Raw genomic sequence first — 57,671 nt, forward strand, 5'->3', positions numbered from 1 at the left:
ACTTACCAACCGAGACATCTAAAAAATTTCAAAACCCCGGAGTCTTACCACCTCCGGGGTTTTACTATATTTAGCATATAGCATTTGATTTATGAGCGGGCAATATACTTCACTAAAGTGAGATCGGTCAGCGTCATACTCTCAATCACTTCCGACTCTTCCTCTCCAGTACGCACAAAACCACACTTCTTGTAAAAGTTAAGCCCCTGTTGATTAGTATCCAGTGCTTTCAAACTGATCTGCATAACTGACGTAGAGAGCAAACGTGTCTCTAACTCATCTAACAGTGCACTTCCTGCTCCTTGCCCATAATGTAGCGGCGTAACGTAGCAACATGTCACTAATGCCGTTTTATCTTCGCTGGTGTGGTTAGGTAACTCGTAACTTAAAAAGCCAACAATTTCTCCTTGCCTCTCAACTACGATCAATTGGGCCAGTTGCTCCGTCATCACTCGTGCCCACATCCTTTCTCGACGCTCAATCGTAAACTGCTCTATGTAGCTCTTTGGCATTAATCCTTTATACGTCACCTGCCAAGAATCAACGTGTATCTTGGCGATTTGGGCTGCTTCCTTTTTGAGTGCGTCCCTTACTGTGTATCTCATAAGCATCCTTTATTAGCGTTCACCACTTACAAATTCTTTTAACCCTACCCTTTAAACCAAAGCTCAAAGATAACAGCTACAGTCGCAACGCTTTACATTAATCCATTTCATTTTCATTAATTAAATGATAGTTCACATCATAATATTCGAAGAAGAACGATCCATTATTTACTTTTCATTTTGACTCATTAGGTTGAATCTATTTGTTTAAACACTCGAGTGTCAAATGCGGAATAAGCACGATAAGGTATCGGATGAGGATAAATAAACGATGCCTAAAGCATAAGGTTTCTAAACGATCGCAATTATAGTAAAGAGATAAATACAATTTTTGATAGAGTTAGGCAGAATAAAGCCATAATCAAATGAGTTTCAATTCTGTGCTGTTCATTATGCATACAAACCGAGCCCCTCATCATTAGAGCGAAAATTTATAACGATTTGTGTCATACCTATTAGGGAAAACATAAACTTGGCAAAATTATCACCAAAATCAGCGTAATACTTCGCAAAAATGCGCATTGATTCACACAAACAACACACATTCAATTAACTACCTCACAAAAAATAGAGCTAGCTATATAAAATAAATACTAAATACCAATTCTGTTTATTTATAGACGTAGTTTGCAGGCTTATTAATTCATTTCTCCGATAGAAGTATAAATAAGAGATAGATCACTAAAGTTTCACATTAATTCCGTATATTTCACGCCGTAACAATAACAAAATCACAAAGAAAGGATCCCTTATGAAGTTTTCCAAATCTCTTTTGGTAGTGGCAGTGGGCGCTGCGCTAGCAGGATGCGGCTCAGACAGCGACAATTCTCCAGTAACCTGCGAGACTGCAGATTCTTGTACTAAGTTCACCGTTCTCCACACTAACGATAACCATGGTCGCTTTTGGCATAACAGCGACGGCGAATACGGCATGGCTGCGCGTCACACTTTAATCGAATCTATCCGCGCAGAAGTCGAAGCAAAAGGCGGTGAAACCATTCTGCTATCTGGCGGTGATATTAATACCGGTGTACCAGAATCAGACATGCAAGATGCGGTTCCAGACTTCGTAGGGATGAACCTACTTGGTTACGATGCAATGGCTGTCGGTAACCACGAATTTGATAACTCACTAGATATTCTCGATATGCAAGCCGAGCTAGCTGACTTCCCTATGCTGGCTGCGAATATCTATAAAAAAGATACAAACGAGCGTTACTTCGCCCCTTACAAAGTATTTACTATCAACGGCCTTAAGATCGCTGTTATTGGTCTAACAACGCAAGACACTGCGAAGCTAGTCAATCCAGACAACGTATCAAACATCCACTTCGAAGACCCTCAAGTAGAAATCAAAAAGGTACTGAAGGAAATCGAAGAGAACGAAAAGGTAGACCTAGTATTTGCAACGACGCACATGGGTCACTACGAAGATGGTAAAAACGGTAGTGAAGCACCAGGTGACGTGAAACTCGCTCGCTCTCTTGAAGAAGGACAGCTAAACGCTATCATCGGTGGTCACTCGCAAAACCCTGTATGTATGGAACCAGGTACCAATGAGTATGCTGATTTCAAACCTGGGGATGATTGTGCCCCAGACCAACAAAAAGGCACTTGGATTATGCAAGCGCATGAGTGGGGTAAATATGTGGGTCGTGCAGACTTCGAATACTACGACGGCAAGCTTCACTTAGCGAATTACGCACTGATTCCTGTAAACCTTCTAGACGAAAACGATGAAGTTATCGGTGAACGAATTCAACAAGATGCAACGGTAAAAGCGTTACTACTGCCATACCAACAACAAGGTCAAGAGTTATTAGATGAGAAGATTTCTAATACGACGGGTAAGTTAGAAGGTGATCGTAACGTAGTTCGCTCTCAACAAACTAACCTAGGTCACCTACTCGGCGAGGCATACCGTACTTACAAAACGGTAAATGCTGACTTTGGTGTGATGAACTCTGGCGGCGTGCGTGATTCAATCCAAGATGGTGATATCACTTACCGTGACGTACTAACGGTTCAGCCATTTGGTAACTTCGTGACTAAAGCAACTATGACAGGTAAAGAAGTTAAAGAATACCTAGACGTGGTTGCGACGAAATCTGCAGGGTCTGGTGCTTACGCTCAACTAGATAACATCACTTTAGATGTAAATTGTGATGCTGGCTCAGTAACCATTACCGATATTAACAATAAAGGCTTCGATCTAAACGAAACGTACACATTCTCTGTAATCAGCTTCAGTGCTGCTGGTGGCGATAACTATCCAATCATCGATGTTCAATCTACACAGCTAACTGATGCATACGTTTTGCGCGAGTTCTTCGTAAACAACCCACAAATCTCTGCGGATAACTACAACAAGAACTTAGAGAACATCAAATACTTCAGTAATGGCCAACCAGTAAAAGGCTGTCCTGCATCTGGTAGCTAATACTAAACACCTTCCCCCTGGCACTAAGAGCTTTTACAAGCAATTTCGTCAGGGCTTTCCTCAAAACCGAAGCTTTGTGCTTCGGTTTTTTATTTTCGATAAATTACTGAAAACTCTCCACCTTCACAATATGTTCAAAAATTGTTCATTTGTGTTATTGACGCCCCTGTGTTGGGCTTCTATGTTTGATAAGGTCTTTTAAATATGCAGGTTCATCGGCTAAATTTCGCGAAACATTTTTAATAGCATAGTCAATGATTCTGAGAAAGATGTGAATGGCGTTACAAACACTGCTCTCAAACAATTTGTCTTTGGACTTCAAACGATGGTGATGTGCCTCCACGCGCACACTAATGAGCAGCGATCTGGACGTCAATGTGTTCAAACTGCTGCCATCGAGTTCTGGAGGTCAAAAATGAAACGAGCCAGCAATAGCTACAGACTCCAAATGATCAAAGAAGTAGTTACCCGTAGAGAGCGTGAAGCTTGTACGGATCCTATGGCGAGATATATTCATCAACTGATGGATGAACGCCCAACAAGTAAATTAGATGTTGAATTCAATCATCGATTTTCAGGAAATCACTTCGACGAACAAGCGGGAGGCTGGGTTAGCGACCGTTGGTCGATGAAATAACGCCAATTACCGCTCTATAGGGAAAATGGATAGGAGATTCCCGGTTCTTAAAGGACACCTTGCCGGACCGGGAATATGTAAAAGCCTAATCAGAACCGAAAGCGAAGGCGTAACCCCACAGACTGAACAAGAATTCTAGAATAAGTCTTGTTGAGGCGATGACTCATCTTGAAGCTGTTCTGGCTTCGTCTTCCCGGCCAACATCTTTCTTCTGTACCTTTGACGACACAACTTAATAACGTGCAACTGCTGAGCGGGGGTTAAGTTAAGCCAATTAAACCTTTCCTCTCTCTTTCTCATACACCCCTTGCAATACCCTTTTTCATCGGAGGTACATACTCCAACACAAGGGCTTGGGACAGTAAAAAACTCCAGTTGCTCCATACTAAAACCGCTCTTTCCATATTAGGGCGTATTGGCCTAGTTTAAATAATGAGAAGATTAGTCAGCAACAAAACTTGCTATATACTTCGTTATGTCAAAAACATACGAAACCATAACCTTATGCTGACAAAAACAGTGTTTTATTACTTATACTTACCGCGTTTATAAAAACGGAGTCTATAAAATGAAGCTTAGCCTAAAAACGTTAGTTACAGCAATCTCTCTCCCTGTTCTTATGACTGCTTGTGCTAGCAACGGTGATGATGTGAAAGAAATAACGGCTCAAGATTTGCAGCACCACAACTGGGAACTTGTTCAAGTTGATGGCAAAAATATCGTTCTAGACGAACACCAAAAAGCGGCTCGCCTAGAAATCGGTGAAAATCTAACCGCAAACGGCAACGCAGGTTGTAACAACTTCTTCGGTCAAGCCGAGTTGAAAAACAACCAACTACGCATCGAAAAAATGGGCATGACCATGAAGATGTGTATGGAAGATCAAATGAAGATCGAAAACGCAATGACACAAACACTATCTAACTGGAGCGATATCACGCTAACTAAAGATGGTCTTGTTCTGAAAAGTGCCGATCACGAATTGACGTTTACACTACGTGACTGGGTAAACTAATCCCAACTAAGTAAACCAGATAGTATCTTAAAGCAGCCAAACGGCTGCTTTTTTTATATCGATGAATCGTTAGTCATGCATGCCAAAGTCATTTAAATGGCCAACTTTCTTTCTCTTTTCGCCCTCAATTCCATGCTTTAAACATCAATTTTGCTCTGTAAAACAACCTATTCATATCTCTGGGGACAATAATTTTCAATTACTTGAAAGAATATCCTCAAACAAACGGTCCGCTCCTAAAATGACACCAAATTTGTCCTTTCTTCGTTTTGCTTCACATTGAGAGTAATTCTTTGAATCAATGAGTGATTCCGTTTGGGATTGGCATTGATAATAGAGAGAGATGAATTACTATCCTTGTAACAGAGCGGAACGACTTGCGAAAACGTCAATAGAAACGAAAGCAAGCACCAAAAGACATAACACGGAATAGATATGAAAAAGCTACTCAGCAGCATTGGCATTTTAGCCACGACTTTTGCGACACCTTCTTTTGCCGATTCATCAGTGAATAGCGAATGGCAAAAAATCGAACAACAAGCCGACGGGCAATCCGTCTACTTTCATGCTTGGGGCGGAAGCCAAGAAATTAATCGCTACATACAGTGGGCGAGTAGAGAGCTAAAATCACGTTATAACGTGACGCTAAACCACGTTAAAGTAACTGATATTTCTGAGACCACTACTCGACTTATCGCAGAAAAAGCGGCAGGCAAAAACAGCGGTGGCAGTGTTGATATGGTTTGGATCAATGGCGAAAACTTCAAATCAATGAAGGATAACCAATTGCTATTTGGTCCTTTTGTCGAAGGTTTGCCAAGCTGGCAATATGTGGATAAATCTCTACCAATTTATGTGGACTTCTCCGAGCCAACAGAAGGTCTAGAAGCACCTTGGGGAGTAGGACAATTAGTGTTTATCCATGACGAGCAAACCCTCCATAACCCTCCAAAATCATTCGCAGAAATGCTGAGCTATGCAAAAGCGTTCCCGAATCGCCTGACTTACCCTCGACCACCAGAGTTTCATGGCACAAGCTTTATCAAAGCATTACTCATTGAACTGTCTAACAACACCCCTGAGCTGCAACAACCAGTTACCGATGACACGTTTGAGCAAGTCACTCAACCGCTGTGGTCTTATCTAGATGAGTTCCATAAAGTCGCTTGGCGCGGTGGTAAGCAGTTTCCAGGCGGTACAGCAGAAACCCTTCAGCTACTAGATGATGGTCAGACTGACCTGGCGATTACCTTTAACCCGAACGCGGTTTTCTCTGCGCAGTCGAGCGGTAATCTTGCAGAGAGCACCAAAGCGTACGCAATGGACGCAGGAGCACTCTCAAATATCCACTTTTTAGCGATTCCTTGGAACGCAAATGCCAGTGCTGGTGCACAAGTTGCGATAAACTTTTTATTGAGCCCTGAAGCACAGTCTCGCAAAGGTAACCTAAACATCTGGGGCGACCCTTCGGTACTAAGCAACCAATACCTAACTGGTTCGGCCAAAAACACTCAACAATTCAAATCTATCGCTGAGCCACATCCAAGTTGGCAAGCGGCGTTAGAAAAAGAATGGTTGAAACGCTACGGGAATTAGTAAGAATCCATGTTAAGAGCGCTGTATTTAGTCATTATCGCAGTTTGTATTTTGCCTACCATTCCGGGACTACTTGGAGTGGTGGTCTCTGCGCTCGGTTATGTACCTCCTATCGGTCTACACCACTTTTCTTTTGATGGCTTCAATGCCGTCTTTGATTGGGAAGGTGTTTGGACATCCATCGGGCTTACTTTCTACTCCGCCATTTTCAGTAGCTACTTGGCTTGCTTCATCACGTTTGCCATTCTACAGGCGTCTTGGGGCAGCAAGTTTTGGCGAAAAATTGAAGTTAGCCTTTCCCCACTTCTCGCTATGCCGCACGTCGCGTTTGCAATTGGCTTTGCGTTCTTGTTTGCCCCAACTGGTATGGGCGTTCGTGTTCTCAACCAACTGTTTGGTTACGACCAGAATGCACAAACGGTGAATGACTTAGCATTGCTGATTAAAGACCCACATGCACTCGGTTTGGTCATCATGCTTGCGATTAAAGAAGTGCCGTTTTTATTGTTGATGAGTATTCCGATCCTTCAGCAATTGAAAGTCGATAAGGTTGAAAAAGTCAGTCACTCGATGGGCTACAGTTCCGCGCAAACGTGGTGGAAATGCGTATTTCCGCAATGGTTAGCAAAACTTCGTTTCCCAATGCTGGCGGTATTGGCTTACAGTTTGTCCGTTGTCGATGTCGCCCTGATTATTGGCCCTACCAACCCACCGACGTTCGCGGTTTTGGTATGGCAATGGTTTAACGATCCAGATTTATCGCTCCTACCAAGAGCTGCCGCTGGCGCAGTAATACTGTTTGCGATCGCTAGCGTTTTGATTGGATTTGCACGCTTAATGGAATGGTGTATTACCAAAGGCTTCAAACGCTGGCAGTACTCTGGTCGAAACGGGTTTCGTTTACCCGGTAAAACCCTATTTTCACTGATTGCTCTACTTGCACTTCTAATGATTCCACTCATGGTGCTGTGGAGCTTTGCCCAACGTTGGCGCTTTCCAGATTTGCTCCCAAGCCGTTACAGCCTGCGTTTTTGGGAATACGAATGGCACAGTATTCTAGGGACTCTAGAACAAAGTATGTCAATCGCCCTGATCAGCGCGACTGTCGCGCTAGTTCTTGCTTTAATAGCACATGAGTATCGTCTCCATTATCGCTGGCAGGTGCCCGGTTACATCATCGCCATCCCGATGCTGATTCCTCAGCTATCCGTGCTATTCGGTATGCAAGTGGTAACACTGTACTTAAACAGTAACGCGTATTTCTTTTGGGTATGCTGGGCGCATGTATTCTTTGCGTTCCCATTTATTTACCTCTCGCTAGACGGTCCGTGGCGCAGCTTCGATAACAGCTTAACTCGCGTCGCACTCAGCTTGGGTAAAACACCGATGCAAGCTTGGTTAAAAGTGAAACTACCAATCCTCCTGCCTGCGATTGCATTCGCATGGGCTATCGGTATTAGCGTAAGTCTGGCGCAATACCTACCGACATTGGTGCTAGGGGCTGGGCGCATTAGCACCATCACAACCGAAGCCGTTGCACTATCCAGTGGTTTTGACCGACGTGTCACCGCTATTTACGCTATTTGGCAAGCTCTGCTGCCATTCTTGTTCTTCTCTTTTGCGATACTGCTTAGCCACTTGCACAGGAAGTATCGCCGCTTGTCTATAAAAGGTTTACTACTGAATGAGTCTTTGTCTCGAAAACCTCGCCATCCGTAAAACCAATGGTGACGCGCTTTTTTCAGCGTTCAACATGACCGTAGAGAAAGGTGAAATTGTTACTCTGATGGGACCAAGTGGTTGTGGTAAATCCACTTTGTTGGATGCCATTGCCGGGCACCTATCCGCCGAGTTCAACTACTCTGGATCCATTACGCTTGATAACGAAAAGTTGGATGCCCTCCCTGCCCATAAGCGTCAGGTCGGTATTCTATTCCAAGAAGATTTGCTCTTCCCTCATTTAACGGTGTGGGAGAACCTTGCCTTCGCGCTACCAAACTCAATCAAAGGTGAAGAGCGTAAAGCTCACGCTATGCAAGCGCTGAAGAACATTTCATTGACCAAACTAGCAGAGTCCTTTCCTGACCAAATTTCGGGAGGGCAACGCGCCCGTATTTCATTGACTCGTATGCTGCTAGCAAAGCCGAAAGTTGCGCTACTTGATGAGCCCTATAGCAAGTTGGATAAAGACCTGCGTGTACAATTTCGCAATTGGGTGGTCGAACAATTGCAGCAAGCGAACATTCCTACTTTGATGGTAACGCACGATGAAGATGATATCCCTGATGGCAGCCGCTGCCTAAACTGGCCGTGGGAGACAAGTCATGCTTGATAGCCTGAGTATAAAGCTCATCCGCAAACCGCTGGCACTCAGTGCGACATATATCGATAAATGTGGCATCACCGCAAATCAGACGACAGTATTTGGTTTTGTGCTTGGCTGTTTTGCCCTGCCTGCTTTGATCGCCGAACAGTACTTGTTGGCGTTGCTGTTTATTTTGCTGAATAGAATCTGTGATGGGTTAGACGGTGCACTGGCAAGGATTCAAGGCATTACCGATGCGGGTGGCTTTCTTGATATCAGCTTAGATTTTTTGTTCTATTCGTTGATTCCTTTTGGCTTTGTGCTTGCCAACCCAGAACACAATGCCGTTGCAGGCGCATTTTTGATTTTTTCCTTCATCGGCACTGGTAGTAGCTTTTTGGCTTTTGCCATCATGGCAGGAAAACAAGGCATCGATAATCCGGTATATAAAAACAAATCGCTTTACTACATGAGCGGCTTAACCGAAGGTACAGAAACCATTGGCTGCTTGGTTTTATTTTGTTTGCTACCGCAACACTTTGCCGTCATCGCGTATATCTTTGGCGCGGCATGCTGGTTTACTACTTTTACACGTATTTATTCAGGGTTTCATACGCTTAACGATCATTAATACTGCTTAGACAATCGCGTTTCCTTAAGGGACAGGCCGCTAAGCCACTGTTTTATAAAGCATCAAAACGCAGGTTAAATTGGGGTATATACTCTTTGAATGAAGAAACCATTCGGAGGCTATATGAAAAAACAGATCAATTTAGGCATGTTGCTCACCATTACTTGTGCGCTCGTGCTTGGCGGCTGTAGCTCACCTAACCCGTACGGAGATGCATACGGCTCATCCGACACTCGCAAAGTTCAGCAGGTTTACTACGGCACAGTAGAAAAAGTAGAACCCGTAACCATTGATGCCTCTACCCAATCCAATGCCATTGGCACCATCGCTGGTGCTGCCGTGGGGGGGGATCTTAGGCTCAAAAGTTGGGGGCGGTTCTGGCTCGGATATCGCTGCCATTGGTGGTGGTCTATTGGGTGGCTATGCAGGCAGCAAAGCGGCTGAAGCAACCGCGAAACGAAATGGCGTGAATCTGACCATTCGTTTAGAGGACGGAAAGATTATCTCTATTGTTCAAGAAGCAAATCCAAACATGATTTTCCAACCAGGCCAAGCGGTCCAAATCAATGTTTCTGGTAATGACGCTAGAGTCGTTCCTCGTTAATTCGGACGAACCAAACCTTTGGCCTGCTTTAATTCAAACACCTAACCCGCGCAAGCTTACATCACTGGCTTGTTAACTTGCGCGTTTCTTTTCGTATCAAACTTGATCGTCGTCAATGGAACATCAATCTCCCACACCTTTCGATGTTCAAATGACATCAAGTTGCTAGCATGAGCCCATTCCAGATAACTTTGGGCTTGTTATGACTCCGACTGTTGACCACGTACTCCTTAATATCGCGCTAAACCTCAGCTCAAATCGCTCTCACGAGCAGCAATATCAAAATCTTATTGATGGGGTCGCGCAAGTATTCCCATGTGATGCGAGCTGCCTGTTTATCTTCGATGAGGATGGGTTTCTAACTCCTGTCGCGGTAAAAGGCTTATCCAGCTCGGTCTTAGGTCGTCGCTATTTCCCCAAGGCGCACCCTCGCTTAGATGCCATTATTCATAGCCGTGAACCGGTGCGTTTCGATGCCGATTGTTCACTGCCGGATCCTTTCGACGGCACACTATTAACTGAAGACCAATGCATTGATGTTCACGATTGCATGGGCTTTAGCTTGTATGTCGAAGGCCAACTTGTTGGCGCACTAACGATGGATGCACTAACGGTGGGCGCGTTTGATGACATTGACCCTGTCGCTATCGAAACCTTTGCGGCTTTGACCGCTGCGACATTGCGTAACATTGCTCAGTTAAAAGCGCTCAAAGCGCAAAACCAGAAGCAAAAAAGCGTCACTCAAACCCTTATCCAACAAGCCCGTTCTCAACATGGCGAAATGGTGGGTTTGAGTCCGCAGATCAACCAGTTACGAAACAACATTGCGACTGTTGCTCAATCAGATTACGCAGTACTTATCACAGGAGAGACAGGTACTGGTAAAGAACTGGTCGCGCACTCGGTACACGCGCAATCTCATCGTAGCGATAAGCCGATGATTTACGTAAACTGTGCGGCCCTGCCTGAAGGTCTGGCTGAAAGTGAACTGTTTGGCCATGTCAAAGGCGCATTTACAGGTGCTAATAGCCACCGTGCCGGTAAGTTTGAACTGGCAGACGGTGGAACGATTTTCCTTGATGAAGTGGGCGAACTGCCTTTGATTTTGCAAGCAAAATTGCTGCGCGTAATTCAGCAAGGCGAGCTGCAACGTGTGGGTAGCGATCAGCATTTGATGGTCAATGTGCGCATCATCGCCGCGACCAATCGACAATTAGAAAAAGAGGTCGAAGCTGGCACGTTTCGAGCAGACCTATTCCACCGTTTAAACGTATTCCCAATCCAAGTCCCCCCACTTCGTGCCCGTGACGGGGATATTCCCGTTTTAGCAGGATATCTGTTAGAAAAGGTACGCCAACAATTTAATGCGCCCAATCTGCACGTTCACCCTAAAGTGTTGACTCAACTGGAGTCTTTACCTTGGTACGGAAACGTACGCGAGCTCGAACACACTTTAACTCGCGCGGCTTTACACGCTATTCAACAAGGTGCAAGCACGATCATGCTTAACCATTTTGACACCTCACTGGCTCTCGATGATGTAAAAAACACATCGCATTATCTGCCTAAAGAAAGCCAACCAATGCGAGAGCTAATAGAAAGCTATCAACGTGATTTAATTGAACATGCTTTGAGCCAAACTGGTGGGGTTTGGGCAAAAGCAGCGGAGTTTTTACAAATGGATCGTGGGAACTTATATCGGATGGGTAAAAAGCTCGGGATCAATAAATAACCAACCACAAGAAGCCGATGTAATTAAGACATCACCCCCGTTGTCTTAATTACATCAATCATTCGCCTAAAAACAATAAAATCCTATATAAATCAACAAAATAAAAATTGGCACACATTCTGCTCTCTAGTGGTCAACATCACGACTATTAAAACAATCACTGGAGAACCCAATATGTTCTGTATTCAATGTGAACAGACAATTCAAACCCCTGCTGTTAAAGGTTGTTCTTTTGCACAAGGTATGTGTGGTAAAACTTCTGAAGTATCTGACCTTCAAGACGTGTTGGTTTACACACTGCAAGGGGTTTCTTTTTGGGCATCAAAAGCACTTGAATTCAACATCATTAACGATGAAATCAACCAATGGGCACCAAAGGCATTTTTCTCTACGTTGACGAACGTAAACTTTGACCCTGAACGTGTCCTAGAGCTAACTTCTCAAGCGGCAACGTACAAAGCATTGCTAAAAGAGCAAGTAATGTCTGCTGCAACACTCGCCGATACCGAAGTTGCTGACATCCCTGTTGTTGCTCACTTTGAGCTACCAAATAGCGCAGAAGCAATCTTAGCTTTTGCTCCTCAAGTCGCGGTTAACCGTGGTAAGGACCAAGTACATGAAGATGTTATTGGCCTACGCTTACTTTGCCTATACGGCCTTAAGGGTGCCGCAGCATACATGGAGCACGCACGTGTTCTTGAGCAAACCAACAACGATATCTATGCCGAATACCATGAAATCATGGCGTGGTTGGGTACAGACCCTGAAGATCTTGGTGAACTACTTGATTGCTCAATGCGCATCGGCCTGATGAACTACAAAGTGATGGAAATGCTCGACCAAGGTGAAACAATGACCTTCGGCCATCCAGAACCAACCACGGTGAACGTCAAGCCAGTAAAAGGCAAATGTATTCTTGTTTCTGGCCATGATTTGCATGACCTAGAAAAAATCCTGCAACAGACTGAAGGCAAAGGCATTAACGTTTACACCAACGGTGAAATGCTACCTGCACACGGCTACCCTGAGCTGAAGAAATACCCTCATCTTGTCGGAAACTACGGCAGCGCATGGCAAAACCAGCAGAAAGAATTCGCAAACTTCCCTGGCGCAATCGTAATGACGTCAAACTGCTTGTTGAATCCAAATGTGGGTCAATACGCAGACCGTTTATTCACGCGTAGTATTGTTGGCTGGCCTGGTGTTGCTCACATCGAAGGCGATGATTTTAGCCAAGTGATTGAATGTGCTCTAGCGCAAGATGGTTTCCAACACAATGAAATCGAACACCACATCACGGTTGGTTTTGGTCGAAATGCACTGATGAACGCCGCCCCTGCGGTTATCGACCAAGTGAAGCAAGGCAACATCAAGCACTTCTTCCTAGTCGGCGGTTGTGATGGTGATAAAGCGGAACGTAGCTACTACACCGATTTTACGGCTGAAGCGCCAGAAGATACGCTCATCCTGACGTTGGCGTGTGGTAAGTTCCGCTTCAACAAGAATACGTTTGGTGATATCAACGGCATCCCTCGCCTATTGGATGTGGGCCAATGTAACGATGCTTACTCTGCAATCCAGCTTGCACTTGCACTGGCGAAAGAGTTTGACTGTGACATCAATGAACTACCACTCACGCTTGTGCTTTCTTGGTTCGAGCAAAAAGCGATCGTTATCTTGCTAACACTATTTGCATTGGGCGTGAAAGGCATTTACACAGGCCCTACTGCACCGGCATTCCTAACGCCAAACCTAATCGCCATAATCCAAGAGAAGTTCGATATGCGCAGTATTGGCAATGTTCAGGATGATCTAAAAGCCATCCTAGCAGCTTAATAAACTTGCTTGTTCGCGCCTCCTTACGAGGAGGCGCTAACTATTTCGAACCAAAAATAGCCACAACCAAAGAGATTGTTATGTTTTTTGAATGGCAAGGTAACCAACCCGTCACACTCCGTTGCATCGACAAATACTTCGAAACACACGACACCGTCAGCATCAAATTGGCTGAACTAACCGAGTCACTTTTGTTTCAGTTTAAGCCTGGCCAGTTTATTAACTTGGGCGTGGAAATTGATGGAAAAATGGAGTTTCGCGCCTATTCAATCAGCTCTATCAATGAAGACGATCACCTTCAATTCACCATCAAACGAGTATCTGGCGGTAAAGTATCGAACTACATCGTTGACTCGCTGCTGCTCGGTGATACTGTTCAAGCATTACCACCAGCAGGCGAATTCAACTGCATCGACCATCCACCCGTGTTACGTGATGGCGAAACAAAAGCCTTGCTTATCAGTGCAGGTTGCGGCGTCACGCCCGTATTTTCGATGGCAAAGCACTGGCTGAGTAATCAAGATGAAAACGACAACGATGTGGACATCGCATTTCTTCATATCGCACGCAGCCCCGAAGAGACGATTTACTACGATCAGCTAGAAACGCTCGACGCCGTATATCCCAACTTCCATTTAAAGCTGTTGCTGAAAAACCGCGAAGGAACGTCACACCCACAAGGTCGTTTGAATGCCGACTGGATTAAAGAGCTTGTTCCTGATTTCAAGCAACGCACCGTTTACCTGTGTGGTCCAAGTCAGTTTATGCAAGATGTTCACGGCTATTTGAATGATCTTGGTTTTGACATGACGAACTTCTACCAAGAGAGTTTTACGCCAGCGACTGGCGCAGAAACATCGGTCTCCGATGAGACGGTTAACGTTTCTGTTCCTGATTTTGCTCAAAGCATCGATGCGCAAAAAGGTCAGGTACTGGCCGATGTGCTCGAAGGCGCAGGTTTACCATTAATCGTCGCTTGTCGTAGCGGCATTTGTGGCTCGTGCAAATGCAAGGTTCGTCAAGGCAGCATCTCTTCCACCAGCCTAGAAACATTAACGCCAGAAGAAATTGAACAAGGCTATGTGCTCGCCTGCTCATCAACCATCGAAGCGGATCTTGAAGTGCAGATTGGTTAGTTTTCCAAATACAAAAAAGCGCCGCGATACGTCTGTTTAGATGTTTCGCGGCGCTTTTTGTTTAATTTTTCTTCTATTGCGACAGAGAGTTTTTTAGCTGAATAGCAACACTTTCAATGCCGCTTCACTGTCCACGTCCGTAAACTCTGGTGGGTTATCCAGACGCTCACGGAATGTCAACTCTGGCGCTTCTTCTTTCATGCTTTCAATCAAGAAGTCGCTTGTCACAGATGGCGAGTTCACACATGCCATCACTTGACCGCCTTCTGCCAACAAATCCGGCAACCGACGTAAAATCTTTTTGTAATCTTTAGTCAGCGCAAAGCTGCCTTTCTGGAATGAAGGCGGATCGATGATAATCAAGTCATACTGACCAGATTTCTTAATCTTACCCCACGATTTAAAGATATCGTGCCCCATAAAGCTTACCTGGTTGATGTTATGACCATTTAGCTTGTGGTTCTCACGACCTTTAGACAGCGATGCTTTCGCCATGTCGACGTTAACCACTTTATCTGCTCCACCCGCAATGGCAGCGACAGAAAAGCCACAGGTGTAAGCAAACAAGTTAAGCACGTTCTTATGCTTCGCATTTTCGCGTACCCAATCACGACCGTAGCGCATGTCCAAAAACAGACCGAAGTTTTGATTGCGGCCAATATCCAATTGGTATTTCAAACCGCTTTCTTCAACGACAGGGCGAGCGTCTAATTCACCGACAAGCACTTCTGAAGGCGCACCATCGGCATAACGGTGCTGAAGAACCATAGTGCGACCTTGCTTGTCTGCCCACAGTGGTGATTGTGCCAACGCATTGAGGCCGTTTTTCAGCTCAGCGAGAAACGCGTCGTCGACTTCTTTAAACAAGTTGATAATCACCTGACCTTGTAACCAATCACAGGTGATTTGCTCTAGGCCCTCAAAACGACGGCCACGACCATGAAACAGTCGACGAATTTCGTTAGGAGCTTGCGCGAGCTCGGTTTCTAGATGCTGAAAGAACAGCGGAAGTTGTGATGCTTGCATCGAGTTCTCTTATTAGTTTTCTTTGTGACGGTTATTTGGTCGTAGGCCAGCTCAGTTCCCAAGGGGAAAGCCAAGTATCCAAACCCTGAGAGACGATTTCATTGTGCCATTTGTTACCCAGCACTTGGTATTCTCGTGGATCGCAAACAAAGCGATATTGCTCATCTCGGTATTGGAAGCAAAGTGAAAATGCATGCAGGTAACCGCGATCAGCCTCATTGCCTGCATTGTAAATCGGGTCGCCAACAATACCTGAGCCAACCGATTTTAATGCCACGCGGATTTGATGCGTTTTACCAGTGTGTGGCTTACATAAAAATAGGCGCTCTCCGGGCTCTGCCGCAAGAGAGAAAAAATGGGTGACGGCTGGGTTATTTTTGCTGTTGACCAGCTTCCATGATGAACGGCGCGAACGCTCCATATCACCAACGACCAAACCTTGTTTCTTTTTCGGCTTTTTAGAGCCAATCGCTAGGTAGAACTTTTCTACTTGGCGGTCAGCGAAGGCTTGCGATAACGCACTGGCCGCTTTGGCATTGCGTCCGAGGAGCAGAATACCCGATGTCATTTTATCCAAGCGATGGATAAGATAGAGCTGCTGATCACCACTCTGCTTAGCCACTTCTTGCAGCAGCATTGTGTCGCCATCGTCTTTATGAACAGAGGCGTTGGGATGCTTATTGATGATCAGAAAATCGGGATGGGTATGTAGAATATCGAACATAAAAAACTGGCTCCACGTTTGGAGCCAGCAGTATACATAAGTTATCGAGGCTTGCCCCCAAGGTATTTGCTAAAGCTTCTTCGAGAAAATGCCAGCAAGACCAATGATTGCGATACCCAGCAGCATGATTTCACCTTTGCCACTATCAAAGCCAGACTTAATCCCCATGAAGGCAACAATAGCAATCGCAACAGGAATCAGGTATTTAACTAGGTTGTACCACAATCCAAATAGCGGGAAGGATACTTCGCCGTCATTAGTGATCTCTTTTTCTAACTCAGCACGGCTTAGGCGCCATCCTGCAAAGATACACACCAACATACCACCAACCGCTAAGAAGATTTTGTCCGTTAGTAAGTCGAAGATATCAAAGGCACCGGTACCAAACAGCGTTGGTCCCATTCCACCTAACGATAGTGACGCAAAAATACATAATGCCGCCATAACTGCACTTGCAGACAGAACTGCGTTAGAGCGCTTCATGCCTTTCTCGTCGATTAGGTAAGACACGACAACTTCCAATAGTGATACTGAAGAAGTTAATGCCGCCACCGTCAAACCGATGAAAAATAGCAACGCGAATAGCAACCCAATCACTCCGCCCATTTCAGCAAATAGCTGAGGAACGACAACGAATACAAGACCAGGGCCTGCTGCAGGCTCCATGCCAAAGGCAAACATTGCTGGGAACATAGCAACACCAGCAAGAATCGCGACACCTGTATCCATCGCAGTAACCATACCGGTTGTTTGAACTAGGTTCTCTTTCTTCTTCAGGTAAGAACCGTACGTCATCATACAACCCATACCTAAGCTAAGTGAGAAGAACGCCTGCCCTAGTGCAGCAAGAACTACGTTGCTGTCGACTTTAGAAAAGTCCGGCATGAATAAGAACTCAAGGCCAGCCATTGCACCTGGCAGCATCAAGCCTTTAACAGAAACAACGATTAGGATTAAGAACAGAAGCGGCATCAGAACCTTACCGGCTTTCTCAATACCACCCGAAATCCCTTTCATCACGATCATGACGTTAAGGAACAGGTAAACACCCATCCACATTAAAGGTTGAATCGGATCTGAGATGAAACCGCCAAAACTGTCGCCAATTGCTTCTGGCGCGCTGAGTAGACCACCACCCACTTTAAAGATGTAGGCCAATGCCCAACCACCAACCACAGGGTAGAAGCCCATGATCAAAAGACCACTGAAGACTCCCATAACGCCAGTGAACGTCCAGCGTCGGTCAGTTGTTTTGAATGCACCTACGGCAGAAAGACCTGTCTTACGACCAATAGCGAACTCTGTCAGCATCACGCTAAAGCCGATAAAAATTACAAAGATAAGATAGATAGCAACGAATGCACCGCCGCCACTCTCACCTGCTGTGTAAGGGAATTTCCATATATTGCCTAAACCGACAGCGGAACCCGCTGCTGCCATTACGAAGCCTAGTTTAGACCCCCACGTATCACGTGGTGCTGCTGTATTAGTTGTAGCCACGCTTTTTCTCCAAAATTAGTTTGTTGTGTATGCATAGAGATAGGCGTCTAAAAAGTTTATGTAAAAATTATTGTACACTTATAAAATAAGCGTTCGACGCACTATGTCTAGAAAGTAAAGCAGCTCCCCTTTAAAATTGGAACCCCAAAAAAGTACATTTATCGCACAAGTGTCGAGTTACGCAGGTTAAATGCTGCTTTTTTGTTCAAAAGTTAAAGAATGACCTTATTTTTCACATTAAAATAACAGAATCAGCTGTTATGAAATTCGTTCCTCATATAAGGTCAATCCCACGTCTAAATGGGAAATCTATTCCCCCAACCCACTTTTATGCTTAATATCCTAGAAGGGCATATTACTCTGAGCGTATATGGACAAGTTTTATCACTTTCTTACTTTAGCTGGCATCGGGCTATATTGGTTACTGGTCGCAGGTGTGACCATTCGTGTCGTTTTAAAGCGCCGTGCAGTGAGCGTGTCTTTAGCTTGGCTAATGATCATTTATATCCTTCCCGTCCTGGGTGTCGCATGTTATTTCCTCTTCGGTGAACTGAACTTAGGCAGAAAACGAGCCGAACGTGCGAAAGAGATGTTTACACCATTCGAGAAGTGGTTCAGTCAGCTTAACGACTGTAACGCGCACAACCCAGAAACGATGGGAAGGCACATCTACCGAATTGATGAACTTTGTAACAACCGCCTTGGTCTTCCCGCATTGAGCGGTAATACATTGTCGCTGCAACAGTCACCTAATGAGATTTTGCATTCCATTATTGAAGACATCGAAAACGCGCAGAGCAGTATTCGAATGGTATTCTACATTTGGCATCCAGGTGGTTTGGCTGACTCTGTCGCTTCTGCACTTATCCGAGCGGCTAAACGCGGCGTAGATGTCAAGCTATTGCTCGATTCAGCAGGTAGCCCGCGTTTTTTCAGAAGTCCTTGGTATCGAATGATGCAGGATGCTGGAATTGAAGTTATTCAAGCGTTAGAAGTGAAGATGTGGCGTATTTTCTTACGTCGTCTTGATCTTCGCCAGCATCGCAAGATCATCGTAATTGATGATGAAATTGCTTATACCGGTTCAATGAACTTGGTTGACCCGGCTTACTTCAAGCAAAATAGTGGCGTTGGGCATTGGGTGGACATCATGGTTCGCATTACGGGACCAACGGTAAACGTATTGAGTGCCATCCACTGTTGGGATTGGGAAGTCGAAACTGGCGAACGCCATTTACCGAGACTACCTGAATGTAAAATCGATGAGAGTGAATTCCAACACCCTATTCAGGTTGTGCCTTCTGGCCCAGGTATGCCGGAATATCTGATCTATCAAGTATTAACATTGGCAATAAACCAAGCCAATCGCTCGGTACGAATCACAACACCATATTTCGTGCCCAATGCTGATTTACTCGAAACGTTAAAGATGACAGCACAACGAGGCATTGACGTTGAACTCATTATTCCCCATAAAAATGACTCTATGATGGTGCAATGGGCGTCACGCGCTTTTTATAGTGAGCTCTTGAGTGCAGGGGTCAAGATTTATGAGTTTTATGGTGGTTTGCTGCATACAAAATCTGTCGTAATTGACGACCAATTCTGTTTAGTTGGCACCGTAAACATGGATATGCGCAGCTTGTGGCTGAACTTCGAAGTGACCCTCGCCGTTGATGACGAAGAGTTCACCAAGCAAATGTCTTGGTTACAAGATAGCTATATTAAGCAATCTCACACTGTTGTATTGGAAGAATGGGAGAAAAGGAGCCTATTTTCTCGGTTCTTAGAGCGAGTGTTCTATCTCTTCAACCCACTCCTCTAATACCTCAAATACACCGACTAAAAAACCTCCAGCGCTACATGCATCCTGCTGGAGGTTTGTTCTTTTAGCTCCCTATCTACACGATACCTCTCGACATCATTATTACCTGTTCATCTTGGCTGTTATTGGCTGATAGTTGACTTTTCCCTTGCATAACCTACGTCGTCCATGTTTTAAATATTCAAAACCGCAATATTTAAGACAGGGAACTTTTATGTCAGAGGGAAAAAAAACCAAACTCATTACCGCTGGCCGCGATAAAAAGTGGACAAATGGTGTTGTAAACCCACCCGTTCAACGCGCTTCAACTGTGGTATTCAATACCGTTGCAGAAAAGAACCAAGCCACCATTAATCGTGCAAACAAAACGTTGTTTTATGGTCGCCGAGGCACCAACACGCACTTTGCTTTCCAAGACGCAATGGTTGAGATTGAAGGTGGAGCTGGTTGCGCGCTTTACCCTTGTGGAACGGCAGCAATTTCAAACGCCATCCTCTCTTTCGTTGAAACTGGCGATCACATTCTAATGGTGGACACTTGTTACGAACCAACTCGTGACTTTTGTAACACCATCATGAAGAAAATGGGCATCGAAACCACCTATTATGACCCAATGATCGGTGAAGGTATCCGAGACTTGATTCAGCCGAATACCAAAGTCCTTTTCTTGGAGTCTCCTGGTTCAATAACCATGGAAGTCCAAGATGTACCTACATTAGCGCGCATTGCCCACGAGCAAGATATCATCGTGATGCTTGACAACACATGGGGAGCAGGCGTGAACTTCTCTCCTTTCGAGCATGGCGTAGACATTTCCATTCAAGCGGCAACTAAGTATATTGTTGGACATTCAGATGTCATGCTAGGTACTGCTGTGGCTTCTGAAAAGTATTGGGATCAGCTTCGTGAACAAAGCTACCTGATGGGTCAGTGCGTTTCTCCTGACGACGCATACCTAGGTCTTCGAGGTATTCGCACGTTGGATGTTCGCCTAAGACAGCACGCAGAAAGCAGTTTAAAAGTCGCTCAGTGGCTCGCTTCTCGCCCAGAAGTTGATCATGTCCGCCATCCAGCTTTAGAAACAAGCCCTGGCCATGAGTTTTTCAAACGAGACTTCACAGGTGGAAACGGCTTGTTTTCTTTTGTTCTCAAAACGTCTTATCCAAAAGCGACGACGGCTCTGCTTGATGGTATGAAACACTTCAGTATGGGTTACTCTTGGGGCGGTTATGAAAGCCTCATTCTAGCTAACGAACCTAAGAGTTTTAACAGCCTGAGAACCGTAGCTCACCCACACTTTGAAGGTACTTTGGTTCGTATTCATATTGGCTTAGAAGACGTAAATGACTTGATCGCTGATTTAGAGGCTGGTTTTGCGCGTTATAACGCCTTAATGCTTGAAAAAGAAGTCTCCCTATAACAATGATTGAATCGCCCTGCATTGCGGGGCGTTTTTATAAACCCCTGACTTAATTAGAATTAACTAACATTTACCCTGACCATCAATTAATGTTAATCATTTGTGTTGTTTTTCAATTGAGCAGTCACAGAATGAATTAATGTGCCACAAATAGGCTTTCCAAATTTAGGGTTTCTCTCCTACTTTTGATCATTCATAAGAGGTCATACCACAAGGAGATAGTTTTGAAACTCAAATTTATAGCGCTAATGCTTTTTACCTTAATTACCGTCCCAATAACCTCCGTATCCGCTGCAACAGGTTATACCCAAACCAAGTATCCGATTGTTCTGGTTCACGGTTTGTTTGGTTTTGATACCCTGGCAGGCGTTGATTACTTTTTCGGAATACCACATTCCTTAACAAAAGATGGCGCTACGGTTTATGTTGCACAGGTATCCGCGACCAATAGCAGCGAAGTTCGAGGGGAGCAACTGCTTGCTCAAGTAGAAACCTTACTTGCAGCAATAGGCGCAGAGAAAGTCAATCTCATTGGTCACAGTCATGGTGGTCCAACAACGCGCTATGTTGCCTCTGTCCGTCCTGACCTAGTCGCATCAGTTACGAGTATAGGAGGCGTTAATAAAGGGTCTAAAGTGGCAGATTTAGTTCGTGGCACCGTATCTGAGGGTTCGGGTAGTGAGCAGCTCGCGGTAAAACTGGCGCAAGGCTTAACTACTCTTATTAATCTTCTATCAGGTGGTTCTGATCTCGACCAAGACCCTTTAGCCTCACTAGCAGCATTAACCACGGAAGGATCATTAGCGTTTAACCAACACTACCCGGAGGGAGTCCCTACCAGTGAATGTGGTAATGGTGACTTGCTGGCTTCAAATGGCGTTTATTACTACTCATGGACCGGATCATCCACTTTTACAAACGTTTTCGATCCGACCGATGCTGCCATGATGGTACTTGGCTTAGCCTTTGATGGGCCAAATGATGGCTTAGTTGGTGCGTGCAGCACACATTTGGGCAAAGTCATACGTGATGATTATCAAATGAACCATTTGGATGAAATTAACGGCCTACTCGGTATTCATCATCTTTTTGAAACCGATCCAGTCACGCTTTATCGCCAACATGCAAATCGTCTCAAACTTCAAGGTTTATAAGAGGTCATCACAATGAAGAAAGTCGCTCTCACCACTTTTATCCTGCTCTCGATATTTGGCGTGGGAGCACTTTCTCTGTTGCAAAGCGACAAACAACAAGAGATAACCTCTAACCATTCGCTATCTCAGCAAGATATAGCCGCCGATGTCTCTTCCCCAAAAGATTTCTTCGAATATTCTCTTAGCCGGCTGGGCGAAGAAGATCTCGATACGATCAAAGCGGAAGTTAATGATGACACTTTAGCAAAGCAAACTCTGAATATTGATGCCAAACTTTTTCAAACCTACCTTTCCTACAAGCAAGCACTCTCTGCATTAGAGCCTTTTGAGCACAATCACCTAACGCTTGAACAGTTAACCATGCTGAATGAAGCAATACTGAACTTACAGCTTCAATACTTTAGCGAGGCGCAGATAACCCAATTGTTTGACGAAGAAAACCGACTTCGTCAACTTGCTTTAGAAAAGCTGACGATTAAAACACAGGCATCGGATATCGAGAGTCAAGCACACCTTCTCAATCAAGCGTTATCAGAACAACCGGATTACATACGAGAAAGTGAACGCAATAACGCATTAGCAGAGCAGCTCGAGCAAGCTTCTCAGCTTGATTCACAAGACAAATACATCGCCCGTGTTGCTCTGGTAGGAGATGCCGGAGCGCAGAGGCTGCAAAAGCTTGATGAGCAAAGAGCATCATTTGAGACTCAACTCGCCACTTACTTAAAGCAGCGTCAAAATATTCTGAATAGGGATTTTCTAGGGCAAGACGAAAAACAGGCAGAAATCATTTCTTTAAGAAAACAAAGCTTCGATGCCACTCAATGGCGTCGAATCGAAGCTTTGGAACGTATTCATGATAGCCAGAACTAACAACATTAGCTTAATCGCCAAACGTTACTTATTCTGCTTTTTAGGACATCCCACGATATGGTCATCCACCATGCCGACGGCTTGCATGAAAGCATAACAGATGGTTTCACCGACAAACTTGAAGCCTTTCTTTTTTAGAAATTTACTCATGGCTTTGGATTGCTCTGTCGAAGCTGGTACGTCACTCATATGTTGCCATTGATTGACGATTGGTTCACCGTCCACGAACTGCCACAACGCGTCTGATAAACTCCCGTATTCAGCAATTAACGCTTTGGCCGCTTTGGCATTACTGAATACCGAGTTAATCTTTCCGCGATGTCTCACAACATCGAAGTTTTCCACGATGTATTCAGCGCGTTCTTCATTTCTTTGTTCCAACGCATCTAGATCGTAATTCTCGAACGCTTCTCTGTAACCTTCGCGCTTTTTAAGGATGGTGATCCAACTAAGACCAGCTTGCGCACCTTCCAAAGTAATAAATTCAAACAGGACTTGGTCGTCATATACTGGCACGCCCCATTCGGAATCATGATATTCGCGCTCTAATGGGTGATTCATCGCCCACGCACACGTTTTTTGTTCTGTCATTATTCTTCCTTAAAAAGCGCCTCTAACTGATGAGCTAGAGGCGCAATACTTTTCATCGTTATATCAGTAGCACTAAGCCTGTTTCGGTACTGCCACTTTATGGAACAAACGATACAACACTGGCACGACAATCAGTGTCAGGACTGTCGCAAAACCCAAACCAAACATAATCGTAACCGCCATTGGTTTGAAGAAGATATCTGGCAACAGTGGGATCATACCAAGGATCGTCGTGATAGCAGCCATACAAACGGGACGGACGCGACTTACCGCAGCATCAACGACCGCGTCATAAGCCTCTTTACCGGACTTCATTTCAATTTCAATTTGGTCCAGTAATACGATGCCATTTTTGAGCACCATTCCCGATAAGCTTAAGAAGCCGAGCAATGCCATAAAACCAAACGGCGTGTTGAGCGCCAACAAACCGGTAGTGACACCAATTAACGCCAGCGGCACGGTAAGCCAAACAATGAGTGGCTCTTTGATAGAGTTAAATAGGAATACAGTGATCAAGAACATGAACAAGTACCCCATTGGCATGGTAGTAAACAGCGACTCTTGAGCATCACCAGAAGATTCGTATTCACCACCCCACTCTAGTGAATAGCCAGGAGGCATTTGAATCGCTTCGATTTGGGGCTGTAAACGTTTTTGCAACGTCGATGCGGTTTCTTCACCTAGAATATCAGGGTCTGCCATCACAGTGAGCATACGCTTACGGTTCTTACGTACGATGATAGGATCCTCCCAACGCATGTCGTAACCCATTGTGACTTGTTGAAGTGGGATAAACTCACTCTGTGCTGGACTCCATATTTTCATGCCTTCGATGTTACGAATATCAATGCGCTCATCTTCTGGTAAACGAGCCACGATAGGCATGAGCGTCGTGCCGTCTCGGTAAAGGCCTATCGTCATTCCAGAGAATGACATGGACAAGAAGTCATCGACATCTGATTTTGTAATGCCATAGCGACGTGCCTGACTCTCGTTAAACTGCGGTTCAAGAACTTGGGTTCGTTCACGCCAATCATGCCTGATATTTGTTGCCTGAGGATCGGCGTACATGATGTCCTTGACCTGAGCGGCTATCGTACGAAGGACGGTTGGATCTGAACCAATAATGCGCGCTTCAATTTTTGCACCACCACCAGGGCCTAACTCAATCTGTTTGAGCTTGTAATTGATTTCTGGGTAGTTGGCTTTTAAATACTCTCGAAACTTCGCCATTAATGGTTTCAACGCTTCGTAATTTTCCATACGAGTGGTTATCTCACCATAAGCCGCATAACTTTTCTCTGGCGCGTACGTTAACATGAAGCGCTGTAAACCTTTACCCGCGGTCGTCGTGATATGGTCAACATGCTCTTGCTTAGCTAACCAACTTTCTAACTCTTTAAGCGTTGTGTTGGTTGCTCGAATATCAGTTCCTTCTGGCATCCATACATCTAACTGAAAAATCGGCGTTGTCGAAGATGGGAAAAACGCTTGCTTCACAAAGGTGAACCCGTAAACACTTGCCGCTAATCCCGCAATCAGCACCACAACGGTAAACCAAGCACGACGCATACAAAACTGAAGAAACTTTTTATAAATAACGAAAATAACCCCGTTATATGGATCATTTTCTTCCCCTTCACCTTGTTTAATCTTCTGGCCTTTAAAGAAGATGTCAGCAAAGAATGGTGTCAACGAGATAGCGGTAAACCAGCTCAACATTAAAGAGATCAGTAGAACCGTAAATAAAGTGCCACAGTATTCGCCCGTCGAGTCTTCAGACAGTCCAATTGGCGCAAATGCAGTTACCGCAATCACAGTTGCCCCAAGTAATGGCCACTTTGTTTGGGTAACAATGTCGGTCGCTGCTTGGAGTCGAGTTCGCCCTTTTTGAGTACCAATCAAAATCCCCTCAACCACAACGATGGCATTGTCCACCAGCATACCTAACGCGATAACCAAGGCACCTAATGAAATCCGCTGTAAATCTATCGCGAGATACTTCATGAAAATGAACGTACCCAACACCGTCAGCAGCAAGATTAAACCGATAAGTAGCCCAGAACGTAGCCCCATAAAGAACAGAAGTACGATAATGACGATACCGACAGCTTGAGCCAAGCTCACAACAAAACCGCTAACCGATTTATCCACTTCTTTCGGCTGACTATAGATTTCCGAAATTTCGATACCGACAGGTTGTTGGTACTTTAGCTCTGCAAGGCGATGATCAAACGCTTTTCCGACTTCAACGACGTTGACGCCTTCAGCAAAAGAAACACCCACGTTTAGTGCGAGGCTGCCGTTAAAATTAATAATATTATTCGGGACTTCTACGTAACCACGTTTTATTTCCGCCACATCTTTCAAGAAGATGAGCCCCTGAGCACCCGACTCAGTAATCAACAAATCGCCTAGCTCATCCACACTCTGGAACTCGCCAGTCGGCTGAATTCTGATGTACTCGTCACCAATTCTGATCGCTCCTGCGTCAGAAACTACGTTTTGCGTCGAAAGAAGATTAAACACGGTATCCGGAGCAAGACCTATACTGCTCAATTTTTTCATCGATACTTCGATGAACACTTGCTCTTGCTGTTGCCCAGATACCGAAACTTTACTCACGCCATCAACCAGTTCGAGCTCTCGGCGTAAGTAATCGACGTAATCCAGTAGCTCTTTATAGCTATAACCGTCGCCAGTCACCGCTAACAAAATCCCGTAAACATCACCAAAATCATCGATCACTTGAGGTTCATTCACACCTGGAGGCAACGTCCCTTTAAGGTCGTTCACTTTACGGCGCAACTCATCCCAAATTTGTGGTAGATCATCAGGGCCATAATTGTTCTTCATCGTGACCGTGATTTGAGATAAGCCTCGGCTAGAAATCGAATTTACTTCATCAACATAAGTAAGCTGCTGAATCGCTTTTTCGATTGGATACGTCACTTCTTCTTCGACTTGTTGCGGTGTCGCACCAGGGTAAGAGGTCACTACCATCGCATCTTTAATAGTAAAAGCAGGGTCCTCAAGACGCCCTAAACCAAAGAATGCGGCGATACCACCAATCAAAAATATCAGTGCGACCATCCAACTGATGACGCGATTTCGGATGAAGTACGCAGCAATACCGGTCACATCATCATCACTTTGAGGCACTGATTTATTAAGATCGCTCATAGACCGGCCTCCTGCGTAGCCATTTCCTGTATCACTTCCACTTTCATGCCATCCCTTAATCGAGAAACACCGGCAATCACAACTTTGTCTTTGAGCATGAGACCATCAAGGATTTGAATGGACGTTTTAGATGCCTTACCTGCTCGCACCTGTTTGCGCGATACCGTATTGTCGTCATTCAGTACCCAAACAAATTTGTTTTCGCGCCCCAGCTCGTCACCATCCGCATTAAAAATGGCTTCGATAGGGACATTAATTCCTAGGTTGAGATCAAGCCCAACATTCTCGTCTTTAGACGTTACTTCAACAGCCATCCCATCTAGGATGTACTCTTCTTCCGGCATAGGAAGCGACAGTGTGACAGTAAACGTACCTGTTGTTGGATCGGGCTCAGTCGTAAATTCTTTTACCGTCGCGTTATATTCGTTACCGCTGGGCACGCGCACTAATGCTTTGATCGCGGTAAGCCTTTCTTCCGTTGGCGGTTGGTTCACATAGAGGCGGTCTGGAAGCTGAATCAACACTTCGACTCGCTCCAAGCTGTGAATATTAACGATATGCTGTCCGACTTGAACATTTTCGAATTGGTCGATATTAACTCGCGAAATAATCCCATCCACGGGCGCTTTTAAGGCAGTAAATGATAGACGAAGTTTGGCTAACTGAAGCTCAGCTAAGGCGATTTGTCGTTGTGCTGCAATTTCATCAAACTGAGACTTAGCTAATAGGCCTTTATCAACCAAAGGGCGTGAGCGGCGATACTGACTGTCGACAACAGAAAAACGCGCACTCGCATTATCTACATCCAACTCATAGTCCGTGGGATCTAGCGTTGCAATAACATCACCCTTCGTGACTTTGTCGCCCTCTTTTACCATGATGCGGCTGACTTCTCCTGCCACTCTGAAGCTCAAATGAGAGCGATCCGCTGCATTCGCAACCGCAGGGAAGTACAAGTTGTCGTCCACCTTGTTTCCCGCTAATGACGTAACCCTAACTCGTGGCGTTTCGAGCTCTTTTTCTAGCGCCTTATCCCCACAGCCAACGAGAAAAAGCGTTGAAAGTAAAGTCGCTAGAGAGATGATTCCTTTCATATTACAACCCTCTTTCCTTAATCCACGCTCTTACCTTAATTCCGGGTTCAATTACACTGACACCCGAGATAATGATTTGGTCGCCATCGTTAAGCCCGGCTAACACTTGATTTTTGTCATTCATCTCAATTGCGGCTTTGGATACAATGCCTTGCTCATCGACACGCCAAACGTATGTTTTGCCGTTCTCTTCTAGCAACGCGGAGTTAGGAATCTTTGTCGCTCCTGCACTTTTGGACAGGAGGTAAGCATTGCCAGACATTCCCGGCAAAAGGCCAATTTCTGCTGGTCGCTCCATGACCATCGTGACTTTGTAACTGCCCGTTTTAGGATCGGCTTCTGTATCGATTTCCTGAAAGGTTAAATCAAAGGCTCGCTCGGGGAACGCATCAAATATCATTCTGGCAGAGACATCGCTCCCCTGCGTGTAACGATTTAGAAGATAGTCTGGGATTTGGAATATCACTTTGAGGAGTTGGTTGGACTGAATATTCATCACCCCTTCTTTCGCGGCAACATATTCATGGTTTTCTGCTGGAATGTACGAAATGGTGCCATCATATGGCGCGACAAGTTTGGTATACCTTAAGTTTGCCTTTGCTTGATTCCATTGAGCTTTTGCCGAGTTGTGATTCGCTTTTGCCTCATCAAAATCTTGCTCAGATACTACTTGGTCTTTACGTAGCTTTTGGTATCGCTTGTATTGCACATCTGCGAGCAAAAAATTTGCCCGAGCTTGCTGTTCGAGCAGAGAATATTCATCTGGGTTTAATGACGCCAAAACATCACCTTTACTGACGACTTGACCTTCATTCACTTCTATCGTTTGAAGAAGCCCAGGAACTCGAAATGTCAGTACTGCTCTATCGCCAGCTTCCGTCGTGGCAGGAAAATGTCGCTCAAACTGGGCATTGCCAACAGATACTGTAAATAGCTTCGCAGGGCGCGATTCAGGTTCAGGAACAGGAGGAAGTTCTTTACCGCACCCCGACAAGACAGCCGAGATGGCAATAGGAATGAGCAATTTTCTCATTACATTCATCCATAAAAATTGGGGGATTATTTTTAAAGTAGATGAATTTTGAACGAACTTCCAGAGCAGAAAAGATTAATAGTGCTTTAAAATTAGTAATTTGTGATAAAAAAGCAGGCTTTATGCCTGCTTCAGTTAAATCTTCTTTGGATACAAAATGCCTAGAGCTTACTGAATTCTCTGTTCACCCTATATGTATCAGACGTAACATAAGCTTCCATGTTACGAATTTTGCCATCAAGACGGTCAAAATCCCTTTCCAACACACTGAGCAGTTGATCAGGGCTTTGCCCTTTCTGCCAAGGCTTACTTTTGAGCGTATGCTCTTGCTGAGCTCTGATATTTTCAGAATACGTTACTGGTTGCTTTTCTAACATAAACGCCATCGCGATGTACGCTAACAATACCAAAAACGTACCACCTAACAGCGCTGCAGAAATCACTACAATACGAATCAACCAAACTTCTGCACCAAAGTAGTTGGCAATTCCGGCGCAAACACCGGAGATTTTGCCATTTACTGGATCACGATACAGTTCTCGATTATTCATACTTTCGTCTCCATGTTGGTGACTCAGCATCCAAGATGCGCTCCAATGTATCAACTCGGGACTGCATCGCTTCCGCTTTTTCAGATAGTACCTGAAGGCGCTCTAAATCTTGGCTCGACAGTGCACTATCTGTTTTGCGTTTGCTGCGATAGTGTAAGAAGAGCCATAGTGGAGCGACAAAGATTAAAAAGACAATCACTGGTCCTGCTATAAAAAATGCCGACATAAATGGCTCCTTTCTTATTTATCTTTCGATGACATCTGTTCTTTCAGTTTTGCCAACTCTTTTTCAATTTCGTCTTGTGCCTGCAACTCTGCAAACTCTTGTTCTAGCGATTTAGCATTACCAGTTTGAGCATACAGGTCTGCTTCCGCTTCCATTTCATCCACTTTACGTGAGTACTGCTCAAATTTCGCCATCGCTTCATTAGTACGGCTAGTGTGCAGGTGTTTTTGCACATCACGACGGTTAGATGCAGTTTGGTTACGAATTGCTAGTGCTTGCTGTTTTGCGCGCGTTTCAGCAATTTTGCTTTCCAACTTACCAATCTCGCCAGTAAGCTTATCGATCGTTTCTTCCACTAAGGTTTGCTCAGTGTGGAGGCCCTTAATCACTTGCTCTAGCTTTTGCTTTTCAATTAACGCTGCACGAGCTAGATCTTCACGCTCTTTAACTAATGCTAAGCTCGCTTTTTGGCCCCATTCGCCAATTTGCTCTTCTAACGTTTCAACCTTACGAGCCAACTCTTTCTTGTCTGCAATCGCTTTAGCCGAGTTAGTACGCACTTCAACAAGTGTGTCTTCCATTTCTTGAATGATAAGACGGATCATTTTTTCAGGATCTTCCGCCTTGTCCAGTAATGCACTGATGTTTGAGTTAACGATATCTGCAAATCGAGAAAAAATACCCATAACGGAACTCCTCTTTTTTCCTATTAAAACTCGACAAGGTGGTGATTAACCTTGTGTCTCCCTGAATATATAACAAGTAACGTGCCAACTTATAATTTTCTTTTAAATCAGATTGTTATTCATTTTGTTGTCGTTACACACTATTGTGCTATGATGTTTTTCACCAACTGTTGGTGAAATTTACCAACTCTATCTCTAAATCATGGCTCGGCTGTTAAATAAGAAGGACTTTATGAAGCAAAACCTGATTGGTGAATCACCTGCTTTTCTCGCTGTACTAGATAAAGTATCACAACTTGCACCCATTGAGCGCCCTGTCCTCATCATTGGTGAACGAGGTACGGGTAAAGAACTCATCGCTCAGCGTTTGCATTATTTATCAAGACGTTGGGATAAACCACTACTATCACTCAACTGTGCGACATTAAGCGAAGGGCTAATAGATTCCGAATTGTTTGGACATGAATCCGGCTCCTTCACGGGCTCTAAAGGTAAACATAAAGGGCGTTTCGAGCGTGCCGAGGGCGGTACTTTGTTTCTTGACGAACTGGCAACCGCACCACTTTTAGTTCAAGAAAAGCTATTACGTGTCATTGAATATGGTGAATATGAGCGAGTTGGCGGTCATACCGCTCTAAATGCGGATGTTCGACTTGTTTGTGCAACCAATGCCGACCTACCAAAATTGGCAGAGCAAGGTGATTTTCGTGCAGATCTGCTCGACAGGCTAGCCTTCGATGTCATTATGTTGCCGCCTCTTCGCGAGCGCAAAGAAGACATTCTCTCTTTAGCAGAGCACTACGCGATGAAAATGTGTCGTGAACTGCAACTGGAATACTTTGTCGGTTTTACCCCAAAAGCGCAGCAGTCGCTTATTGAATATGAATGGCCCGGTAACGTCCGCGAACTAAAAAACGTGATTGAACGTGCGATTTACCAACATGGTCTGAATGCTCACCCAATTGATGAACTGGTTTTCAATCCCTTTGAAACGGTTTGGCACAGCGCGCTTGGCCATAGTGCAAAACAAGCAGAACAACAAGAAGAGGAAGCATCAAGCAACACCATCCAATTCCCTCTAGACTATAAACAATGGCAAGAGGAACAAGATATCCATTTACTCAATCGTGCATTGGAAGAAGCCAAGTTTAATCAACGACAAGCAGCCGAGCTACTTGGCTTGAGCTATCACCAATTACGAGGGATGGTTAGAAAATATGGTTTGGTCGGACAAAGCTAACTTGACCGAGAGTACTCAATCAATACACGAGCTCGTGACTGCGCTCTAATTCGCATGCATTTATGGCATAACACCTTACAGTGTATGGATTTTATGTTTGGAGCGAGTTCACAAAGGTGATAAATTAGCGAGATCATTTTCGCTTGTTAGCTTTGAAAGAGTAAGATCAAACGAAACGAGCAAGATCCAATGAACATTTCATATTATGAATGCTTTTATAAGATTATCGCTGAGCCTTATTGGGATTAGCCTACTGACCGCTTGTGGCGATGAAATTGACCACAATGATATTCGCAAAGCTGGCTTTGTGTTTTGCGGACAAGGTAAGCCGACCACGTTTAACCCTCAGCTTATTGATAGCGGTATTACCGCAGAGGCTCTGAGCCCGCAGCTGTACGATACGCTGCTCACGCTCGATCCTAAATCACATCAGCCCGTGGCAAGCATCGCCGAGAGTTGGTCAGTAAATGAATCAGGGACGGAATACACGTTTAAGCTTAAACGTGGTGTTAAATTCCAAACCACACCTTGGTTCACACCCACTCGCCCATTGAATGCAAAAGATGTGGTATTTAGCTTCAAGCGAATCATCGATGTAGACCATCCTTTTCACCAAGTAGGTGGTGGTTTTTATCCATGGTTTGCAGGGTTAGATTTTCAAAACCTACTCCAAGACGTGGTTGCAATAGATGAGCATACGGTAAGGTTTACGTTATCTCAGCCAAACTTTTCTTTCTTGGCCAATATTGCCACCAGCCATGCGGTTATCTTGTCTTCGGAGTATGGACAGCAATTGGCTGCAAAAGATCATAAAGAAGAAATCGACCAACTTCCTATCGGTACCGGCCCTTATCAATTAAAAGAATACCAAGTGAACGACTTGATTCGATTAGAGCGTCATTCTAATTACTGGAAGTCACCAGCAAAAATGGAACAAGTGGTGTTCGATATCTCTCACAGAGGCACGGGTACATTAGCTAAACTTTTAAGAAACGAGTGTGACGTACTCTCTTCACCTATTTCGAGCCAAATACCTGTCATTCAAGAAAATGACAACCTTGAGCTGACGGCTACACCAGCTAACAACGTTTCCTTTATTGCGATAAACACAGAAACCACCGCGCTGAGTGATGCTCGAGTTCGCCAAGCACTTAACTTAGCGATCAACCGTCAAAATATTTTAGATTCGGTTTACTACGGAACTGGCTCCCAAGCTTATACCTTGCTACCACCTAATTCATGGGCTTATCAAAAAGATAGCGTAAAAATTCGTTATGACCGGAATTATGCATTGGCACTACTTCGAGATGCAGGCTACGAAGACGGCCTAGAATTGACCATGTGGGTACCACTTGAACCACGTGCTTTTAACCCAAGCCCTCGTAAGACTGCGGAGTTAATCCAAGCGAATTTTGCCGATATTGGGGTTAAATTAACGCTACTGACCGATGATAGGTTTGAACGTGTGGATTTGGAGAACATCAACGATATCGATTTACTTTTAACAGGTTGGATTGGTGATACCGGGGATCCTGACAACTTTTTCCGCCCTTTATTATCTTGCGAGTCTGACCGCGTTGGCCTTAACGTGTCCATGTGGTGTAACGATGACTTCGATTTCTTGCTCGATTTGGCGTTAGAAACTCAAGAACCGCGTTACCGTTTGAACCTATATCGCCAAGCACAGAACATTTTGAATCAAGAGTTCCCGGTTATTCCTCTGGCGCATGGCGTGCAGTTCCGTGTGCACGACAAATCGCTGACAGGCTTCAAATCAAGCCCTTTCAATGCCCAACCGTTTGATAGAGTTGAGAGAATTCACTGATGTTTTGGTATACCGTTCGACGCTTTAACCTATTTATCATCACTTTGATGATCCTTACATTAGTAGGTTTTTCTCTGCTTCGCCTTGACCCTCTCTCGCACTGGGCAAACGTTGATTTTTGGTCTGGCTGGCAAACTTACTTAATCAACCTTTCTCAACTCGATTTTGGCATAAGTAAAAACGGCAATGCGATTTACGACGAGCTCGCCGTTGTATTCCCAGCCACTTTGGAACTGTGCTTTTTTGCCTTTTTGGTGTCCCTTTTGATCGGCATTCCTCTTGGAACCGTGGCTGGGATGAAGCAAGGTAAATGGCTCGATACCAGCATTTCATTCATGTCAATGTCTGGTTATTCCGCCCCAATCTTTTGGGTAGCTCTGCTACTTATCATGGTCTTTTCATTGGAATACCAACTCTTTCCCGTTGCGGGACGGTATGATTTACTTTACGAAATTGATCATGTAACCGGGTTTGCCATTATCGACGCATTCATGGCGAAAGGCGAATACCGCGCTCACGCACTGCAAAGCGTTATTGAGCATATGGTGCTGCCATGTTTGGTGCTCGCTTTGGCTCCAACCACCCAGGTTGTCGGACTAATGCGCTCCTCGGTAGCGGAAGTGATGAGCCAAAACTACATCCGTGCAGCGAGAATCAAAGGTCTTTCTAACCGCGAAATCGTAACTCAACATGTATTGCGGAATGCGATACCGCCTATCATTCCCAAAGTTGGTGTTCAACTCTCGAGTATGATTACCTTAGCTATCATCACGGAGTCTATTTTTAACTGGCCAGGTATTGGTCGTTGGCTTTTAGATGCGCTAGCAAGCCAAGACTATGCATCTATCCAAGCTGGCGTGATGGTACTTGCGACTTTGGTTCTTACCGCTAACATACTCTCGGATTTGATTGGCGCGATGATTAACCCTTTAGTTCGAAAGGAATGGTATGCTAACAAATAACGTTTATCAGGAAGAGCGCATTCCAACACAGTTTGAGCGTTTTTGGCGAAGCTACCGCGCCAACGGACTAGCCATGTTTGGCTTGTGGTGCTTGGTGTTTATCGTCCTTATTACCATTTTTGCCCCCCTACTTGCACCATTTGACGCCCAAGCACAGTCAGGTGAGTTGCTTGTGCCGCCATCATGGGCTCCAGCAGGAACGGTTGATTACTTTTTGGGGACCGATGACTTAGGTAGAGATATTCTTTCGCGCCTGATTATGGGCTCTCAGCTGACATTTGGCGCTGCTGTCGCCATCACCGCAATTGCTGCCGTTGTAGGCTGTTTAATTGGCGTATTGGCAGGTATGACGAAAGGCTTACTGTCGAGTACTCTCAACCACTTGCTCGATACCGTCATGTCGATCCCGTCGCTCTTATTAGCAATCATTTTTGTGGCATTTCTAGGCTTTGGTGGGTTCAATATTTTACTCGCAATCTGCTTGGCTTTGATTCCGCGTTTTATTCGCTCCGTTTATATCGCAGTCCACACCGAAGTTGAAAAAGACTACATAATGGCAGCACGCCTTGATGGCGCTAATGATTTCTACTTACTGTGGAGTTCAATTCTTCCTAACATTCTGACGGTCATTGCCGCTGAAATCACACTCGCGCTCTCTGCTGCGATTTTAGATATTACGGCACTGGGTTTTCTTGGCCTAGGCGCACAGGCCCCAAGCACCGAGTGGGGAGCAATATTAGGTGACTCTGTCGAGCTTATTTATATTGCACCTTGGACAGTGACCCTACCCGGCCTGACCATCATGTTTACTGTTATTACCCTAAACTTAGTAGGTGAAGGTGTACGTCAAGCGCTTAATGCGGGGATCGAATAATGCCGTTGTTAGATATTCGACATTTGACCATTGAGATCGAAACACCTCAAGGGTTGGTCAAAGCCGTTGACCGAATGAGCCTAACTTTGAACGAAGGCGAAATTCGTGGTCTTGTAGGTGAGTCTGGCTCTGGAAAAAGCTTAGTTGCAAAAGCGATTGTCGGGGTAAGTAAAGATAACTGGCGCATCACCGCTGACCGTATGCGCCTTGGCAATATTGACTTGCTTCAGCTTACGCCAAAAGAGCGTCGGCGCGTCATTGCTCGTGATATTGCGATGATTTTCCAAGAGCCTTCAACTTGTCTTGACCCTTCAGAGGAAGTCGGGCGTCAATTGATTGAATCCATTCCATCTCGCGCATTTGAAGGGAAATGGTGGGAGCGATTTAAATGGCGTAAAAAACAGGCCATCGCGCTTTTGCATAAAGTGGGTATTAAAGATCACAAGCGTTTAATGGGTAGCTACCCTTATGAACTGACTGATGGTGAGTGTCAAAAGGTCATGATTGCCATGGCGATTGCGACCAAACCTAAATTGCTGATAGCAGATGAACCAACCAACGACTTAGACCCGATTACCCAATCGCAAATTTTGCGTCTGTTGAGCCGCATGAACCAACTTAATAACACAACCATTCTGCTTATCGGCCACGACTTAGCGACCATAACACAGTGGGCAGGACGTATTACGGTAATGTATTGTGGTCAGTCGGTGGAGTCTGCCGATACCAGTAAAATCATTGCGGCACCCAAGCACCCGTACACCGATGCCTTGCTTAAAGCGATGCCTGACTTTAATGATTGGGTACCACACAAGCAAAAACTCCAATCCCTACCGGGCTCGATTCCGCCATTGCAGCATCTGCCTATCGGTTGTCGCCTCGGACCACGTTGCCCATATGCGCAGAAACAATGTGTAGAAATTCCACACACCAGACGAATTAAGAATCATAAATTTAACTGCCACTTTCCATTGAACACGGAGAAAAAGTCATGAGTGCGTTACTTGAAGTCGATAATTTATCGAAGCAATTTGTTACGCGCTCCCGTCTGTTCAAACGTCAGGTTAATGAGGCAGTTAAACCGGTAAGCTTTACTTTAGAGCCAGGACAAACTATTGGTTTTATTGGTCAAAACGGGTCAGGGAAATCCACACTAGCTCGTATGCTTGCTGGCGTTGTTGAACCAAGCTCCGGAGAGATCCGTGTGAATGGCGAACGATTGGAGCACAAAGATTACGCGACACGCTGCAAGCTCATCCGCATGATTTTCCAAGATCCAAACACATCGTTAAACCCACGAATCCAGATTGGTCGTATTTTAGAAGGTCCGCTAAAGCGAAATACCAACATGCCGCCAGATGCGCGCATGCAGCGTGTAAAGAACACCCTACTCCGCGTAGGATTGCTGCCTGAGCACGCCTATTTTTATCCACAAATGCTAGCTGCCGGTCAAAAACAGCGCGTGTGTTTGGCTCGTGCACTTATTCTTCAACCTTCCATCATTGTCGCTGATGAGGCGTTAAACGGTTTGGATATGGCAATGCGCTCGCAGATCATTAACTTATTCCTCGAGTTGCAAGAAGAAATGGGATTGTCATTTGTGTACGTGTCTCAGCACATTGGCATTGTTAAGCATATTACTGATAAAGTGATGGTGATGCATGAAGGTGAAGTGGTCGAGTTTGGCGAGACCAACCAAGTACTGACTCATCCCGAGCATCCTATTACTCAACGACTAGTCGAAAGCCACTTTTATAAAGCGCCAAGCCATCAAACAAAATAGTTATCAAAGATGTAATCGTGCAAATGTAAAGAAGCCTGCTTTAACGCAGGCTTCTTTATTGCATGGGTACTAATCAAAAAACTAACGGCGGCTCGCTTGTTTGCGCAGTTCAAAATCAAACTCGTCAGGAAACAATACGACCCCTTCTTCATTTTGATTTGGGAATACAACAATCGATAGCTCGTCATCCTCTAGACCAGAGGTCCAACGGCTGTGCCACTTGTTTAAAGAGATCGCCTCAGGCTCGCAATCTTCCCAATCACCATTCGCCCATTGCAAAGCGAACTCTTCGTTTGGCCATACTGGTACACAATCATCATCTTCTGTATTTAACATGACACAGCCATGTTCGTCTTTCAGAATCCAAACCTTACGATTCGCCACAATCTCTTTTACGCAGTACTTTAAACGTTGCTCTTCGTTGTAGCGATTAATGGTATCCATCTGCTCTTGGGTCAGTTGCTCAGACATATTCGTCTCCTATTTCCCATAGAAAAATGCCCGCAGCTAGGCGGGCATTTAAAGTATATGCTAGAAAATTAAGCTAGCTCAGTTTGAAGCCAAGGCCAACCTTGCTTCTTACGGCTTAGCGTGTTTTCCATCATTAGCATGCCGTCTTTTTCGTGCTTAACAAGCTTCTCAGCCCACTCACCTTTGTATAGAAGACGAGTTTGAGCAGTCGTGATGTCTGTTAGCATTACAGCAGCGAACGCTAGGTTATCTTTCTCACAACGAGATTCTAGGTCTGCTTCTAGTGCTTCGATCATACCGTCAACTTGCTCAAGAGTTGCAAGTTCAACTTGACCAACCACTACGTCACGACCGTTGAATGGGTAACCTTTAAGGTCTTTCTCAACAAGCTCAGCCGCTGATAGACCTTCGATGTTTGTTTTAGCAATTAGAAGATCTTTAGTGAACGCGTCAACATCTTGTACGTCTGCGATTGCCGCTAGTTCAGCAACGGCATCTTTGTCTTTTTGTGTACAAGTTGGAGAAGCAAAACCTACTGTGTCAGATAGAATTGCTGACATCATTAGCTTAGCAATTTGTGGAGTAATCGCGTGACCTTCAATCTTGAACATGTTGAATAGAACAGTGTTGGTACAACCAACAGGCCAGATCCATGCTTCCATTGGGTTTACTGTCATCACGTCACCTAGACGGTGGTGGTCAACAATACCCGCAATTTCAGCTTCTGCGATATCGTCTGGTGCTTGTGCTAGATCTGAGTAATCTACTAGCCAAACGGTCTCACCCGCAACTGATGTGCGAAGCTCAGGAACTTCAGCGCCAGCAACTTCTAGGATGTGCTGAGTTTCACGGTTGATTTCGCCTTGGCGAATTGGCATAGCTTCAACGCCACGCGCTTTTAGAAGTTCAGTTGCAACGAGTGCACTACAAATACTGTCACTGTCTGGGTTCTTATGACCTACAACTAGAATCATGTTTCTTCCTATTCAAGTCAATTTTATACGCCGCCTAATACAGTTAATTAGGGCGTGTTTGCTCACAAAGGCCGATACTTTACCTGATTTCAGAGAGTTTGACACGAAGAAAAGTTCACAATGCTATTGCGAATAAATCTCATTTACATATAATGATAATTATTCCTATTTGCATTTGAGTAAACGATGAACGCGACCCAATTATTACACTCTGCACAACAGTTGTTTCAGCCTACTCAGTTTCGTTTAGCTTATAAGCGATTGCTGATCCCTATCGTCATGCTCATTTTGCTAGGCAATGAAAATACACGTGACGTAGCCGTACAGACGCTATCCGACTCATTCTGGGCAGTGTCATGCTATGTTGCTGCCACATTGGCTATTTATCATTATCTTTCAAACTTTATGTCGAAAACCAATCGAATTACCGAGCTATATCATCGCTCGCGTAATCATCAGGTTTTCTTTGCTTCTTTGTTGGGTGCTTTGCCTGGCTGTGGTGGCGCTATTGTTGTGACAACGCAATTTATTAGTGGCCGAGTGGGATTTGGTGCGATTGTCGCGGTACTTACTTCAACAATGGGTGACGCTGCCTTTTTACTTCTGGCCGCCAAACCAAGTGTTGGATTAGGCGTGGTTGGATTAGGCATTATCGTGGGTACTCTTTCAGGGTTAGTCGTTAATGCTTTTCATGCTGATAACTTTCTGCGACCAGAACCAAAAGAAGCACCTCAGACACATGCTTGTTGCCAACACCAGACAGACCGACACACGCCTCTTGAACAACGTGCAATCAATCTACAAGGCGCATTTTGGAAATGGCTTATTGTGCCTGCTAGTGTCGTTGCTGTGTTAATGTCTTTCCAAATAGATATTAATCAGTTGCTATCTTTGAAAGCCAACACCATTGAATGGCTGGGCGCTATCTTCGCGGTGATCACAATGTCATTATGGGCGATGACAAAAGAACTTGGCGATTATCAGTCAACGGTCTCTGAAGATGAAAAAATCGTGGACTCACACCCGATTCAAAAAGCAGCACAAGATACGAATTTCGTCAGTGCTTGGGTGATCGTTGCTTTTCTGGCGTTTGAGCTGACAACCTATTTTTCTGGACTCGACCTTGTAGAAACCTTTTCTCATTGGGGAATTTGGATGCCATTAGCTGGCCTAGCCATTGGTATGTTGCCTGGTTGCGGACCGCAAATTTTAGTCACTAGCCTATACATTTCTGGTGCAGCGCCACTTTCTGCGCAACTGGCCAATGCGATTTCTAACGATGGTGACGCCCTATTCCCCGCCATTGCTATGGCACCAAAAGCCGCTTTGGTCGCGACTATTTATTCGTCCATTCCTGCTTTTATCGTTGGATACGGGTATTACTTTTTATTCGAGTTCTAACGCTCAGAGCATCAAACGAGAAAGGAGCCGCAATAGGCTCCTTTCTTGTTCTTAGTATTGGGCGATTTGCTTCACGTTATGCCGTGACGATCGCTTTCGCATTTAGCCCTTTATCCACGCTCACCATTAATAACTGACAAGGTTCTTGGTTTAGCTTTTCCCCTGTCCAGTAATCATACCAGTCCACCGGTTGATCAGACGTCAGCGTAAATTCCATCGCTCCGTAACTCGCATAATTAAACAAACAATGGAGGTCATTCTTCGTCGTTAGTTTTAAAAACGCGTGATTTAAACTCAAAGCGGTAAACTTTGCAGATTGTTGGTTACGTTGTTGACGTAACATGAGCTTAGACAGTGTCTTCTTAGCAAACGGCGTAATCTCAGGGAGCGGGTCACCAGACAGCAGCAAACCACCACTCGCTAATAACACCGTGCGATGAAATTCATACTCTTCTCTGGATGCGGCTTGGTTAGCTAGTGAAGTGAATGTGGCGCAATCCGGGTCAATTTGCCACAATTTTCGATGCTGCCAACTACGGTAAAAGGTTTCTTTGGCTATCTGTTCGAATCGACGACTATGACGCTCTACATCGTCAGAAACACGCATTGCATCCACAAGCCCCAGAGATGGCCACATTGGCGCGTTGCAACCTAAAAGCCACGCATCACCGGCGCCTTTGGCAATCGCTTCCATTCCTAAGCGATACGCCTCAACGCCTGTAATACCAGATTGTTTACGAACACCTTTTAAGGTGCCCCAATAGTTCGCGTCTAGCTTGAACAACTCAACGCCCCACTCTTGTCTCATGACAGAGACTACATTCGTCAGATGGTCTTGTACTTCTGGGTTTGAGGTATCGAGTATGTACCAAGGCGTGCATCGCCAACCACCGTATGTGACATCTTCTGCTTTAAGTAAGCCACCATCCTTGTGGCGAACAAACCACTCTGGATGCTGTTTGAAGATCTCCGACTCAGGCTGTGCAATGAAAGGCGCCATCCAAATTGCCGGCTTTTTTCCTTTTGCACGGATGTTATGAATGAGCTCTTTTACGCCACCAGAAAACTTATCTGATGGGGTTAACCAATCGCCCATAAAGGCTTGATAGCCATCATCCAGAAGTACCCACTCTAGGTCTTCGAGCTTATCTTGCATACAATCTACGTTCTGCATGATGTTTTGCTCTGTCACGTCTGCGTAGTACGCGTACCACGAACACCAACCAACAGGCGCATCTTGTGTCACACCTTGGCGAACAGGATGATGCTCTGCAATCATCTCGCCATAGGTTTGATAAAGCTCGGACAGTGATTGACCGCAGAGTACCGCCACGGACTCAAGTTGATTACTTTCCCAATCCGCCACTTGAGTCAACTCACCATCAATTGCGGCTGATAAAACCCAATGCCCATCACGCAGCACAACATCAAAATAGCCTGCAAAGCGATGACATGATGTGAAGCCAAATAATGTGTAGCCCGCTGAACCTTCCACCACTAAATAGTTGTAATAACGCTTAGGGGCATCTTTAGGGTAGATTCGATAAGAAGGATTATTGTCTGGGCAGCGACCAATATCAACGGGGTGATTGATCGTTCCCGCCGTTTGCGCCAACATTTGAAAACCATCCCCAATTACGTTGGCCTCGTGCTCGTACAAAAACGGCATTTCGAATAACACTTCACGGTCGGTAAAGGTTTTATTGTGAAGACCAGCAAAAGAAAAATGTAATTGATTACCCTCGACTTCAACTTGGAAGTCATTGTTATTCACAGTGATCTCAGTGTGATTTGCTAATTGAATGCTCTGAGCCATAAAGAGTCTACTCACTTAATTATTATTGTTTAGCTTGGCGCATTATCTCCTGCTTGTCTCACCCAATTCGTTACCATCATCACGAATACCAGTCTCGTTTAACGTTATGAAGTTACTATTGAGACAACGCTCACTGAAATTTTGATAAAAAAATACCAGCCCTGAGGCTGGTATTTCGATTTATGCAAACTGCACTAATTAAGCAACTTCGATCGGACCACCAAATGAAGTGACTGGCGGCACTTTACCTGTGAACTTCTCGAAGTCTACGATACATGTGTTCGCAGAAGTCGCCTGTGCAAGCTCAGAAGAACCGATGTCTTGCGTTAGCGTGTTAGGATCACCGTAGGTACAGATTGCGCCCTCTTTCTCGTTTAGAGGACCGTACCATGCACCTTCTTCGATACGAATAACGCCACGTGGGTAGCTGTCAGTCAAAACAGCACCAGCTAACAGCTGACCACGACCGTTGAATACACGTACCAAATCACCATCTTTGATGCCTTTTGCTTTGGCATCCGCTGGGTTGATGTAAACCGGCTCACGACCTTGTACCGCGTAAGTCGCGCGGAACTCTTCAGACTCACACATTTGAGAGTGAAGACGCTTATCAGGGTGGCAAGACTGCAACCAGAATGGATATTTATCTGAACCAGGACCACCGTGTGAACGCTCTGATTTTTCGAACCACATTGGGTGCTCTTGACAGTGTTCGTAACCGTAACGGCCGATCTTGCGTGATGTAATCTCGATGAAGCCAGACGGTGTACCTAGTGGGTTAAGCTCAGGATCTTTACGGAAGTCCGCATGACGAACCCAAGGTTTACCTTCACCGAAGTCTAGTACGCTCTTCTCCCAGAACTCGTTGAATTCTGGCATTTCGAACTTACCTTCGTTCGCTTTTTTACAATCGTTGTAAAGGCTTTCGATCCATTCCATCTCGCTCATACCACGAGTGTATTCTTCGCGGCGACCAAAACGCTGAGTTAGTTCACTCATGATTTGGAAGTCAGGCTTAGATTGGAACAATGGATCAACGAGGCGATGCATTGCAATCAGACCTTTGTTCGAGTATGAACCGTATACGTCGATGTCGTTACGTTCCCATTGCGTACACGCCGGTAGAACGATATCTGAGAAACGACATGTCGCAGTCCAAGCAAACTCGATCGTTACAACCGTTTGAAGTTTGCGGAACGCTTTCTTCATGCGGTTACGATCTTGATGGTGGTGCCATGGGTTACAACCCGAGATAACCATCATCTTGAAGTCTGGCAGTTTCACTTTACCGCCGTTGTAGTTGATCTCTTTGCCAGGTTCTAGCAGACAGTCGATCCAACGTGCAACTGGGATAGTACGACTGTAGCCGTTAAAGTCGTTGTTGTCCCACTTCGGTTTCATACCTTGGTCAAGGTTACGAGGGAAACCACCAGGGCCCGCGAAACCAGTAGAAGGCACACCGATACTTGAGTAGTGGTGACCGTAAGAGATACCACCGCCAGGTAGACCGATTTGACCAACCATTGCAGCAACCACAGCCGCTGCCCAGTATGGCTGCTCACCGTGCTCTTGACGCTGGATACACCAACCCATCAGGATCTGTGTACGACCGCTGACTAGCATGCGTGCGAATTCACGGATCTTGTCCGCTTTCACGCCACAAATCGCTGCTGCCCATTCAGGCGTCTTCTCTACTTTGTCTTTTGTCTTACCTTGAACGTATTGAATGAACTCTTCAAAGCCGAGACAGTAAGTATCAATGAACTTCTTATCGTACAGGTTTTCGTTGTACAACACGTGTGCCACAGCGAGCATGAACGCTACGTCTGTCAGCGGGTTGATGTACAAGTGATCGTTCTCTAAGTAGCGCTGAGTTTTGTTCTTCACTGGGTCTACAGATAGAACGTTGATCTCACCTTTCGCCACTTTTTCTTTTAGTTGTGCAAGGTACTTAAACGACTCATGCGTTTCACAGTTCCAACCTACTTGAAGGTTTTTCACTGGGTCGTTAGCCCAAAGAACGATGTTGTCAGAGTTTTCTAGGATCTCAGACCAAGACGTACCTTGTGCATAAACTTCGGTTGAGCCTAGCACGTACGGCATAATGGTTTGACCTGCACCCGTCGAGTAGTCACCTACTTTAGTGATGAAGTTGCCGTGCATACCTACTGCACGTTGCATGTGCGCGGTACAGTTGTTAAATGAACCCGTTTGGTTCCAACCTGTTTGACCTGCATGCAGCGCCCATGGGCCGTAGTCTTTTTGAATACGTTCTAGCTCACGGTAGAACAAGTCTAGCGCTTCATCCCAAGTTACTCGAATGAAACGGTTGTTACCGCGAGTATCTGCGCTGTATTTATGTTTCTTCAACCAATCTAGACGAACCATTGGGTAACGCACACGTGAAGGGCTGTAAATAATGCCCTTGATACCGTTCAACATTTCTGTTGGGTTTTTGTCTAGCTCTAGCGGCTTGATCTCTTGAACTTTACCCGCGTAGATGTGGGCGCGGAACGCGCCCCAGTGAGAACCGGTTACTTTCCAAGTACCTGTCGTCTCAACGGCATTTGCAGAGGCGGACGCCAATAAGCTAGGACCAATTACTGACGCTGCACTTGTGGTTGCTACACCTTTAAGAAAACTTCTTCGTGTAATAGCCATTTAAAATTACTCCAATCCGACGCTTATTAGTGGTGACCTTCAGCATAATCTGAAGAGTGTTTCTGTAGATACTTCAAGATCAGTGCTTCACTGTCTGTATCTAGGTTAACGAACGCCAACATACCGTCGAACATACCTGGCCAGGTGTTCGCGTCGAAGTGCGCTTCCGCAGGTTGAGTGTGACATACAGAACAATTGGTCTTGTAGGCTTCACGAGATTTTTCCCAAACAGGATTGATGTCGTTCAGCATAGACTCTTTCTTAATCCATACTTTCGCCGCTACTTTTTCCCAAGGAAGGCCTGTTAGCTCATCCACTTTTTTCTCACCAGTCGTCACAATGTTGCTGTCTGTTGCTGCTTCTTTCATCAGAGACGCAGTCGCAATGTTCTTACCGAAGTCTTCTTGAATTACACGACCAAAACCTTTTGCTTTGCGCCAACCGTCAATTTCGATCTCAACAAACTCGCCTTTGTCTTCAAGAACTTTAACGGTCGATGCAGGATTAAGAAGACCAGCTTCTTTACTGCCTTGCGCATCAAAGTAAATTGGTAGGTGACGAACGCTCACGAGTTGCTGACCAACGCCGTAATCCGTGTTAGAAGTCATACCCTCTAGATCACCCACGATACCGCCAATGCTGTCCATGCCTGCTGGTAGGTTGTGCGCAATACCCTTGTGACAGTCAACACAGCTTTGATCTTTCTCAGCGGCTTGCTTCATTTGGATACGAGCCGTAGGAGACATTTGCTCGAAATCCATCGATTCGTAGTTGTGACAGTTTTTACACTCCAGAGATTTGTTTGCCGAGAAACGATCCCATTCGTGTTTAGCAAGTTCGATACGACGCTCTTCGAACACACCCGGTTCGTCGTAGTTGCCAAATACTTGTGCAAATACTTCTTTAGAAGCTTGCATCTTACGAGCGATCTTATCTGTCCAGTTATGTGGAACGTGACAATCAGGGCAGGTAGCACGGACACCAGAGTGGTTTTTCCAGTGCACCGTTTCTTGTAGCTCAACATACACGTTGTCACGCATTGTGTGACAACTAATACAGAATTCTTCTGTGTTGGTTGCTTCTAGAGCGGTGTTAAAGCCGCCCCAAAAGATAACACCAGCAATAAAGCCGCCCATAGTCAGCACACCTAGGCTGATATGTACAGCTGGGCGCGTCATGGTACGCCACAGTTTAATGATTAATGATTTCATTATTTGCTCTCTTAAAATCTTTTCAAAAGTGTGGTTATGAGCTCACTGGCTTACATGCCGTGCGCGCCTGGAGGTCCAAAGAAGAAGACTTGCAACATCCAAACGATGAACCCGTAGCCGCCAACAAAGGCCACACTCAGAATTGGGAAGAGAACAACTGCAATGAAGAGGAACGACTTCCACTCCAGGGAGCGTTTTTCACCACTCTCAATTTTATTAACATCACTCATACATTTGCCTATTTTGTATCTAGTGTTATTGAAAAGCCCGCGTAACCAAGCTTAAGTTTTTTACAATCTCTAATGGAAAATGTTAGACCATACTAATAGTAGGGTTCAATCAAATAAGCGACCTCAGACCTTGTAATTCAACACTTTTTTGAGCTCATCCAGAGATATGATGGATTGATGTTATTTATTAAAAAACATGAACAGATGTGACAAAATAAGTCTTTTAAGGAGTTGTTAAATAACCAACATTTAAGAAACATCGATCACATTTAAATCGTAATTACCATGCCATAAATCGACTTAAAAACTCCGAAAAAGATATCCACTTGTAAACAGAATGCTGCGTATTAATGTCTAAAATAGCACTCAAGGTTTACTTTAAGAACAGCAAAAAGTGCACATAGTGGTTCATATAAAGGGGAGGCTTAGATACAATTATTCGCGTATTTTCAAGGAGCGATTATGGATAACGTGGTGGATATAAGCTGGGTCAAACTGGCACTGTTTGGTTTGATTTTATTGGTCCCCTTCTTTATCAATGCCCGCTACAAATTAGGGATAGCAAAAGACACCATAATCAGTGTTATCCGAATGACACTTCAGCTCATATTGATTGGCGTGTATTTAGAATATCTTTTTCAATTAAACAGCTTACTTGTCAATATACTTTGGCTTGCCATCATGCTACTGATTGGTGCCAGCTCAATTGCGGGAAAAGCTCACTTACCTAAAAAGCCACTTATGCTTCCGCTACTAACGGGCCTTACCTGTGGTCTAATACCACTTCTGATAGCAATTACAGCAGGCCTAGTGCAACCATCCCCTATTTACAATGCGCAGTACATGATCCCACTTGCTGGTATGTTATTGGGTAACAGCTTGAGTAGTAATATCATCGCTCTTCAGAATTTGTTTACGGCTTTTGAGCAGAGACAAGCAGAATATGAGGCTGCAATCTCACTTGGAGCCTCTCCTCGCTACGCATCCTTCCCCTTCATTCAAGAGGCTCTTAGAAAGTCCCTTGCCCCGACTTTAGCTTCTATGGCCACTACAGGGCTGGTTACCTTACCGGGTATGATGACCGGTCAAATTCTAGGTGGCGCGAGCCCGATGGTTGCGATTAAATACCAGTTAGTAATTATGCTGGCTATTTTCGTCATGTTGAGTGCCTCCGTAACCATAACGTTAGAAATGACATTGCGCTGGGTACAAACCAAAGAAGGCCGAATCAAGATAAAAATCGAGCAACCCGAATCGACCAAAACTCACGGTTAGTTGGCGCTTGTGGGTAAAGACCGTTAAACAACTTATATTGCCAAGTCGAACGTACTTATAACTGAATAACTCAACTATTCTTCGAGCACTCATCAAGACGCTTTCAGATGAAAAGTCAGGCAGAATTCTTTTTGATATAAGCCTCTAATTTTATGAAATTTTCTTTGCAAGTTTAGATACGCACGACCTTTGATACAGGTTATCCACAGAAAATGTGGATAAGCCCCCAAAACCCATACGCAACCAGAAACATAGCAACATAAGTGATCAATCGAATCGTCATGCATTGATCACGTGACTGACATGTTCTAATTTTAAAGTAAAGGCAGTGACCACAAACTTGGAGAGACGTACATGGATGTCTTAATGATCAAAGAAAATTACGATGAACTCCTGTCCGATGCACCTCTGGATTGGCTCGTTCAAGAACCAAAGGAAGTAACTTCTCATTGGCTCCCAACCGATTTTGGCATCAACGAAGAGTTGATTTAGCATGACTCGACTTGTTTGACATTTGCAGAGACAAATAAAAAGAAAGGCGAACCATCTAGTTCGCCTTTCTTGTGATCTTCTAAACTTATCGCAAATGGTTATCTTCATCGCGTAGATAAATCATCCAATACCACATGCCAACAAATACGCCACCACCAATAATGTTTCCTATCGTAACAGGAATTAGGTTGTTTACGATGAACCCCATCATGTTTAAGTCCGCGTAGTTTGCAATATCTGCCCCTGTCATTTGCCAAAACGCTTCTGGCGCAAAGTACTTAATACCAATCGCCATAGGTACTTGGAACATATTCGCAATACAGTGCTCAAAACCTGCCGACACGAACATAGCCACAGGCAAAATCATGACCGCTATTTTATCTGTCAATGTTCGCCCACTAAACGTCATCCAAACTGCAATACAAACTAATACGTTACACATAATGCCAAGCGCAACAGCGGCAAAGAAACCATGATGTAATTTGTGTTGGGAGATCGCCATCGCGTTGAGACCAACTTGGCCATGATCAAACATATATTGCTTGGTAACTAGCATACAGGCCACGAGCAAAATGGCCCCAACCATATTGCCAAAGTAAACCACCAACCAGTTTTTGATAAGTGCTTGCCAAGAGATTTTTCCACTCGCACGCGCAACTAGTGTCAGCACAGAGCTAGTGAAAAGCTCGCCGCCAGTAACCACCACCAAAATCAAACCAAGGCTAAATGCCAGACCACCAATGAGTCGTGTAATGCCCCAAGGCAGCTCGCCTGCGCCTGTCGTTACTGTGGTATAGAAGATGAAAGCAATACCAATATGAAGCCCCGCAGAAATGGCGAGCAGAAAAGATTTGATTGGAGCTTTCGTTGCTTTGCCTACCCCCACTTCAGCCGCGCGTTCCGCAGCTTGTGGCGGTAATAGTGAGTCAAACTGATTAAAGTTCATTCTGGTGTAACATTTAGAAACATTTAAAGAGGCGCGGATAATCGCTCTATTTCCCTATTTTTTCAAGTGCTATTTGGCGTGTTTACTAAAATCGTTGTTATTGGGAGATCAAGCAATAAATAGCGCCTATCATTCGCTACCGTAAGTATCATTGATACTTAACAAGTATTCGGCCTTTCGAACAAAGATCCTGCGTTATATCAGCCTGATAGCGCCATACTTAACACTTCTTGTCGTTGAATGTTGCCCAACGCTACTTTTCAGACTAGCTTGGTAAAAAAAGCGCAAAGGAATCATTTATGAAATATTCAGCTGAACATATCGCCGAATTGAATCTACTTCTTCAGTTCGACCTAAGTAGTGCTGCAACTGGTATTAAAGTTCATACAGACGCGTCAGAAGAAATGCAGGCAGCCGTTGCTCGTCTATATGAGAAGCAACTTTGTACACAGCCTGACGGTGGTTATCTAACAGACGAAGGCATTGAAGTTGCAGAACATGCAGATAAGATTTTAAGAGTTTTGTCTGTGTAATTTGAACAAAAAACGCCACCGAACTCGGTGGCGTTTTTTAGTCCTATATTTTTCCTGTCGATGCCTGCGGCAATAATCGCTTTTTCATTTTGCTAAATGGTTGAACCTTGTCATACAACCAGTTAAAACCAGTGGCATAAAATAGGAAGAAAACGAGGAAGCCGGCTTCCAGCATTAGAGCTTGAAGAAGCGTAATTTCTAAGAACCAGGCAATCACAGGTAGAGAGATAAAGATTAATCCTCCCTCGAAACCAATAGTGTGTCCAAGCCGCATCGCTAAACTTCGCTCAGCTCGATTGTCACCAAACCACTTATCAAAGTACAAGTTGTAGATGTAGTTCCATAGCACGGTATACATGCTCAACCCGACCCCAACCAACGCAAGATCACTAGAGCCCTTTCCAGTGATCAATGAAGCCGCTGGTACAATAATCGCGAGTGCGATTAACTCAAAAAGTACTGCATGAAAAATTCGTTCGTTACGAGTCATATTTCTCTGTCCAAATAGTTCTACTCAATGCTTAGAATTTTATCTATTATTTAGATAACCAAAAGTTAGATACCATCGGTTTAAGCGATATGTTTACCATCGAACAACTGCAAGCTTTTATTGCTACATCAGAAGCAGGATCATTTTCAGGAGCAGCTAGAAAGCTGGGGCGAGCTCAATCTGTAGTGAGCCAGCACATCATGAATATGGAGATCGACTGTGGCGTTGAGCTTTTTGATCGATCAGGCAGGTACCCTAAATTAACTGAGAATGGCCTCGCTCTCGTACCCTATGCACAAGCAACAATCAGCCAACTCGACCGCCTAAACAATAGGGCATCGCAGCTCTTTTCCACGCCAACGAACAAATTAGCCTTAGCTATTGATGAAGGGATTCCTCTGACTCGCTTGCCGGATGTGCTAAAGAAGTTAGAGCAACGCTTTCCACACTTACAAGTTGAATGCTTAACGGCATCAAGCCCTGATATCATTGAATTGGTTAAGTCGGAACGCGCCACGACTGGGATTATTTTGAGTGATTTACAAATGCCAAGGCACATCGATTTCACCAATCTTGGCAATATTGCATTTGATGTCTATGTCTCTTCAACGCATCCTTTAGCAAAGCAGCAAATCACTCACATTGATCAACTAAAACAACATCGTCAATTGGTCATACGATCCAAAAGTGCAGAGCCATGTGGTCTCAATCAAGCATTTAGCCCAGATATCTGGTACGCTGATAACTACTATATTTTGTTGGAATTGGCGAATAAAGGGTTTGGTTGGTGCTTTCTACCACAGCATTTAGTCGCGTATTCACCTAATACATTAAAAAAAGTTGGGGATGATTTCACAAAACTGGCTTGGCAAGTCAATGTTGACCTTATTCAGCACCAGAAATGGCATTCAGATCCCCTCCATCAACAAGCTAAAGCAGAACTGCTCAACCTATTCGGGCAGACATAAGTAAGTAGGAAGACCCAAATGGCAAATACATTGATCGTAGGTGCAGGCTGGCTCGGAACTCCGCTAGCAGAAACATTGATGAAAGATGGACACTATGTTGTCGTCACTCGTCGTAGCCAAACTCGATTAAAAGAGTTACCCACCTCATTAACTCACTCCGCATTGTTCGATTTCAATCAATTGAACGCCACAGCACGGCTAGATGAGCTGCTCAAACAGCATCAAATTACGCACGTTATCGGTGCTTTTCCTCCAGGATTTCGTAAAGGACGCGGTCAAGAATATGCACAGCAATGGCAAATACTTGCCAACGCAGCTAAGCAAAACAACGTTGAAAAACTTCTCATGATCAGCTCTACCACGGTTTACCCTAACCTTGCTTCCGATATGGAAGAAGCTGACGCGTCACTCTCTTTAGCAGCCGAAAGCCCTTATTTCTCTGACAATGCACGTATTATGCTTCAAGCAGAGCAGCATGTTATCGACTCGAATATTAACTTTGTTATTCTACGTTGTAGCGGATTAATCGGGCCAGATAGACACCCATCTCGCTTTGCAGCAAGGCTTCAACAAGTTAGTCGTAAAGCACCAGCTAATATGCTTCATCAAGATGATGCTGTCTCGGCTGCGAAATTTGCCTTAGGCAATTTAAGCAACCAAGTCATTAACGTTACTACACCTCATACTGTCAGCAAGGCTGAGTTCTACCAAGCTGCCATAAACAAAATCGGAAGTGAGATACCTCTTCCACCCGTCACAGAGCAAGCTGACAAGCGTATTCTTGCTGACAAACTACTCTCACTTGGTTATCGATTTCACTTCAATTCAACTTTGGATGCGCTATGAGACTCTATAGACATATAGAAACGCTTTGGGATTACATGCAACTCAAACATGAACTGAAACCTGCGGACTGTTTGTTTGTGATGTGCAGTAATGATGTGCGTGTAGCGGAGCACGCTGCCAAGCTCTACCACCAAAAGTTGGCACCTTTGATTGTATTTTCAGGGGGTGAAGGTCGCTTCACAGATGGACTGTTTGAAAAAAGCGAAGCAGAAACCTTTGCCGAGATTGCAAAGATGTCGGGCGTTCCAAGTGAAGCAATTTTGCTCGAAACTGAATCCACAAACAGTGGAGAAAATGTTCGCTTTACTGAGCAACGATTAAAAGAGGAAGGAAAACAGTGTTCCTCGTTTATTCTGGTACAAAAACCGTTTATGGAGCGTAGAGCAATCGCGACATTTGAAAAACAGTGGCAGTCACCCTACACTCAGCTCCAAGTAAGCTCTGCGGCTCTTCCATTTTTTGAATACATTAATGAAGACATGCCATTAATGATGGTGCTAGAAGCACTAATGGAAGATTTCTCTCGCGTAAAAAGCTATCCAGAGAAAGGATTTCAAACCGAGCAGAACATCCCTCAGCAAGTCGAATCTTCTTACCAGGTTTTACTCGAGCGGTTTGGTTTTGACTTAGTCTAACTTTTTCTAACCGACAACAAAAAGCCACCAAGTTCGGTGGCTTTTCTGTATCAATACGGCTTATTTACCGAGCGCTTCTTTGTAATGTTGGCGGCATACGGAGACATACTTATCGTTACCGCCGATCGCAACTTGATCGCCTTCTTTAATTGCCACGCCGTGTTCATCGGTACGAATAACCATATTCGCTTTGCGGCCGCAATGGCAGATTGTTTTGAGCTCAACCAGCTTGTCTGCCCAAGATAATAGATACTTACTGCCTTCAAAAAGTTCGCCTAGAAAATCGGTGCGAAGGCCGTAACACAATACTGGAATATGCAACTTATCAACGACTTCAGTAAGTTGATAAACTTGTTCTTTCGACAAGAACTGACACTCATCAACAAGAATACAGTGACGTTTTTCAACCTCATTCAGAGCTGCGATCTCCTGATACAAATTGGTATCCTGACGAAATAAATGTGCGTCAGATTGAAGACCAATACGAGAGCTCACTTTACCGACACCAAAACGATCATCTAGCGCAGCCGTAAAAATAACTGGCGTCATGCCGCGTTCTTGATAGTTGAAAGAGGATTGAAGAAGCGTTGTTGATTTACCCGCATTCATTGCTGAGTAATAGAAATACATCTGAGCCACAGAGCATTACCTAAAGTTAAAGTTTTAATTTATGGAAATGGAAAATAAAAGGGCTGAATTATCAGCCCTTTAAAAATGAAAATTCAATTACTTACGACGCCACGTTGTGCCTTCTGGACCATCTTCCAGAACAATGCCCATTTCGGTCAGCTTGTCACGAGCCATATCTGCATTCGCCCAATCTTTCGCAGCACGAGAGTCGTTACGCAGCTTGATCAGAGCTTCGATTTCAGCCACTTCATCATCGTTACCCGCATCACCTTTTAGGAAGGCTTCAGGATCTTGGTGAAGAATACCGATCACGTCAGCTAGTTCACGCATTAGCGCACCTAGCTCGCTCGCTTTCTCTAGGTTTTCTGTCTTCAGGCGGTTAACTTCGCGCGCCATGTCGAACAGAACTGAGTACGCTTCTGGTGTATTGAAGTCATCGTTCATCGCTGCTGTAAAGCGAGATACGTACTCTTCACCACCAGCAGGAGCAGCATTTAGATCCAAACCACGTAGAGATGTGTACAGGCGCTCAAGCGAAGCACGTGCTTGGTTTAGGTTATCTTCGCTGTAGTTTAACTGGCTACGGTAGTGACCAGACATTAGGAAGTAACGCACTGTTTCAGCATCGTAGTGACCAAGAACGTCACGGATAGTAAAGAAGTTACCTAGAGATTTAGACATCTTCTCACGGTCTACCATTACCATGCCGCTGTGCATCCATGTGTTCACGTATTGTGTATCGTGTGCACAGCATGATTGTGCGATTTCATTTTCATGGTGTGGGAACTGAAGGTCAGAACCACCGCCGTGAATGTCGAAGTGGTTACCTAGGATTGAAGAGTTCATTGCTGAACACTCAATGTGCCAACCTGGACGACCAGGCCCCCATGGTGACTCCCACGTTGGTTCACCCGGCTTAGACATCTTCCAAAGTACAAAGTCTAGAGGGCTGCGTTTTGCTGTTTCGATATCAACGCGCGCGCCAGCTTGAAGCTGATCAAGGTCTTGCTTAGAAAGCTTGCCGTATTCGTTGAACTTACCCACTTCAAACATTACGTCACCGTTATCTGCAACGTATGCAAAACCGCGCTCGATTAGCTTCTCAACCAATTCGATGATTTCAGCAATAAACTGTGTCGCACGAGGTTCAACGTCCGGACGTTTCATGTTCAGCGCATCAAAATCAGCGTGCATTTCACCAATCAAACGCTCAGTCAATGAATCGCAAGACTCACCATTTTCTGCGGCACGTTTGATGATCTTATCGTCGATATCTGTGATGTTACGTACAAACGTCAGATCATAGCCCAAATAGCGAAGGTAACGTGATACAACGTCAAAAGAGACGAAAGTACGACCGTGACCAATGTGACAGAGATCGTAGATGGTAACTCCACAGACATACATACCGACTTTGCCAGCTGTAATTGGTTTGAATTCCTCTTTCTGTCTTGTGAGTGTGTTATATATCTTTAACATGATCTCTATCTATGATTGTGAATGAATAAAAGAAGATGAGTATATCAACTCCAACCTAGTTAGGTAATAGCAATTAACCGATAAAACGATAATCGGCTAAACTTCAAGCACAAAACGAAGAATTTCCTCTTCCTGAGTTTTTAAAGCACTAGAACTTAGGCTAGAATCTCGGGCTCAACACAACACAGTAAAGGAAAGTAGCATGATCACCCTTCACACTAATTTTGGTGACATCAAGATTCAACTAAACGAAGAGAAAGCGCCAGAGACAAGCGCAAACTTCCTTCAGTACTGCCGCGACGGTTTCTACGACAACACGCTTTTCCACCGTGTTATTGACGGCTTCATGATCCAAGGTGGTGGTATGGAGTCTGGTCTACGTGAAAAAGCGACTCGTGCACCTATCAAGAACGAAGCAAACAACGGCCTAAGCAACAAAGTGGGTACACTTGCTATGGCACGTACTATGGAGCCGCATTCAGCAAGCTCTCAGTTCTTCATCAACGTAAACAACAACACATTCCTAGACTTCCGTAGCGAAAGCCTAGATGGTTGGGGTTACTGTGTGTTCGGTGAAGTAATCGAAGGCATGGACATCGTAAATAAGATCAAAGGCGTTAGCACTGGTTCTTACGGCATGCACCAAGACGTACCTCTAGAAGACGTAGTAATCACTGGTACAACAATTGAAGAGTAATTCTTAGGAATTATTTTTAAAAGATAAGTTAATGGGGAGGCATAGCTTCCCCTTATTTCTATGACGACATTATTTATTTCCGATCTTCACCTTACCCCATCACGTCCTGATATCACGGAATGTTTTGTGACGTTCATGCGAACAGAAGCAACAAAAGCTGATGCACTTTATGTACTCGGCGATCTGTTTGAGTTCTGGATTGGTGACGATGACAACACCCCTTTTGCAGACCAAATCCGTGCAGAATTTAAAGCACTGACGGATGCGGGTGTGCCAACTTTTTTCATCCAAGGCAATCGAGATTTTTTACTCGGCAAACGCTTTTGCAAAGAAACCGGTATGACATTACTCGACGATGTCTGCACGATTGATCTTTATGGTCAAAAAGCTGTAATCCTACATGGCGATACGCTCTGCATTGACGATGTGAAATACCAAGAGTTTAGAAAAACCGTTCACAAGCCATGGCTACAATGGTTGTTTAACCGTATTCCTTGGTTCATTAAGAAGAAAATTGTCTCAAAAGTTCAATCCGATATTCGTGATGATAAAATGAGCAAGTCATTAGATATCATGGACGTTAACCAAAATGAGGTCGAGAAAGTGATGTCTCAGAACTGCGTCAACATAATGATTCATGGTCACACACATCGCCCGAACACACATTTTTTTGACGTCGATGGCATTAAAAAGACCCGAATTGTTTTAGGGGATTGGTATACGCAAGGCTCAGTTTTAAAAGTAAATTCTGATAGTTTTGACCTGCAAACGAGACCGTTCATACAGAATTTGCGTTAAGCATGTAGAGCGTGTAGAAGATTCACGCTCAAGTCGTAGATATTTTGTAAAAAATCGCTATTATCATAATACTAAGTTAAACAGAACGAAGTACCTAATTGAAGTATTCTTACGTAGCTCGCCAACCGATTCTGGATAGAGAAAAACGAACCATAGGTTACGAACTCCTCTTTCGAGACGGCCCTAAAAATACCTTCCCTGAAGTAGAACCAGAGCTGGCTACTAGTCGACTGCTATCCGATCATTTTTTGTCGACGCATTACAACACATTAGGAAACAAACTTGGCTTTGTTAACTTTCCGCATCAAAGCTTGGTGAACTTGGTCCCAACTTTGTTTCCTAAAGAATCTCTCGTCATTGAAGTCCTTGAAGACTGCGAACCGACAGAAGAACTGTTAGAAGCCATCAAGCACCTTCATGAGTGCGGATACAAAATTGCTCTGGATGATTTTGTTCCGACGAAAGCTTGGAAGCGTTTTCTTCCATACGTTTCCATGATCAAGTTTGATATTAGACTTGTGCCGATCAAGAAAGCTGCCATTTTTATTCAGGCGTTGAGCCCATTTAAAATCGACTTTCTTGCGGAAAAGGTAGAGACCTATGAAGAGTTCGAGCAAGCTCTAGAAGCCGGTTTTAACTATTTTCAAGGGTATTTTTTTAGCAAACCTGAGATGATCCAGAAAAAACGGTTGAACCCCGCGTTTCTTACCGTCATCCAACTTTGTAAAGAGATTGCTGATAAGCCCATCGACTTCAATGAGGTTGAACGTCTGTTTTCGATTGATGTAACGCTGTCATACAAGCTGCTTACTTACGTAAATTCAGGATATACATTAACGACTAAGATCAAATCGTTCAGACAGGCGCTTATTTATCTGGGTGAAGAGCGACTACGACGCTTTATTTCCTTAGTTGCAATTGCGTCCGTTCAAGAAGATAAACCTGACTCTCTTTACTCTTTAGCGATTCAGCGTGCACGAATGTGTGAACTGTTACTTAGTCAAATGAACACTAGGTATGACCCTGGGCAGGCTTTTTTGACAGGCATGTTTTCTTTACTCGGATCTTTGCTCGATCAACCGCTCTCGGATGTCATTGAAGATATCCCCGTTGACGAAGATATAAAACTCGCATTAACCAGTCGAAAAGGCGTACTTGGTCACTTACTTTCGATGACGATCGCCTACGAACAAGCGGACTGGGAGTTAGCCGAGCGATATTGCACCGTTCTTAAATTAACCGAACCTCAATTAGCGGACGCTTTTAATCAATCGACGGAATGGGCTCAAGAACTGCTGTCTCAAACGCCCTAAATCGCTATAATGCCTCACCTCCAGCCTCGCAATTGTGGGGTTGTTTGTTTTTACCGCTTAATTAATCGAGATTTCATTTTATGGCTTCTTCTTGCCCTTGCGGATCTAACCGCACCTACCAACAGTGTTGTGAAACTGCCCACAATAACCATGCTGACGTTACCACTCCGGAGCAGTTAATGCGCTCTCGTTACAGTGCGCATGTGCTAGGTCTGGTAGATTACGTGGTGAACACGTACCACCCAAGCTGTAATGCAGAAGAGCAACGTGAAGGCATTGCCCAATCTATCGACAGCGATTGGTGCAAACTTGAGGTAGTAAAAGCTGAAGCGGGTTGTAACGAGAATGAAGGTTTTGTTGAATTCAACGCTTACTTTGATGAAGACGGCAAACGCTACTGTATGACAGAACGTTCTCGCTTCGTAAAAGAAAATGGGCTTTGGTACTACATTGACGGCACATTTCCTGAAGAAGAGCCAGAAGAAGAACCAGAACAGGATCCACGATTGAGCCAGCCAGTGAGTAGCCTAAAGCTAGGTCGTAACGATCCGTGTATCTGCGGAAGCGGTAAGAAGTTTAAGAAGTGTTGTGGGTAAAGGCATCCACGCCTAGCTTATTGAGTTCGCTTTAATGAGATTCCTGACCTCACCTAAGCTCGTCGGAATAACGTGAATATATGTACCTGTTTGAAGTAAATA

General features: G+C 44.6%; 53 protein-coding genes and 1 pseudogene. 32 read left to right on the forward strand and 22 right to left on the reverse strand.

What is annotated here, in order from left to right; translation table 11 throughout:
• Positions 1–89: 89 nt before the first annotated feature.
• Complete coding sequence (locus R7Z41_RS00790) at positions 90–605, reverse strand: GNAT family N-acetyltransferase (protein WP_206969796.1); 516 nt, start codon at positions 603–605, stop codon at positions 90–92.
• A gap of 751 nt (positions 606–1,356) precedes the next feature.
• Here R7Z41_RS00790 and ushA point away from each other — a divergent pair.
• Both ushA and R7Z41_RS00800 read left to right on the forward strand, forming a co-directional pair.
• Positions 1,357–3,045, forward strand: a complete 1,689-nt coding sequence (ushA, locus tag R7Z41_RS00795) for a bifunctional UDP-sugar hydrolase/5'-nucleotidase UshA (RefSeq protein ID WP_182016159.1) — start codon at positions 1,357–1,359, stop codon at positions 3,043–3,045.
• 415 nt (positions 3,046–3,460) lie between these two features.
• Positions 3,461–3,682, forward strand: a complete 222-nt coding sequence (locus tag R7Z41_RS00800) for a hypothetical protein (protein ID WP_005386686.1) — start codon at positions 3,461–3,463, stop codon at positions 3,680–3,682.
• 135 nt (positions 3,683–3,817) lie between these two features.
• Here R7Z41_RS00800 and R7Z41_RS00805 read toward each other — a convergent pair whose 3' ends face one another.
• A complete protein-coding gene (locus tag R7Z41_RS00805; protein ID WP_005378062.1) occupies positions 3,818–4,066 on the reverse strand; it encodes a DUF1289 domain-containing protein in 249 nt (82 codons plus the stop codon).
• A 184-nt stretch (positions 4,067–4,250) separates the two neighbouring features.
• On the opposite strand from R7Z41_RS00805, the gene R7Z41_RS00810 reads away from it, so the two are divergent.
• From R7Z41_RS00810 to R7Z41_RS00850, 9 genes and pseudogenes are all read left to right on the forward strand, one after another.
• Positions 4,251–4,697, forward strand: a complete 447-nt coding sequence (locus R7Z41_RS00810; RefSeq protein WP_005378077.1) for an META domain-containing protein — start codon at positions 4,251–4,253, stop codon at positions 4,695–4,697.
• A 435-nt stretch (positions 4,698–5,132) separates the two neighbouring features.
• The gene (locus R7Z41_RS00815) at positions 5,133–6,293 is read left to right on the forward strand and encodes an ABC transporter substrate-binding protein (protein WP_213885366.1); all 1,161 of its coding nucleotides are present in this window, start codon (positions 5,133–5,135) and stop codon (positions 6,291–6,293) included.
• A 9-nt stretch (positions 6,294–6,302) separates the two neighbouring features.
• Entirely contained in the window at positions 6,303–8,012 is a 1,710-nt protein-coding gene (locus R7Z41_RS00820; RefSeq protein WP_206969792.1) for an ABC transporter permease, read from the forward strand.
• Positions 7,978–8,625 (forward strand): ATP-binding cassette domain-containing protein, encoded by a 648-nt coding sequence (locus R7Z41_RS00825; RefSeq protein WP_149191908.1) that lies wholly within the window; start codon positions 7,978–7,980, stop codon positions 8,623–8,625. The genes R7Z41_RS00820 and R7Z41_RS00825 overlap by 35 nt, the downstream gene beginning before the upstream one ends.
• Positions 8,618–9,229, forward strand: a complete 612-nt coding sequence (locus R7Z41_RS00830) for a CDP-alcohol phosphatidyltransferase family protein (protein WP_005386693.1) — start codon at positions 8,618–8,620, stop codon at positions 9,227–9,229. Before R7Z41_RS00825 ends, R7Z41_RS00830 begins: the two co-directional genes overlap by 8 nt.
• Before the next feature lie 123 nt (positions 9,230–9,352).
• A pseudogene (locus tag R7Z41_RS00835) lies at positions 9,353–9,833 on the forward strand (glycine zipper 2TM domain-containing protein).
• A gap of 202 nt (positions 9,834–10,035) precedes the next feature.
• Positions 10,036–11,565, forward strand: coding sequence for a nitric oxide reductase transcriptional regulator NorR (gene norR, locus R7Z41_RS00840; RefSeq protein WP_005486909.1), 1,530 nt, complete (start codon positions 10,036–10,038; stop codon positions 11,563–11,565).
• A 174-nt stretch (positions 11,566–11,739) separates the two neighbouring features.
• Complete coding sequence (gene hcp, locus R7Z41_RS00845; RefSeq protein ID WP_005378097.1) at positions 11,740–13,401, forward strand: hydroxylamine reductase; 1,662 nt, start codon at positions 11,740–11,742, stop codon at positions 13,399–13,401.
• Positions 13,402–13,481: 80 nt separating this feature from the next.
• Positions 13,482–14,537, forward strand: a complete 1,056-nt coding sequence (locus R7Z41_RS00850; RefSeq protein ID WP_053303195.1) for a hybrid-cluster NAD(P)-dependent oxidoreductase — start codon at positions 13,482–13,484, stop codon at positions 14,535–14,537.
• A gap of 93 nt (positions 14,538–14,630) precedes the next feature.
• On the opposite strand, the gene R7Z41_RS00855 is transcribed toward R7Z41_RS00850, so the two are convergent.
• From R7Z41_RS00855 to R7Z41_RS00865, 3 genes are all read right to left on the reverse strand, one after another.
• A complete protein-coding gene (locus R7Z41_RS00855; RefSeq protein ID WP_053303196.1) occupies positions 14,631–15,563 on the reverse strand; it encodes a class I SAM-dependent methyltransferase in 933 nt (310 codons plus the stop codon).
• Positions 15,564–15,594: 31 nt separating this feature from the next.
• A complete protein-coding gene (locus R7Z41_RS00860) occupies positions 15,595–16,287 on the reverse strand; it encodes a TIGR01621 family pseudouridine synthase (RefSeq protein ID WP_225477397.1) in 693 nt (230 codons plus the stop codon).
• Between the two features lie 69 nt (positions 16,288–16,356).
• Complete coding sequence (locus tag R7Z41_RS00865) at positions 16,357–17,727, reverse strand: sodium-dependent transporter (RefSeq protein ID WP_042522154.1); 1,371 nt, start codon at positions 17,725–17,727, stop codon at positions 16,357–16,359.
• Positions 17,728–18,157: 430 nt separating this feature from the next.
• Here R7Z41_RS00865 and cls point away from each other — a divergent pair, with 430 nt between their 5' ends.
• From cls to R7Z41_RS00885, 4 genes are all read left to right on the forward strand, one after another.
• Entirely contained in the window at positions 18,158–19,612 is a 1,455-nt protein-coding gene (cls, locus tag R7Z41_RS00870; protein WP_053303198.1) for a cardiolipin synthase, read from the forward strand.
• A gap of 214 nt (positions 19,613–19,826) precedes the next feature.
• Positions 19,827–21,032, forward strand: a complete 1,206-nt coding sequence (locus R7Z41_RS00875; protein ID WP_017820862.1) for a cystathionine beta-lyase — start codon at positions 19,827–19,829, stop codon at positions 21,030–21,032.
• 248 nt (positions 21,033–21,280) lie between these two features.
• Entirely contained in the window at positions 21,281–22,186 is a 906-nt protein-coding gene (locus R7Z41_RS00880; RefSeq protein ID WP_031781060.1) for an esterase/lipase family protein, read from the forward strand.
• A 12-nt stretch (positions 22,187–22,198) separates the two neighbouring features.
• Entirely contained in the window at positions 22,199–23,059 is an 861-nt protein-coding gene (locus R7Z41_RS00885) for a lipase secretion chaperone (protein WP_206969790.1), read from the forward strand.
• Positions 23,060–23,083: 24 nt separating this feature from the next.
• On the opposite strand, the gene R7Z41_RS00890 is transcribed toward R7Z41_RS00885, so the two are convergent.
• The 7 genes from R7Z41_RS00890 to pspA form a co-directional block, all read right to left on the reverse strand.
• Complete coding sequence (locus R7Z41_RS00890; protein WP_005378109.1) at positions 23,084–23,650, reverse strand: DNA-3-methyladenine glycosylase I; 567 nt, start codon at positions 23,648–23,650, stop codon at positions 23,084–23,086.
• A 72-nt stretch (positions 23,651–23,722) separates the two neighbouring features.
• A complete protein-coding gene (gene vmeI, locus R7Z41_RS00895) occupies positions 23,723–26,833 on the reverse strand; it encodes an efflux RND transporter permease subunit VmeI (protein ID WP_085569587.1) in 3,111 nt (1,036 codons plus the stop codon).
• On the reverse strand, positions 26,830–27,927 hold the full coding sequence (locus R7Z41_RS00900; RefSeq protein ID WP_318136294.1) for an efflux RND transporter periplasmic adaptor subunit: 1,098 nt from the start codon (positions 27,925–27,927) through the stop codon (positions 26,830–26,832). Before R7Z41_RS00900 ends, vmeI begins: the two co-directional genes overlap by 4 nt.
• A 1-nt stretch (position 27,928) precedes the next feature.
• The gene (locus tag R7Z41_RS00905) at positions 27,929–28,960 is read right to left on the reverse strand and encodes an efflux RND transporter periplasmic adaptor subunit (RefSeq protein ID WP_005378114.1); all 1,032 of its coding nucleotides are present in this window, start codon (positions 28,958–28,960) and stop codon (positions 27,929–27,931) included.
• A 161-nt stretch (positions 28,961–29,121) separates the two neighbouring features.
• Positions 29,122–29,511: an envelope stress response membrane protein PspC gene (pspC, locus tag R7Z41_RS00910; protein WP_025766867.1), complete on the reverse strand. Its 390-nt coding sequence runs from the start codon at positions 29,509–29,511 to the stop codon at positions 29,122–29,124.
• On the reverse strand, positions 29,504–29,737 hold the full coding sequence (gene pspB, locus R7Z41_RS00915) for an envelope stress response membrane protein PspB (protein WP_005378117.1): 234 nt from the start codon (positions 29,735–29,737) through the stop codon (positions 29,504–29,506). Before pspB ends, pspC begins: the two co-directional genes overlap by 8 nt.
• Positions 29,738–29,751: 14 nt before the next feature.
• Entirely contained in the window at positions 29,752–30,423 is a 672-nt protein-coding gene (gene pspA, locus R7Z41_RS00920; RefSeq protein WP_005378119.1) for a phage shock protein PspA, read from the reverse strand.
• 232 nt (positions 30,424–30,655) lie between these two features.
• Between pspA and pspF the strand changes: the two genes are divergently transcribed.
• The 6 genes from pspF (at position 30,656) to R7Z41_RS00950 (ending at position 37,107) form a co-directional block, all read left to right on the forward strand.
• Positions 30,656–31,663 carry a phage shock protein operon transcriptional activator gene (gene pspF / locus R7Z41_RS00925; protein ID WP_017820869.1) on the forward strand — a complete coding sequence of 336 codons (1,008 nt, stop codon included), beginning with the start codon at positions 30,656–30,658 and terminating at the stop codon, positions 31,661–31,663.
• Positions 31,664–31,868: 205 nt separating this feature from the next.
• The gene (gene sapA, locus R7Z41_RS00930) at positions 31,869–33,488 is read left to right on the forward strand and encodes an ABC transporter substrate-binding protein SapA (protein WP_065274377.1); all 1,620 of its coding nucleotides are present in this window, start codon (positions 31,869–31,871) and stop codon (positions 33,486–33,488) included.
• A complete protein-coding gene (locus R7Z41_RS00935) occupies positions 33,488–34,450 on the forward strand; it encodes an ABC transporter permease (protein WP_005378122.1) in 963 nt (320 codons plus the stop codon). The genes sapA and R7Z41_RS00935 overlap by 1 nt, the downstream gene beginning before the upstream one ends.
• Complete coding sequence (locus R7Z41_RS00940) at positions 34,437–35,324, forward strand: ABC transporter permease subunit (RefSeq protein WP_005378123.1); 888 nt, start codon at positions 34,437–34,439, stop codon at positions 35,322–35,324. The genes R7Z41_RS00935 and R7Z41_RS00940 overlap by 14 nt, the downstream gene beginning before the upstream one ends.
• A complete protein-coding gene (locus R7Z41_RS00945; RefSeq protein ID WP_005378126.1) occupies positions 35,324–36,319 on the forward strand; it encodes an oligopeptide/dipeptide ABC transporter ATP-binding protein in 996 nt (331 codons plus the stop codon). Before R7Z41_RS00940 ends, R7Z41_RS00945 begins: the two co-directional genes overlap by 1 nt.
• Positions 36,316–37,107 carry an ATP-binding cassette domain-containing protein gene (locus tag R7Z41_RS00950; protein WP_005393308.1) on the forward strand — a complete coding sequence of 264 codons (792 nt, stop codon included), beginning with the start codon at positions 36,316–36,318 and terminating at the stop codon, positions 37,105–37,107. Before R7Z41_RS00945 ends, R7Z41_RS00950 begins: the two co-directional genes overlap by 4 nt.
• Before the next feature lie 81 nt (positions 37,108–37,188).
• Here R7Z41_RS00950 and R7Z41_RS00955 read toward each other — a convergent pair whose 3' ends face one another.
• The gene (locus R7Z41_RS00955; RefSeq protein WP_005378129.1) at positions 37,189–37,578 is read right to left on the reverse strand and encodes a DUF2750 domain-containing protein; all 390 of its coding nucleotides are present in this window, start codon (positions 37,576–37,578) and stop codon (positions 37,189–37,191) included.
• A gap of 68 nt (positions 37,579–37,646) precedes the next feature.
• Positions 37,647–38,552, reverse strand: coding sequence for a manganese-dependent inorganic pyrophosphatase (locus R7Z41_RS00960; RefSeq protein WP_017634678.1), 906 nt, complete (start codon positions 38,550–38,552; stop codon positions 37,647–37,649).
• Between the two features lie 186 nt (positions 38,553–38,738).
• Between R7Z41_RS00960 and R7Z41_RS00965 the strand changes: the two genes are divergently transcribed.
• Positions 38,739–39,953, forward strand: a complete 1,215-nt coding sequence (locus R7Z41_RS00965) for a putative manganese transporter (protein WP_005378133.1) — start codon at positions 38,739–38,741, stop codon at positions 39,951–39,953.
• Positions 39,954–40,029: 76 nt separating this feature from the next.
• On the opposite strand, the gene R7Z41_RS00970 is transcribed toward R7Z41_RS00965, so the two are convergent.
• From R7Z41_RS00970 to torE, 4 genes are all read right to left on the reverse strand, one after another.
• Positions 40,030–41,769, reverse strand: coding sequence for a glycoside hydrolase family 36 protein (locus R7Z41_RS00970; RefSeq protein ID WP_225477393.1), 1,740 nt, complete (start codon positions 41,767–41,769; stop codon positions 40,030–40,032).
• 198 nt (positions 41,770–41,967) lie between these two features.
• Complete coding sequence (gene torA, locus R7Z41_RS00975) at positions 41,968–44,430, reverse strand: trimethylamine-N-oxide reductase TorA (protein ID WP_005378138.1); 2,463 nt, start codon at positions 44,428–44,430, stop codon at positions 41,968–41,970.
• A 26-nt stretch (positions 44,431–44,456) separates the two neighbouring features.
• Positions 44,457–45,641: a pentaheme c-type cytochrome TorC gene (gene torC, locus R7Z41_RS00980; RefSeq protein WP_005378139.1), complete on the reverse strand. Its 1,185-nt coding sequence runs from the start codon at positions 45,639–45,641 to the stop codon at positions 44,457–44,459.
• 50 nt (positions 45,642–45,691) lie between these two features.
• The gene (gene torE / locus R7Z41_RS00985; RefSeq protein WP_005378141.1) at positions 45,692–45,871 is read right to left on the reverse strand and encodes a trimethylamine N-oxide reductase system protein TorE; all 180 of its coding nucleotides are present in this window, start codon (positions 45,869–45,871) and stop codon (positions 45,692–45,694) included.
• 462 nt (positions 45,872–46,333) lie between these two features.
• Between torE and R7Z41_RS00990 the strand changes: the two genes are divergently transcribed.
• A complete protein-coding gene (locus R7Z41_RS00990) occupies positions 46,334–47,146 on the forward strand; it encodes an ABC transporter permease (RefSeq protein WP_017634681.1) in 813 nt (270 codons plus the stop codon).
• A 354-nt stretch (positions 47,147–47,500) separates the two neighbouring features.
• On the forward strand, positions 47,501–47,638 hold the full coding sequence (locus R7Z41_RS00995; RefSeq protein WP_005378145.1) for a hypothetical protein: 138 nt from the start codon (positions 47,501–47,503) through the stop codon (positions 47,636–47,638).
• An 85-nt stretch (positions 47,639–47,723) separates the two neighbouring features.
• Here the strand turns inward: R7Z41_RS00995 and focA are convergent, their stop codons facing one another.
• Complete coding sequence (gene focA / locus R7Z41_RS01000; RefSeq protein ID WP_005378146.1) at positions 47,724–48,584, reverse strand: formate transporter FocA; 861 nt, start codon at positions 48,582–48,584, stop codon at positions 47,724–47,726.
• A 299-nt stretch (positions 48,585–48,883) separates the two neighbouring features.
• On the opposite strand from focA, the gene R7Z41_RS01005 reads away from it, so the two are divergent.
• Entirely contained in the window at positions 48,884–49,117 is a 234-nt protein-coding gene (locus R7Z41_RS01005) for a TIGR02647 family protein (protein ID WP_005378148.1), read from the forward strand.
• Between the two features lie 43 nt (positions 49,118–49,160).
• Here R7Z41_RS01005 and R7Z41_RS01010 read toward each other — a convergent pair whose 3' ends face one another.
• Complete coding sequence (locus R7Z41_RS01010; protein ID WP_025766871.1) at positions 49,161–49,607, reverse strand: PACE efflux transporter; 447 nt, start codon at positions 49,605–49,607, stop codon at positions 49,161–49,163.
• A gap of 89 nt (positions 49,608–49,696) precedes the next feature.
• On the opposite strand from R7Z41_RS01010, the gene R7Z41_RS01015 reads away from it, so the two are divergent.
• From R7Z41_RS01015 to R7Z41_RS01025, 3 genes are read left to right on the forward strand one after another with little or no spacing between them, the layout of a single operon-like run.
• Positions 49,697–50,575, forward strand: a complete 879-nt coding sequence (locus tag R7Z41_RS01015) for a LysR family transcriptional regulator (RefSeq protein WP_025766872.1) — start codon at positions 49,697–49,699, stop codon at positions 50,573–50,575.
• An 18-nt stretch (positions 50,576–50,593) separates the two neighbouring features.
• The gene (locus tag R7Z41_RS01020) at positions 50,594–51,421 is read left to right on the forward strand and encodes an NAD-dependent epimerase/dehydratase family protein (protein ID WP_025766873.1); all 828 of its coding nucleotides are present in this window, start codon (positions 50,594–50,596) and stop codon (positions 51,419–51,421) included.
• Positions 51,418–52,056 carry a YdcF family protein gene (locus R7Z41_RS01025; RefSeq protein WP_025766874.1) on the forward strand — a complete coding sequence of 213 codons (639 nt, stop codon included), beginning with the start codon at positions 51,418–51,420 and terminating at the stop codon, positions 52,054–52,056. The genes R7Z41_RS01020 and R7Z41_RS01025 overlap by 4 nt, the downstream gene beginning before the upstream one ends.
• Positions 52,057–52,116: 60 nt before the next feature.
• On the opposite strand, the gene R7Z41_RS01030 is transcribed toward R7Z41_RS01025, so the two are convergent.
• Positions 52,117–52,695, reverse strand: a complete 579-nt coding sequence (locus R7Z41_RS01030) for a thymidine kinase (protein WP_005378154.1) — start codon at positions 52,693–52,695, stop codon at positions 52,117–52,119.
• A gap of 87 nt (positions 52,696–52,782) precedes the next feature.
• Positions 52,783–54,165, reverse strand: a complete 1,383-nt coding sequence (gene cysS, locus R7Z41_RS01035; RefSeq protein WP_005378155.1) for a cysteine--tRNA ligase — start codon at positions 54,163–54,165, stop codon at positions 52,783–52,785.
• Positions 54,166–54,367: 202 nt separating this feature from the next.
• Here cysS and R7Z41_RS01040 point away from each other — a divergent pair, with 202 nt between their 5' ends.
• From R7Z41_RS01040 to R7Z41_RS01055, 4 genes are all read left to right on the forward strand, one after another.
• Positions 54,368–54,862: a peptidylprolyl isomerase gene (locus R7Z41_RS01040; RefSeq protein WP_005378156.1), complete on the forward strand. Its 495-nt coding sequence runs from the start codon at positions 54,368–54,370 to the stop codon at positions 54,860–54,862.
• A 60-nt stretch (positions 54,863–54,922) separates the two neighbouring features.
• Positions 54,923–55,660, forward strand: coding sequence for a UDP-2,3-diacylglucosamine diphosphatase (gene lpxH / locus R7Z41_RS01045; RefSeq protein ID WP_005378157.1), 738 nt, complete (start codon positions 54,923–54,925; stop codon positions 55,658–55,660).
• 98 nt (positions 55,661–55,758) lie between these two features.
• Positions 55,759–56,973, forward strand: coding sequence for an EAL and HDOD domain-containing protein (locus R7Z41_RS01050; protein WP_005378158.1), 1,215 nt, complete (start codon positions 55,759–55,761; stop codon positions 56,971–56,973).
• An 80-nt stretch (positions 56,974–57,053) separates the two neighbouring features.
• Complete coding sequence (locus tag R7Z41_RS01055) at positions 57,054–57,569, forward strand: YchJ family protein (protein ID WP_206969761.1); 516 nt, start codon at positions 57,054–57,056, stop codon at positions 57,567–57,569.
• Positions 57,570–57,671 lie beyond the last annotated feature (102 nt).

Origin of the sequence: Vibrio sp. 1457, from assembly GCF_033340195.1 — a bacterium.
Taxonomy (GTDB): Bacteria; Pseudomonadota; Gammaproteobacteria; order Enterobacterales; family Vibrionaceae; genus Vibrio; species Vibrio alginolyticus.

What these genes read in the sequence shown, in the direction of transcription:
- lpxH (WP_005378157.1), top strand. Translation starts at nt 54,923, where the DNA reads ATGACGACATTATTTATTTCCGATCTTCACCTTACCCCATCACGTCCT.
- R7Z41_RS00855 (WP_053303196.1), bottom strand. Translation starts at nt 15,563, where the DNA reads ATGCAAGCATCACAACTTCCGCTGTTCTTTCAGCATCTAGAAACCGAG.
- R7Z41_RS00960 (WP_017634678.1), bottom strand. Translation starts at nt 38,552, where the DNA reads ATGATTCTAGTTGTAGGTCATAAGAACCCAGACAGTGACAGTATTTGT.
- R7Z41_RS00790 (WP_206969796.1), bottom strand. Translation starts at nt 605, where the DNA reads ATGAGATACACAGTAAGGGACGCACTCAAAAAGGAAGCAGCCCAAATC.
- torA (WP_005378138.1), bottom strand. Translation starts at nt 44,430, where the DNA reads ATGGCTATTACACGAAGAAGTTTTCTTAAAGGTGTAGCAACCACAAGT.
- R7Z41_RS01010 (WP_025766871.1), bottom strand. Translation starts at nt 49,607, where the DNA reads ATGACTCGTAACGAACGAATTTTTCATGCAGTACTTTTTGAGTTAATC.
- R7Z41_RS01025 (WP_025766874.1), top strand. Translation starts at nt 51,418, where the DNA reads ATGAGACTCTATAGACATATAGAAACGCTTTGGGATTACATGCAACTC.
- cls (WP_053303198.1), top strand. Translation starts at nt 18,158, where the DNA reads ATGGACAAGTTTTATCACTTTCTTACTTTAGCTGGCATCGGGCTATAT.
- R7Z41_RS00875 (WP_017820862.1), top strand. Translation starts at nt 19,827, where the DNA reads ATGTCAGAGGGAAAAAAAACCAAACTCATTACCGCTGGCCGCGATAAA.
- pspC (WP_025766867.1), bottom strand. Translation starts at nt 29,511, where the DNA reads ATGAATAATCGAGAACTGTATCGTGATCCAGTAAATGGCAAAATCTCC.
- R7Z41_RS01015 (WP_025766872.1), top strand. Translation starts at nt 49,697, where the DNA reads ATGTTTACCATCGAACAACTGCAAGCTTTTATTGCTACATCAGAAGCA.
- R7Z41_RS00865 (WP_042522154.1), bottom strand. Translation starts at nt 17,727, where the DNA reads ATGGCAGCAGCGGGTTCCGCTGTCGGTTTAGGCAATATATGGAAATTC.
- focA (WP_005378146.1), bottom strand. Translation starts at nt 48,584, where the DNA reads ATGAACTTTAATCAGTTTGACTCACTATTACCGCCACAAGCTGCGGAA.
- R7Z41_RS00945 (WP_005378126.1), top strand. Translation starts at nt 35,324, where the DNA reads ATGCCGTTGTTAGATATTCGACATTTGACCATTGAGATCGAAACACCT.
- R7Z41_RS01040 (WP_005378156.1), top strand. Translation starts at nt 54,368, where the DNA reads ATGATCACCCTTCACACTAATTTTGGTGACATCAAGATTCAACTAAAC.
- R7Z41_RS00970 (WP_225477393.1), bottom strand. Translation starts at nt 41,769, where the DNA reads ATGGCTCAGAGCATTCAATTAGCAAATCACACTGAGATCACTGTGAAT.
- R7Z41_RS00825 (WP_149191908.1), top strand. Translation starts at nt 7,978, where the DNA reads ATGAGTCTTTGTCTCGAAAACCTCGCCATCCGTAAAACCAATGGTGAC.
- vmeI (WP_085569587.1), bottom strand. Translation starts at nt 26,833, where the DNA reads ATGAGCGATCTTAATAAATCAGTGCCTCAAAGTGATGATGATGTGACC.
- ushA (WP_182016159.1), top strand. Translation starts at nt 1,357, where the DNA reads ATGAAGTTTTCCAAATCTCTTTTGGTAGTGGCAGTGGGCGCTGCGCTA.
- pspA (WP_005378119.1), bottom strand. Translation starts at nt 30,423, where the DNA reads ATGGGTATTTTTTCTCGATTTGCAGATATCGTTAACTCAAACATCAGT.
- R7Z41_RS00965 (WP_005378133.1), top strand. Translation starts at nt 38,739, where the DNA reads ATGAACGCGACCCAATTATTACACTCTGCACAACAGTTGTTTCAGCCT.
- R7Z41_RS00890 (WP_005378109.1), bottom strand. Translation starts at nt 23,650, where the DNA reads ATGACAGAACAAAAAACGTGTGCGTGGGCGATGAATCACCCATTAGAG.
- R7Z41_RS00995 (WP_005378145.1), top strand. Translation starts at nt 47,501, where the DNA reads ATGGATGTCTTAATGATCAAAGAAAATTACGATGAACTCCTGTCCGAT.
- cysS (WP_005378155.1), bottom strand. Translation starts at nt 54,165, where the DNA reads ATGTTAAAGATATATAACACACTCACAAGACAGAAAGAGGAATTCAAA.
- R7Z41_RS00905 (WP_005378114.1), bottom strand. Translation starts at nt 28,960, where the DNA reads ATGAGAAAATTGCTCATTCCTATTGCCATCTCGGCTGTCTTGTCGGGG.
- sapA (WP_065274377.1), top strand. Translation starts at nt 31,869, where the DNA reads ATGAATGCTTTTATAAGATTATCGCTGAGCCTTATTGGGATTAGCCTA.
- R7Z41_RS00850 (WP_053303195.1), top strand. Translation starts at nt 13,482, where the DNA reads ATGTTTTTTGAATGGCAAGGTAACCAACCCGTCACACTCCGTTGCATC.
- R7Z41_RS00935 (WP_005378122.1), top strand. Translation starts at nt 33,488, where the DNA reads ATGTTTTGGTATACCGTTCGACGCTTTAACCTATTTATCATCACTTTG.
- torC (WP_005378139.1), bottom strand. Translation starts at nt 45,641, where the DNA reads ATGAAATCATTAATCATTAAACTGTGGCGTACCATGACGCGCCCAGCT.
- R7Z41_RS01020 (WP_025766873.1), top strand. Translation starts at nt 50,594, where the DNA reads ATGGCAAATACATTGATCGTAGGTGCAGGCTGGCTCGGAACTCCGCTA.
- R7Z41_RS00990 (WP_017634681.1), top strand. Translation starts at nt 46,334, where the DNA reads ATGGATAACGTGGTGGATATAAGCTGGGTCAAACTGGCACTGTTTGGT.
- R7Z41_RS00940 (WP_005378123.1), top strand. Translation starts at nt 34,437, where the DNA reads ATGCTAACAAATAACGTTTATCAGGAAGAGCGCATTCCAACACAGTTT.
- torE (WP_005378141.1), bottom strand. Translation starts at nt 45,871, where the DNA reads ATGAGTGATGTTAATAAAATTGAGAGTGGTGAAAAACGCTCCCTGGAG.
- R7Z41_RS00800 (WP_005386686.1), top strand. Translation starts at nt 3,461, where the DNA reads ATGAAACGAGCCAGCAATAGCTACAGACTCCAAATGATCAAAGAAGTA.
- R7Z41_RS00830 (WP_005386693.1), top strand. Translation starts at nt 8,618, where the DNA reads ATGCTTGATAGCCTGAGTATAAAGCTCATCCGCAAACCGCTGGCACTC.
- R7Z41_RS01055 (WP_206969761.1), top strand. Translation starts at nt 57,054, where the DNA reads ATGGCTTCTTCTTGCCCTTGCGGATCTAACCGCACCTACCAACAGTGT.
- R7Z41_RS00860 (WP_225477397.1), bottom strand. Translation starts at nt 16,287, where the DNA reads ATGTTCGATATTCTACATACCCATCCCGATTTTCTGATCATCAATAAG.
- norR (WP_005486909.1), top strand. Translation starts at nt 10,036, where the DNA reads ATGACTCCGACTGTTGACCACGTACTCCTTAATATCGCGCTAAACCTC.
- pspF (WP_017820869.1), top strand. Translation starts at nt 30,656, where the DNA reads ATGAAGCAAAACCTGATTGGTGAATCACCTGCTTTTCTCGCTGTACTA.
- R7Z41_RS00820 (WP_206969792.1), top strand. Translation starts at nt 6,303, where the DNA reads ATGTTAAGAGCGCTGTATTTAGTCATTATCGCAGTTTGTATTTTGCCT.
- R7Z41_RS00900 (WP_318136294.1), bottom strand. Translation starts at nt 27,927, where the DNA reads ATGAAAGGAATCATCTCTCTAGCGACTTTACTTTCAACGCTTTTTCTC.
- hcp (WP_005378097.1), top strand. Translation starts at nt 11,740, where the DNA reads ATGTTCTGTATTCAATGTGAACAGACAATTCAAACCCCTGCTGTTAAA.
- R7Z41_RS01005 (WP_005378148.1), top strand. Translation starts at nt 48,884, where the DNA reads ATGAAATATTCAGCTGAACATATCGCCGAATTGAATCTACTTCTTCAG.
- R7Z41_RS00885 (WP_206969790.1), top strand. Translation starts at nt 22,199, where the DNA reads ATGAAGAAAGTCGCTCTCACCACTTTTATCCTGCTCTCGATATTTGGC.
- pspB (WP_005378117.1), bottom strand. Translation starts at nt 29,737, where the DNA reads ATGTCGGCATTTTTTATAGCAGGACCAGTGATTGTCTTTTTAATCTTT.
- R7Z41_RS00955 (WP_005378129.1), bottom strand. Translation starts at nt 37,578, where the DNA reads ATGTCTGAGCAACTGACCCAAGAGCAGATGGATACCATTAATCGCTAC.
- R7Z41_RS00810 (WP_005378077.1), top strand. Translation starts at nt 4,251, where the DNA reads ATGAAGCTTAGCCTAAAAACGTTAGTTACAGCAATCTCTCTCCCTGTT.
- R7Z41_RS00815 (WP_213885366.1), top strand. Translation starts at nt 5,133, where the DNA reads ATGAAAAAGCTACTCAGCAGCATTGGCATTTTAGCCACGACTTTTGCG.
- R7Z41_RS00880 (WP_031781060.1), top strand. Translation starts at nt 21,281, where the DNA reads ATGCTTTTTACCTTAATTACCGTCCCAATAACCTCCGTATCCGCTGCA.
- R7Z41_RS00950 (WP_005393308.1), top strand. Translation starts at nt 36,316, where the DNA reads ATGAGTGCGTTACTTGAAGTCGATAATTTATCGAAGCAATTTGTTACG.
- R7Z41_RS00805 (WP_005378062.1), bottom strand. Translation starts at nt 4,066, where the DNA reads ATGGAGCAACTGGAGTTTTTTACTGTCCCAAGCCCTTGTGTTGGAGTA.